The organism is Halomonas sp. MMH1-48 (genome assembly GCF_022348105.1).
Classification (GTDB): Bacteria; Pseudomonadota; Gammaproteobacteria; order Pseudomonadales; family Halomonadaceae; genus Vreelandella; species Vreelandella piezotolerans.
The window spans coordinates 1-57,464 of the sequence record NZ_JAKRFL010000003.1 but is presented as its reverse complement, the minus strand read 5'-3'; the positions used below and the strand labels follow the sequence as shown (position 1 = coordinate 57,464).

50 protein-coding genes and 2 tRNA genes are annotated in these 57,464 nt (G+C 60.0%); 24 read left to right on the top strand and 28 right to left on the bottom strand.

The features are described from left to right. Positions 1-55 precede the first annotated feature (55 nt). The gene (locus MHM37_RS03950) at positions 56-736 is read left to right on the top strand and encodes a YecA family protein (RefSeq protein ID WP_239296027.1); all 681 of its coding nucleotides are present in this window, start codon (positions 56-58) and stop codon (positions 734-736) included. A gap of 5 nt (positions 737-741) precedes the next feature. Here MHM37_RS03950 and MHM37_RS03945 read toward each other — a convergent pair whose 3' ends face one another. From MHM37_RS03945 to ampD, 7 genes are all read right to left on the bottom strand, one after another. Beyond that, complete coding sequence (locus MHM37_RS03945) at positions 742-1,863, bottom strand: phospholipase D-like domain-containing protein (RefSeq protein WP_239296028.1); 1,122 nt, start codon at positions 1,861-1,863, stop codon at positions 742-744. A gap of 37 nt (positions 1,864-1,900) precedes the next feature. Beyond that, a complete protein-coding gene (locus MHM37_RS03940) occupies positions 1,901-2,611 on the bottom strand; it encodes a class I SAM-dependent methyltransferase (RefSeq protein WP_139526371.1) in 711 nt (236 codons plus the stop codon). Further along, the gene (gene tsaB / locus MHM37_RS03935; protein WP_239296030.1) at positions 2,608-3,309 is read right to left on the bottom strand and encodes a tRNA (adenosine(37)-N6)-threonylcarbamoyltransferase complex dimerization subunit type 1 TsaB; all 702 of its coding nucleotides are present in this window, start codon (positions 3,307-3,309) and stop codon (positions 2,608-2,610) included. Before tsaB ends, MHM37_RS03940 begins: the two co-directional genes overlap by 4 nt. Before the next feature lie 112 nt (positions 3,310-3,421). Then, entirely contained in the window at positions 3,422-4,075 is a 654-nt protein-coding gene (gene adk / locus MHM37_RS03930) for an adenylate kinase (protein ID WP_219861735.1), read from the bottom strand. A gap of 262 nt (positions 4,076-4,337) precedes the next feature. Further along, on the bottom strand, positions 4,338-6,353 hold the full coding sequence (gene aceF, locus MHM37_RS03925; RefSeq protein ID WP_239296032.1) for a pyruvate dehydrogenase complex dihydrolipoyllysine-residue acetyltransferase: 2,016 nt from the start codon (positions 6,351-6,353) through the stop codon (positions 4,338-4,340). Positions 6,354-6,411: 58 nt separating this feature from the next. Continuing rightward, positions 6,412-9,084, bottom strand: a complete 2,673-nt coding sequence (aceE, locus tag MHM37_RS03920) for a pyruvate dehydrogenase (acetyl-transferring), homodimeric type (protein ID WP_153842506.1) — start codon at positions 9,082-9,084, stop codon at positions 6,412-6,414. A 410-nt stretch (positions 9,085-9,494) separates the two neighbouring features. Further along, on the bottom strand, positions 9,495-10,070 hold the full coding sequence (gene ampD / locus MHM37_RS03915) for a 1,6-anhydro-N-acetylmuramyl-L-alanine amidase AmpD (protein WP_239296034.1): 576 nt from the start codon (positions 10,068-10,070) through the stop codon (positions 9,495-9,497). Positions 10,071-10,152: 82 nt separating this feature from the next. Between ampD and nadC the strand changes: the two genes are divergently transcribed. Beyond that, positions 10,153-11,007 (top strand): carboxylating nicotinate-nucleotide diphosphorylase, encoded by an 855-nt coding sequence (nadC, locus tag MHM37_RS03910; protein ID WP_139526365.1) that lies wholly within the window; start codon positions 10,153-10,155, stop codon positions 11,005-11,007. 4 nt (positions 11,008-11,011) lie between these two features. Here nadC and MHM37_RS03905 read toward each other — a convergent pair whose 3' ends face one another. After that, the gene (locus MHM37_RS03905; RefSeq protein ID WP_239296036.1) at positions 11,012-11,542 is read right to left on the bottom strand and encodes a GNAT family N-acetyltransferase; all 531 of its coding nucleotides are present in this window, start codon (positions 11,540-11,542) and stop codon (positions 11,012-11,014) included. A gap of 139 nt (positions 11,543-11,681) precedes the next feature. Between MHM37_RS03905 and tsaA the strand changes: the two genes are divergently transcribed. Continuing rightward, a complete protein-coding gene (tsaA, locus tag MHM37_RS03900) occupies positions 11,682-12,452 on the top strand; it encodes a tRNA (N6-threonylcarbamoyladenosine(37)-N6)-methyltransferase TrmO (RefSeq protein WP_139526363.1) in 771 nt (256 codons plus the stop codon). Here the strand turns inward: tsaA and purC are convergent. The 3 genes from purC to dapA all read right to left on the bottom strand — a co-directional run bounded on the left by purC (position 12,429) and on the right by dapA (position 15,124). Then, on the bottom strand, positions 12,429-13,145 hold the full coding sequence (gene purC / locus MHM37_RS03895) for a phosphoribosylaminoimidazolesuccinocarboxamide synthase (RefSeq protein WP_139526362.1): 717 nt from the start codon (positions 13,143-13,145) through the stop codon (positions 12,429-12,431). The genes tsaA and purC overlap by 24 nt on opposite strands. A 32-nt stretch (positions 13,146-13,177) precedes the next feature. Beyond that, positions 13,178-14,158, bottom strand: coding sequence for an outer membrane protein assembly factor BamC (gene bamC, locus MHM37_RS03890; protein ID WP_139526361.1), 981 nt, complete (start codon positions 14,156-14,158; stop codon positions 13,178-13,180). 81 nt (positions 14,159-14,239) lie between these two features. Then, the gene (gene dapA / locus MHM37_RS03885; protein ID WP_139526360.1) at positions 14,240-15,124 is read right to left on the bottom strand and encodes a 4-hydroxy-tetrahydrodipicolinate synthase; all 885 of its coding nucleotides are present in this window, start codon (positions 15,122-15,124) and stop codon (positions 14,240-14,242) included. A 247-nt stretch (positions 15,125-15,371) separates the two neighbouring features. Here dapA and MHM37_RS03880 point away from each other — a divergent pair, with 247 nt between their 5' ends. Further along, on the top strand, positions 15,372-15,845 hold the full coding sequence (locus tag MHM37_RS03880) for a peroxiredoxin (RefSeq protein ID WP_239296038.1): 474 nt from the start codon (positions 15,372-15,374) through the stop codon (positions 15,843-15,845). A 40-nt stretch (positions 15,846-15,885) separates the two neighbouring features. Here MHM37_RS03880 and MHM37_RS03875 read toward each other — a convergent pair whose 3' ends face one another. Next, positions 15,886-16,989 (bottom strand): AI-2E family transporter, encoded by a 1,104-nt coding sequence (locus MHM37_RS03875; protein ID WP_139526358.1) that lies wholly within the window; start codon positions 16,987-16,989, stop codon positions 15,886-15,888. After that, the gene (locus tag MHM37_RS03870) at positions 16,986-17,264 is read right to left on the bottom strand and encodes a sulfurtransferase TusA family protein (protein ID WP_139526357.1); all 279 of its coding nucleotides are present in this window, start codon (positions 17,262-17,264) and stop codon (positions 16,986-16,988) included. Before MHM37_RS03870 ends, MHM37_RS03875 begins: the two co-directional genes overlap by 4 nt. A gap of 182 nt (positions 17,265-17,446) precedes the next feature. On the opposite strand from MHM37_RS03870, the gene MHM37_RS03865 reads away from it, so the two are divergent. Further along, the gene (locus MHM37_RS03865; protein WP_239296040.1) at positions 17,447-18,907 is read left to right on the top strand and encodes a M48 family metalloprotease; all 1,461 of its coding nucleotides are present in this window, start codon (positions 17,447-17,449) and stop codon (positions 18,905-18,907) included. A 76-nt stretch (positions 18,908-18,983) separates the two neighbouring features. Here MHM37_RS03865 and nadA read toward each other — a convergent pair whose 3' ends face one another. The 8 genes from nadA to purL all read right to left on the bottom strand — a co-directional run bounded on the left by nadA (position 18,984) and on the right by purL (position 29,134). Then, the gene (nadA, locus tag MHM37_RS03860) at positions 18,984-20,012 is read right to left on the bottom strand and encodes a quinolinate synthase NadA (protein WP_239296042.1); all 1,029 of its coding nucleotides are present in this window, start codon (positions 20,010-20,012) and stop codon (positions 18,984-18,986) included. A 288-nt stretch (positions 20,013-20,300) separates the two neighbouring features. Continuing rightward, positions 20,301-20,376 (bottom strand) — tRNA-Lys (locus MHM37_RS03855). A gap of 108 nt (positions 20,377-20,484) precedes the next feature. Continuing rightward, positions 20,485-20,560 (bottom strand) — tRNA-Lys (locus MHM37_RS03850). A 118-nt stretch (positions 20,561-20,678) separates the two neighbouring features. Beyond that, entirely contained in the window at positions 20,679-21,554 is an 876-nt protein-coding gene (gene rluB, locus MHM37_RS03845) for a 23S rRNA pseudouridine(2605) synthase RluB (RefSeq protein WP_139526354.1), read from the bottom strand. Next, complete coding sequence (gene scpB, locus MHM37_RS03840) at positions 21,541-22,341, bottom strand: SMC-Scp complex subunit ScpB (RefSeq protein WP_153842502.1); 801 nt, start codon at positions 22,339-22,341, stop codon at positions 21,541-21,543. Before scpB ends, rluB begins: the two co-directional genes overlap by 14 nt. Then, the gene (locus tag MHM37_RS03835) at positions 22,338-23,303 is read right to left on the bottom strand and encodes a ScpA family protein (RefSeq protein ID WP_239296044.1); all 966 of its coding nucleotides are present in this window, start codon (positions 23,301-23,303) and stop codon (positions 22,338-22,340) included. Before MHM37_RS03835 ends, scpB begins: the two co-directional genes overlap by 4 nt. A 66-nt stretch (positions 23,304-23,369) precedes the next feature. After that, complete coding sequence (locus tag MHM37_RS03830) at positions 23,370-25,178, bottom strand: DEAD/DEAH box helicase (RefSeq protein ID WP_239296046.1); 1,809 nt, start codon at positions 25,176-25,178, stop codon at positions 23,370-23,372. Positions 25,179-25,207: 29 nt separating this feature from the next. Beyond that, positions 25,208-29,134, bottom strand: a complete 3,927-nt coding sequence (purL, locus tag MHM37_RS03825; RefSeq protein ID WP_239296048.1) for a phosphoribosylformylglycinamidine synthase — start codon at positions 29,132-29,134, stop codon at positions 25,208-25,210. 165 nt (positions 29,135-29,299) lie between these two features. Between purL and mltF the strand changes: the two genes are divergently transcribed. Then, a complete protein-coding gene (mltF, locus tag MHM37_RS03820; protein WP_239296049.1) occupies positions 29,300-30,766 on the top strand; it encodes a membrane-bound lytic murein transglycosylase MltF in 1,467 nt (488 codons plus the stop codon). Positions 30,767-30,771: 5 nt separating this feature from the next. On the opposite strand, the gene tadA is transcribed toward mltF, so the two are convergent. Beyond that, on the bottom strand, positions 30,772-31,224 hold the full coding sequence (tadA, locus tag MHM37_RS03815) for a tRNA adenosine(34) deaminase TadA (protein ID WP_269202165.1): 453 nt from the start codon (positions 31,222-31,224) through the stop codon (positions 30,772-30,774). Positions 31,225-31,334: 110 nt separating this feature from the next. Here tadA and MHM37_RS03810 point away from each other — a divergent pair, with 110 nt between their 5' ends. Continuing rightward, entirely contained in the window at positions 31,335-32,156 is an 822-nt protein-coding gene (locus tag MHM37_RS03810; RefSeq protein ID WP_139526347.1) for an acyl-CoA thioesterase II, read from the top strand. A 217-nt stretch (positions 32,157-32,373) separates the two neighbouring features. On the opposite strand, the gene MHM37_RS03805 is transcribed toward MHM37_RS03810, so the two are convergent. After that, positions 32,374-33,645 (bottom strand): malic enzyme-like NAD(P)-binding protein, encoded by a 1,272-nt coding sequence (locus MHM37_RS03805; RefSeq protein WP_139526346.1) that lies wholly within the window; start codon positions 33,643-33,645, stop codon positions 32,374-32,376. A gap of 486 nt (positions 33,646-34,131) precedes the next feature. Beyond that, positions 34,132-34,347 carry a 50S ribosomal protein L31 gene (rpmE, locus tag MHM37_RS03800; RefSeq protein ID WP_139526345.1) on the bottom strand — a complete coding sequence of 72 codons (216 nt, stop codon included), beginning with the start codon at positions 34,345-34,347 and terminating at the stop codon, positions 34,132-34,134. A gap of 19 nt (positions 34,348-34,366) precedes the next feature. Between rpmE and MHM37_RS03795 the strand changes: the two genes are divergently transcribed. The 13 genes from MHM37_RS03795 to tatC all read left to right on the top strand — a co-directional run bounded on the left by MHM37_RS03795 (position 34,367) and on the right by tatC (position 46,903). Beyond that, entirely contained in the window at positions 34,367-36,748 is a 2,382-nt protein-coding gene (locus MHM37_RS03795; RefSeq protein WP_239296050.1) for a primosomal protein N', read from the top strand. Between the two features lie 107 nt (positions 36,749-36,855). Next, complete coding sequence (gene argS / locus MHM37_RS03790; protein ID WP_239296051.1) at positions 36,856-38,541, top strand: arginine--tRNA ligase; 1,686 nt, start codon at positions 36,856-36,858, stop codon at positions 38,539-38,541. 3 nt (positions 38,542-38,544) lie between these two features. Further along, positions 38,545-39,309 carry an SPOR domain-containing protein gene (locus MHM37_RS03785; RefSeq protein WP_139526342.1) on the top strand — a complete coding sequence of 255 codons (765 nt, stop codon included), beginning with the start codon at positions 38,545-38,547 and terminating at the stop codon, positions 39,307-39,309. Positions 39,310-39,476: 167 nt separating this feature from the next. Next, positions 39,477-40,010, top strand: a complete 534-nt coding sequence (gene hslV / locus MHM37_RS03780) for an ATP-dependent protease subunit HslV (protein WP_139526341.1) — start codon at positions 39,477-39,479, stop codon at positions 40,008-40,010. Between the two features lie 9 nt (positions 40,011-40,019). Next, positions 40,020-41,342 (top strand): ATP-dependent protease ATPase subunit HslU, encoded by a 1,323-nt coding sequence (gene hslU / locus MHM37_RS03775; RefSeq protein ID WP_139526340.1) that lies wholly within the window; start codon positions 40,020-40,022, stop codon positions 41,340-41,342. 85 nt (positions 41,343-41,427) lie between these two features. Next, on the top strand, positions 41,428-41,811 hold the full coding sequence (locus tag MHM37_RS03770; protein ID WP_153842493.1) for a DUF971 domain-containing protein: 384 nt from the start codon (positions 41,428-41,430) through the stop codon (positions 41,809-41,811). A 121-nt stretch (positions 41,812-41,932) separates the two neighbouring features. Then, on the top strand, positions 41,933-42,688 hold the full coding sequence (ubiE, locus tag MHM37_RS03765; RefSeq protein ID WP_139526338.1) for a bifunctional demethylmenaquinone methyltransferase/2-methoxy-6-polyprenyl-1,4-benzoquinol methylase UbiE: 756 nt from the start codon (positions 41,933-41,935) through the stop codon (positions 42,686-42,688). Between the two features lie 22 nt (positions 42,689-42,710). Beyond that, positions 42,711-43,388: an SCP2 sterol-binding domain-containing protein gene (locus MHM37_RS03760; protein WP_239296052.1), complete on the top strand. Its 678-nt coding sequence runs from the start codon at positions 42,711-42,713 to the stop codon at positions 43,386-43,388. Further along, positions 43,385-45,007: a ubiquinone biosynthesis regulatory protein kinase UbiB gene (gene ubiB / locus MHM37_RS03755; protein ID WP_153842492.1), complete on the top strand. Its 1,623-nt coding sequence runs from the start codon at positions 43,385-43,387 to the stop codon at positions 45,005-45,007. The genes MHM37_RS03760 and ubiB overlap by 4 nt, the downstream gene beginning before the upstream one ends. A 52-nt stretch (positions 45,008-45,059) precedes the next feature. After that, positions 45,060-45,413, top strand: coding sequence for a phosphoribosyl-ATP diphosphatase (locus tag MHM37_RS03750; protein WP_139526335.1), 354 nt, complete (start codon positions 45,060-45,062; stop codon positions 45,411-45,413). 24 nt (positions 45,414-45,437) lie between these two features. Then, positions 45,438-45,710, top strand: coding sequence for a Sec-independent protein translocase subunit TatA (tatA, locus tag MHM37_RS03745; protein ID WP_139526334.1), 273 nt, complete (start codon positions 45,438-45,440; stop codon positions 45,708-45,710). 3 nt (positions 45,711-45,713) lie between these two features. After that, positions 45,714-46,133, top strand: coding sequence for a Sec-independent protein translocase protein TatB (gene tatB / locus MHM37_RS03740; RefSeq protein WP_153842491.1), 420 nt, complete (start codon positions 45,714-45,716; stop codon positions 46,131-46,133). Continuing rightward, the gene (gene tatC / locus MHM37_RS03735) at positions 46,130-46,903 is read left to right on the top strand and encodes a twin-arginine translocase subunit TatC (RefSeq protein WP_139526332.1); all 774 of its coding nucleotides are present in this window, start codon (positions 46,130-46,132) and stop codon (positions 46,901-46,903) included. Before tatB ends, tatC begins: the two co-directional genes overlap by 4 nt. Before the next feature lie 102 nt (positions 46,904-47,005). On the opposite strand, the gene elbB is transcribed toward tatC, so the two are convergent. Beyond that, positions 47,006-47,665 (bottom strand): isoprenoid biosynthesis glyoxalase ElbB, encoded by a 660-nt coding sequence (gene elbB / locus MHM37_RS03730; protein WP_153842490.1) that lies wholly within the window; start codon positions 47,663-47,665, stop codon positions 47,006-47,008. 157 nt (positions 47,666-47,822) lie between these two features. On the opposite strand from elbB, the gene hemB reads away from it, so the two are divergent. Continuing rightward, positions 47,823-48,830, top strand: a complete 1,008-nt coding sequence (hemB, locus tag MHM37_RS03725; RefSeq protein WP_153842489.1) for a porphobilinogen synthase — start codon at positions 47,823-47,825, stop codon at positions 48,828-48,830. Positions 48,831-48,952: 122 nt separating this feature from the next. Then, on the top strand, positions 48,953-51,160 hold the full coding sequence (gene ppk1, locus MHM37_RS03720) for a polyphosphate kinase 1 (protein WP_139526329.1): 2,208 nt from the start codon (positions 48,953-48,955) through the stop codon (positions 51,158-51,160). A gap of 52 nt (positions 51,161-51,212) precedes the next feature. On the opposite strand, the gene metE is transcribed toward ppk1, so the two are convergent. Beyond that, positions 51,213-53,510 (bottom strand): 5-methyltetrahydropteroyltriglutamate--homocysteine S-methyltransferase, encoded by a 2,298-nt coding sequence (gene metE, locus MHM37_RS03715; RefSeq protein WP_239296053.1) that lies wholly within the window; start codon positions 53,508-53,510, stop codon positions 51,213-51,215. Between the two features lie 99 nt (positions 53,511-53,609). Here metE and MHM37_RS03710 point away from each other — a divergent pair, with 99 nt between their 5' ends. Beyond that, entirely contained in the window at positions 53,610-54,548 is a 939-nt protein-coding gene (locus MHM37_RS03710; RefSeq protein ID WP_139526327.1) for a LysR family transcriptional regulator, read from the top strand. Here MHM37_RS03710 and MHM37_RS03705 read toward each other — a convergent pair. Together MHM37_RS03705 and MHM37_RS03700 are read right to left on the bottom strand one after the other, a co-directional pair. Then, a complete protein-coding gene (locus MHM37_RS03705) occupies positions 54,511-56,130 on the bottom strand; it encodes an ATP-binding protein (RefSeq protein WP_139526326.1) in 1,620 nt (539 codons plus the stop codon). The two genes, MHM37_RS03710 and MHM37_RS03705, sit on opposite strands and share 38 nt — an antisense overlap. 13 nt (positions 56,131-56,143) lie before the next feature. Further along, positions 56,144-56,902, bottom strand: a complete 759-nt coding sequence (locus MHM37_RS03700; protein WP_139526325.1) for a winged helix-turn-helix domain-containing protein — start codon at positions 56,900-56,902, stop codon at positions 56,144-56,146. A gap of 225 nt (positions 56,903-57,127) precedes the next feature. Between MHM37_RS03700 and MHM37_RS03695 the strand changes: the two genes are divergently transcribed. Continuing rightward, entirely contained in the window at positions 57,128-57,271 is a 144-nt protein-coding gene (locus MHM37_RS03695) for a hypothetical protein (protein ID WP_168444470.1), read from the top strand. The last annotated feature ends 193 nt before the right edge of the window (positions 57,272-57,464 follow it).

The following is a 57,464-nucleotide window of genomic DNA, read 5'->3' as shown; positions in this document are numbered from 1 at the left end:
GATTGTGATGGATCGACAGCGGTTTTCAAACATGACGTTGATAACGAGGCTCCCCATGGCAGAGCGCCATACCATGACCGACGCTAACTCGCCCGACAGTGCCCCGCCTCAGCCGCTGCTTGACGACGAACAGCTCGACAGGCTGGACGATTTTCTCGACTCTGAACAAGTGGGCGAAGATGCCCTCGACCTGATTTCGGCCCATGGCTTTCTGGTCGCTCTGGCGGTCGCGCCTAGCGAGCAGCCCACCGAGCAGTGGCTGGAGGAGCTTTTTCAAGGCGAACCCAACTACCGCGATGCCACCGAGCGCGATGAGATCGTCCGACTGCTGACACTGCTGCGCGACAACGCCATGGCGGTCCTGGAGCAAGGGGGCCTACCGGAACTGCCCTTCGAACTAACGCTGGATGGTCTGCCCGCAGAAGAGACGCCGATTGGCGACTGGTGTGCAGGCTTCATGGAAGGCGTGTTCAGCGACGAGAGCGCTTGGTTCCAGGAGGATGAAGAGGCTGCCGCCACGCTGCTGCTGCCGTTCATGTCGCTATCGGGGCTCTTCGACGACGAACCCGACATGGCCGAGATGGCCAAAGATCAGGCCAGCCAAGAATCCTTCGTCGCCCAGCTGCCCGAGCTCGTCCTTGACCTCTACCTGCACTACCGGGTACCACCAGAAACGCCCAAACCCAAACCGCGCAAAAAGACGCCCGCCAAAGCGAAGGGCAAAAAGCGCCAGTAGCCGCGTTATTTCAGGCGCATCACCAAACCGTCCACGACACCATACACCCACTCCTTGGCCCGCTGCCCCCAGGGGCGCGCGGCCCAGGCGGCAGCATCCACCTCTTGGCTGGCAGCAAAATTACGTTCGAAAAGCGCCTGCACGTCGCTGGCGAATCCTGGATCGTCTATCTCCTGGTTGGCCTCTAGGTTCCAGTGCAGGTTCCAGTGATCGAAATTACAAGAGCCTAGGCTAACCCACTCGTCGGCCAGGACGAACTTGGCATGTATGAAGGTCGGCTGGAACTCGAAAATGCGCACGCCCGCTTTCAGCAGTGCCTGATAAAAACGCTGGCCCGCATAGCGCACGCCGGGGTGGTCGTGCTTGGCGCCGGGCAGCAGCAAACGTACATCCACGCCTTGTCGAGCGGCGCGGATCAAGCGGCGGCGCAGCGCAAACGTAGGCACGAAGTAGGGCGTGCATAGCCACAGCCGCTGACGCGCACGACTGACCCGGGCATACAGCGAGTGGCGAATTGCTTGGTAGCGATAGCCTCTGGCCGACATTACTCGCCCACGCACGCCATCGGCATGGGACGTCGCGCTGCGCTGAGGCGGGAGCGGAAGGGGCGCTGGGTCCCCCGACGCCTGGCGGGTCAGCCGGGAACGCCACAAACGGCGAAACAGTGCCTCCCAGTCTGCAACGGTCGGTCCGTCGATGCGTAGCGCGATTTCGTACCACGCCTGCAAAAACTCATCCACCGCGCCAAAACCGCCGGTAAAGGCAAGCTCACCGTCCACCACCACTATCTTACGGTGATCACGGCTCAGATTGCGGGCCAACGAGTGAAAGCCAATCGGGTTGAACAGCTGCAAGGCTACGCCAGCGCTCTGCAAGCGTTCACGGTCGCGTCGCTCCAGCCCCATCGCACCGTAGCCGTCCAGGAGTAGAAACACCTGCACGCCGCGCCTAGCGGCGGACGCCAGCGCGTCGATGACTTGGGTGGCAAGCTCCCCCGACTCCATCAAGTAGAGTTCCACCAGCACGTAGTGCTGCGCTTGGCTCACCGCGTCGAACATCGCCGGTAAAAAGCGCGACGCTTCCGGCAGCAACACCACCCGGTTCCCTTCTCGCCACTCGTGCTGCATAGAGACTCCTTCTCTGGCTCCGCTGTGTCATCAACGCTCAGCGACTTAGGGAGCGATGGACATATAGATCGTAGCGGCTCGTTTTGCCTTCCAACGTGTGCTGCGGCGCGGGCCCTGCAATAGGCGGCGCTTTACGGGGGCGTTTCACTACCACCCGGTGGGTCGCCACGTCGAGCGCGGCTTCCAACAAGCGAGGAGCATCGTCGTCGTCTCCGGCCAGCTCGCGAAACACGCGCATCTCTTTTTTCACCAGCGCGGACTTGTCGCGATGGGGGAACATGGGATCCAGGTGGACGACTTGGGGCGTAAACTCGGCGTCCGCCACCAGCCTCGCCAACCGCTCGGCGGCATCGCCATGACGCAAGTACATGCGCGCGGCAATCGCGGCGGTGTCCTCTGCGGCCGCCGCACGCGCTAGGCCGTCGCTGAGCAAGGCGGCGATGGCCGCGACCCGCTCGATCATCAGTACCGGCGCCCCGAGGCTGGCCAGTACGAAGGCGTCGCGACCCAGGCCCGCCGTGGCATCGACCACGCTCGGCGTCACGCCTTTGGCTAGCCCGCAGGCCTTTGCCACCAGCTGTCCACGGCCGCCACCGAACTGACGACGGTGCGCGGCCTTGCCCGAGACGAAGTCGACGCTGAGCGGTTTGCCGTACTCGCGCTCGTCTCCCGCCAGGGCAAGCCGACCCTCCATGTAACCCAGCGTCAGCCCAGGTGGTAGCAAAACCTCCGGTACTGCCTGGCTCATGCCGGTTTCTTCCAAGCCACGTCATTTCGCAGATACACCGGCTGTACCTCATGGGCCGCCTGGCCCAGACCTGCGTCCAAGTCGCGCGCGGCCAGCCACGCCATCTCCTCCGCGCGTGGCTCCATATCGGTGAGATGTTGCGACATACTGGCCTGCACACCGACGGCAAATTCGTCCCATAGGCCAAAGCCGGAGCCCACGCCCACCCAATCGGTTTCACCGGCCGGCAAGCGAAACGCACCGGGCGGGATGACGACCTCGTCACTCTGTAAGCTTAGGGTATCGTTCAGGCAGTGCCAGGTAGCGGCATACACTTCGCCCATGCGCGCATCCAGCGCGGTGACCACATGGCGAAAGTGATAACGCCGATGCGCCTGAAGCGCGAGCGCTTCCAGGGTCGACACGCCGAGCAATGGGCAGTCCAAGCCAAACGCCAATCCTTGCGCGGCACCGGCCGCAATGCGCAGGCCGGTGAACGAGCCGGGGCCGCGCCCAAAGGCGACGGCATTCAACGCTTGTGGGGCAATGCCCGCATCGGCAAGCAGCTCATCCACCATTGGCATCAAGCGCTTGGTGTGCGCGCGTGGCGTCATCTCGAAGCGTGCAAGGCAGTCACGTTGGCCGCCTGTATGGCGGAGTAGTGCCGCAGAGCAGGCGCTGGAGGAGGCATCCAGTGCCAGAAGGTATAACGACGACATAGCGGTATTGCACTCCGTAAAAATAGGCCTCTAGTATACCGCCGCACGCCTGAAACGACGATGGCCCGCAGGAAACCTGCGGGCCATCGAGGCACGTAACGCTGAGGCGCGCTTAGCTGAGCGCTTCTTTCACCTGACGAGTGATGTCTGCCACACTGCCTACGCCTTCGACGCGGTGATACTGCGGTGCAGTCGCCGGATCCTCTTTCGCCCACTGCTGGTAGTAGTCCACCAGCGGAGCGGTTTGGTCGTGGTAGACCGACAGGCGATTACGCACCGTGGACTCCTGATCGTCTTCACGCTGGATCAGCGTTTCGCCGGTTACGTCGTCTTTACCCGCTTCTTTGGGCGGATTGTGCTCGATGTGATACACACGACCAGAGGCCGGATGCACGCGGCGACCCGCCAAGCGACTGACGATCTCTTCGTCCGGCACGGCGATTTCCAGCACGTGGTCCAGTTTGACGCCGCCCTCTTTCATGGCGTCTGCTTGGGGGATGGTCCGCGGGAAGCCGTCGAACAAGAACCCATTCTCACAGTCCGGCTGGCTGATGCGCTCCTTGACCAGGTCGATGATGATGTCGTCCGACACCAGTCCCCCGCTGTTCATAATCTCTTTGACCTTCAGGCCCAGCTCGGTGCCGTCTTTGATGGCGGTGCGCAGCATATCCCCGGTGGAAATTTGGGGAATCTTGAACTGCTCACAGATGAATTGAGCTTGAGTCCCCTTCCCCGCGCCGGGGGCACCCAACAGGATTAAACGCATGGCACTGCTCCTTGAATGATCGTCTTGAATGATAGTGATCGTTGAAATCAATGAATCGACAATAACCGTGCCGTTCAGGCGACACAACTCCCCAAAAGCCTGAGAGCACGATTATTTTGTGTTTTTTTGAGTAAAAACAGCAAAGTGGCCAGCGTTAGTACTTTGGTCACCCTGTTTTAATCAAACTATCGTTTAAGTGGCCTAGCTATAAACACAAGCGGCGCCCCTCAGGGCGCCGCTTGTGGCTTGCTCGGTCGACCGCTTACAGCAGTAAGCGACGGATATCGGTGAGCACGTCCGCCAGGAAGGCGGTGAAGCGCGCTGCATCTGCCCCGTTGATCGCGCGGTGATCGTAGGAGAGCGATAGCGGCATCATCAAGCGCGGTTGGAAGGCGTTGCCATCCCAAACCGGCTTCATCTGCGCTTTCGACACACCCAAGATCGCGACCTCGGGGGCGTTGACGATCGGTGTGAAGGCCGTGCCGCCAATCGAGCCCAGGCTCGAAATGGTGAAGCAGCCACCGGTCATCTCTTCCCGCTTGAGCTTCTTGCTCTGCGCTTTCTTGCCTAGCTCCGCCATCTCCTTGGCAATCTCGATCAAGGATTTCTTATCGGCGTCTCGCAGCACGGGCACCATCAGGCCGTCCGGAGTATCCACCGCGATGCCGATATGGACGTACTTCTTCCACACCAGCGTATCGCCGTCGCCTTTCAAGCTGACGTTGAACTGCGGGAACTTGCGCAGTGCAAAGGCACACGCCTTGACCAGGAAGGGCAGCGGCGTGAGCTTGGCCCCCTGGGCTTCGGCCTCGGCCTTCATGGCCTTGCGGAAGTCCTCGAGCTCGGTGATGTCGGCTTCGTCGAATTGGGTCACGTGGGGCACGTTGAGCCAGCTACGATGCAGGTTCGTCGCGCCCATCTTGAGCAGGCGACCCATCGGCTTCTCTTCCACTTCACCAAACTGGCTGAAGTCGACGTCCGGCATGGCGGGAATGCCTGCTCCACCGCTGGCCGCAGGAGCGGCGGCCTGGGCTTTACCCTGATTGGCCATCGCCTGTTTGACGTAGGCCTGCACGTCCTCTTTCAGCACGCGGTCTTTCGGGCCGCTGGGCTTCACGAGGCCCAGATCGACGCCTAGCTCACGGGCCAGCATACGCACGGCGGGGCCTGCATGCACCAGTTTGCCGTCGCGAGGCTTGTGAGACGCCATTTGCGCTTCGGGACTGGGGGAGCCCGCCGGAGAGGCCTGTTTGGCGCTGGGCGCGCTCTGCGGCTTGCTATCCGCCTTTTCAGGAGCCGCTTTCTTCGGTGCCGCTTTCTTGGCACCCGCGACTTCCATATAGCCGATCACGTCGCCTTCAGAAACGGTGTCACCCTCTTTGACGGTGAGTTCCAGAATTTTGCCTTTGAAGGGGCTCGGCACGTCCATGGAGGCTTTATCGGACTCCAGGGTGATCAGCGGAGCTTCGACGTCGACCTCGTCACCGGCGGCAACACCAATTTCGATGATCGGCACGTCGGAAGAGCCCGACAGATCCGGCACGCGAATCTCTTTGCGTTCGGGCTCGCCGCAGCCGCTATCGTCGTCAGCCGCATCGTCTTCGGCGTCGGCAGATTGGTTAGCGGAGGCAGACTCGTCAGCCTGCTCAGGCGCGTCCGCGTCGTCGGTATCGTCATCTTCGCCCGCGATCTCCATCTGGCCGATCACGTCACCTTCAGAAACGGTATCGCCCTCTTTCACCGTCAGCGACACGATCTTACCGCTGTGCGGGCTAGGTACGTCCATGGAGGCCTTGTCAGACTCCAGGGTGATCAGCGGGTCTTCGGCGTTGACGTCATCGCCTTCGCTCACGGCGACTTCGATGATTTCGACGTTATCGGAGCCGCCAAGGTCAGGCACCTTGATGTCGACGGTCTGCTTGCCACCGCCGGCCTTTTTCGGCGCCGGAGCGGCGTCTTCTTGCTGTTTGGCGGGCGCTTCGTCTGACGTCGACGCTTCGTCGGCTTCCGCTTCTGGCTCGGCATCGCTCTCACCGCCACCTTCCACTTCCAGCTCGACGATATCGTCGCCTTCCGAGACTTTATCGCCCTCTTTGACCAACACTTTGATCACCTTGCCGCCTTTCGGGGCCGGTACGTCCATGCTGGCTTTGTCGGATTCCAGAGTGATCAGGGTGTCTTCCGCTTCGATGACGTCGCCTTCTGACACCGCAATCTCGATGATTTCGACATCGGTATCCCCACCGATGTCGGGAACTTTGATGATTTCGCTACTCAAGGTCGCGCTCCTTCCAAATCGGATCGAGCCGGCGGACATCTGTCCGCCGGGCAGCGGTTTAGCTGGTCAGCGGGTTTGGCTTGTTGGCATCGATGCCATACTTCTTCAGCGCTTCGCCAACCTGCTTGCGATCAAGCTCACCACGGTCGGCCAGCGCACGCAGCGCAGCAACGGTGACGAAGTAGCGGTCTACTTCGAAGAAGTAGCGCAGCTTCTCGCGGGTATCGGAACGACCAAAGCCGTCGGTACCCAACACGGTGTAATCACTGGGCACCCAAGCACGTACTTGATCCGCGTAGAGCTTCATGTAGTCGGTAGACGCAATCACCGGACCATCACGACCTTCCAGGCACTTGGTAACGTGGGGCTTGTTGGCCTCGGCATCCGGGTTGAGGAACGCTTCACGCTCCAGCAGCAGCGCTTCACGACGCAATTCGTTGAAGCTGGTCACGCTCCAGATGTCGGCACCGATGCCCCAGTCGTTGGCCAGCAGTTCGGCGGCGGCTTCCACTTCGCGCAGAATGGTGCCCGAGCCCATCAGCTGAACGCGACCTTTGTCACCCTTCGTCTCTTTGAGCAGGTACATGCCCTTGACGATATCGTCGGCCGGTACGTCCTCGAGTTCGGGGTGCTCGTAGTTCTCGTTCATCACGGTCAGGTAGTAGAAGCAGTTCTCCTGATCGGTGAACATGCGCTTCAAACCATCCTGAACGATGACCGCCACCTCATGACCGTAGGTCGGGTCGTAGCTGCGGCAGTTAGGGATGGTGGACGCCTGAATCAGGCTGTGGCCATCCTGGTGCTGCAGGCCTTCACCGTTGAGCGTGGTACGCCCAGCGGTACCGCCGACCATGAAGCCACGCGCCTGCAAGTCGCCTGCGGCCCAGGCCAAGTCGCCAATACGCTGGAAGCCGAACATCGAGTAGTAGATGTAGAACGGCAGCAGCGTGACGTTGTTGTTGCTGTAGGAGGTCGCAGCGGCAATCCACGCTGACATCGCGCCTGCTTCGGAAATCCCCTCTTCGAGAACCTGACCTTTCTGGTCCTCGCGGTAGTACATGATCTGGCCCTTATCGACCGGCTCGTACTTCTGACCTTCAGAGGTGTAGATACCGAGCTGGCGGAACATACCTTCCATACCGAAGGTACGCGCTTCGTCCGGAATGATCGGCACGACCTGTTTGCCCAGTTTCTTGTCTTTCACCAGACCGTTCAGAATACGCACGAACGCCATGGTGGTAGACACTTCGCGCCCTTTGGAGCCGCCCATTTGCGAGGCAAAGGTCTTGTCTTCCAGGGTCGGAATGTCCAGCGGCTCGAACGTGCTGCGGCGACTCGGCAGATAGCCGTTAAGACGCTCGCGCTGCAAGTGCATGTACTTGAGTTCGGGAGAGTCCTCTTCCGGCTTGTAGTACGGCACGTCCTTGAGCTGCTCGTCGGTGAGCGGAATACCGAAACGGTCGCGGAATTTCTTCAGCGCTTCGTACTCCATGCTCTTGACCTGGTGCGCTTCGTTGGCCGCTTCGCCATCGCCGCTGCCCATGCCGTACCCTTTGATGGTGTGCGCCAGGATGACGGTGGGCTTGCCATTGGAGGTATTGACCGCTTCGTGATAGGCCGCGTAGACCTTGAACGGGTCGTGACCGCCACGGTTGAGCTTCCAGATATCTTCGTCGGAGAGGTCTTTGACCATTTCTTCGGTTTCCGGGTACTTACCGAAGAAGTGCTCACGGGTATAAGCACCGCCGTTCGCCTTGTAGTTCTGGTACTCGCCGTCGACCGCCTCGTCCATGCGTTTTTGAAGGATGCCTTTCTTATCCTTCTCGAACAGCGGATCCCAGTGACGACCCCAAACGACCTTGATCACGTTCCAACCGGCACCGCGGAAGACACCTTCGAACTCGTCCATGACGCGGGAGTTACCGCGTACCGGGCCGTCCAAGCGCTGCAGGTTACAGTTGATGACGAAGATCAGATTATCGAGGTTCTCACGGCCCGCCAACGAGATCGCGCCCAGGGATTCCGGCTCGTCACACTCGCCGTCGCCCATGAAGCACCAGATCTTGCGGTCGTGCATGTCTTTTAGCTCACGGTGATGCAGATACTTCATCACGTGGGCTTGATAGATGGCCTGAATCGGGCCTAGACCCATGGACACCGTGGGGAACTGCCAGTAATCCGGCATTAGCCACGGGTGCGGGTAAGAAGAGAGGCCGTCGCCGTCGACTTCGCGACGGAACTTGTCCATTTGCTCTTCGGTCAGGCGACCTTCCAGAAACGAACGCGCGTAGATACCCGGCGCTACGTGACCCTGAATGTAAATCAGGTCGCCTTCGAAATCGCCTTTAGGGGCACGGAAGAAGTGGTTGAACCCCACATCATATAGCGTGGCAGACGACATGAAACTTGCAATGTGACCACCCAAGCCCGGGTTGGCCCGGTTGTTACGAATGACCTGTGCAATGGCGTTGTAACGGATCAAAGAGCGAATACGGCGCTCCATGAACAGATCGCCAGGCATGGGCGCTTCGCGGTGAACCGGAATCGTATTACGGTGGGGGGTTGTCACCGAGAAGGGCACCTTCATCCCGTCCCGGCGCAGGCGATCCGCCAGGCGGGTCATCAGGTAGCGGGCACGATCTTCGCCCTCACGATCCAGTACCGATTCCAGGGATTCCAGCCACTCCGTGGTTTCGACCGGATCGAGATCTTCTCTTGTCTCCAGACTCATAGAGGTCTCTCCGAATGACGATAAATGACAATGAGCCCCGCCAACCCTTCGGGCCTGGGGCGGCTGCGGTGTTGGGCCACCACAGGCCATGCAATGGCACGACGCGTTTGCATCGTACGGGGGTTTTCGTTCTACATTCAACGAGCTACGCTCGCCTTGATGTAGTAAAGCTACACGTATAGAGTGAAAGTTAGCCTTTTGTATATGCGAAGATACCGCAAAGTCGCCACGCTGCCAATTCCAGTGAAACGTAAAAGGCTATCCAAAACAAACTATTGCACTGCAACATAAGCGCTTTATAAGACCTTTGTTGCTACGACTAACACCCCCAAAATGTAGTTAAACTACCGTTTTATTACCTGCCTCAAGAATCACTTAACATGGCTTTTTAACCAACGGGCTTACTCTAATTAAAAGGTAGCAAGTGTCAGCTGTTGGCGAAAATACGCCCAGTCGAAAGCGGGCCCTGGGTCGGTCTTACGCAGCGGCGCCACCTTGGCGTGGCTGGTGATACGCTGCGGCGTCATATTGGGGTAGCGGGCCATCAGCCACCCCACCGCTTCCACCAGCGCTGCATACTGCGCCCGGGTAAACGGGGTGACGTCATCGCCTTCGAGCTCGATGCCCACCGAGAAATCATTGAGCCTGGATCGCCATTCGCTCAGCGCTGGGTCCCACCACAACGAGCGTCCTGCGTGCCAGGCGCGACGGTCGGTATCGACGAACTGGACGCACGCGCCGTCGCGGCGAATCAAAAGATGTGCCGACACCCGCAAATGGGCGATCTCGGCAAAAAAAGGGTGCTCGCCTGGATGGAGCCGATTGGTGAACAGCGCCTCGATGGCATCGCCTGAAAACTGCCCAGGCGGAAGGCTAATGGCGTGCAAAAGCAGCAGCGAGACCTCGTTTTGAGGGCGTGCGTCCTGGTTAGGCGATGGCAGCTGCCGCGCCTTGGCCCACTCCCCCGGCCGGTTTTCTTGGTTCATGCGCGCACGCACTCCTCTACGTTGGCGTTCCCTTTCACTATAATGCCCGTCATCGAAGACGACGCCCAGAGACCTCACCGCTATGGATTATCAAACTGCTCTTGCTGAAGAGATTCGCGCTTGTGCCGCCCGCCTGCTAGCAGAGGACGTAGGAGCGGGCGATATCACGGCTCAGCTGATTCCTGAGAACCAATGGGCCACCGCCAAGGTGGTGACCCGGGAGCCCGCCGTGCTCTGCGGCGTTGCCTGGGTCGACGAGATTTTTCGCCGATTGGATGCCCGCGTCACGCTGCGTTGGCAAGCCGCCGACGGTGACCGTTTGGCGGCCGACGAGTGCTTTCTCGAATTAGAAGGTCCAGCGCGTAGCTTGCTCACTGGCGAACGCGCCGCGCTCAACGTGCTGCAAACGCTGTCGGCGACCGCGAGTGCGACGCGACGCTACGTCGACTTGCTCGAAGGCACCGGCGTACGCTTGTTGGATACTCGGAAAACCCTTCCCGGCCTGCGACTGGCTCAAAAATACGCGGTCACCTGTGGAGGCGGCCACAATCACCGCATCGGCCTATGGGACGCTTTCTTGATCAAGGAGAACCACATTGCCGCCTGCGGTGGCATTCAGGCAGCCGTAGCGCAAGCCCGCAAAGTGGCCAGCGACCTGCCCGTAGAGGTAGAAGTCGAAACCTTTGAGGAGCTCGACCAAGCGCTAGCGGCCGGGGCGGATATCGTCATGCTGGACAACTTCGCCATCGAAGACCTCCACGTGGCCGTCGAAATCAACGGCGGGCGGGCCACCCTAGAGGCCTCTGGCAACGTAAAGGACGCCACGCTAAGGGCGATTGCCGACACAGGGGTCGACTGCATCTCCAGCGGCGCGCTGACGAAAGACGTCACCTCCATCGACCTGTCGATGCGGATCACCCAAACCTTCAACGTTTAGCGCGCTACGTTTCTACTGCGCTGAGCCGCTTCACTAATCGGTAACGACGCAGCATTTCACCACTGCGTTCGACCCACTGCTCGCCGAGATTGTCGAAGCCTCGGCGCAGCAGGCGCTCATAGAGGACCAGGCTCGCCTCGATCTCTATGCTAGACACGCCGTTCTCAAGCAGAATGCGCTCGGCGTGGATCAGTAGCGTGGTACCGATTCCTCGCCCCGCCAGCGATGGCCAGACGTAGAGTGTTTCGATACGACCTGCGCTAATGTTGAGTTCCAGGAAACCAACACAACGGCCATCGCAAGCCGCCACCAGCGTGGTATAGAGCGCTTGGCGCGCCGCCCAAGCGCTCGCCTCGCGAGGTAGCGCGTTGGCCCAGGCGCGGCGCTCATCCAACCCGTAGTGAGTGGTCGCCCCTTGCATGACCGCATGATAGAAGACTTCCGCCTGGTCAGCGGCATCTTTGGCTAGCGCCGCGCGGTAGGTCACACGGGCCGTCGGCGCAGCAGAGGGTGCGCGTTCGTTCGTTTTCAACATGCTTCGCCTCAATGCGATTTAGCGGCTGGTAACGATAGCGGACTGTCGGTCACCAGCGAGCTATTTTATACTCGTTGCCACGTTACGAAAGTACCACCTCGTCGACCCCGTCGGTGTCGGTCAACCACAAGGCAGTGCTATGCATGATCGCTCGGACAGCGCGTCGTTTACACTGACGCCCATTGGCCATATCGTCAGCGACTATCCGGATAAGTTCGGCGTCCCCCGCCAGCCTGGGCTCGCGCCAGCGGCCAACGCGCGTTTGCTACTGACTGCACCGTTCGATGATCCTCTCACCGTACGAGGCTTGGAAGCGTTTAGCCACCTGTGGGTGACGTTTATCTTTCATCACAGCCCGACCCGCTGGACGCCCTTGGTGCGCCCACCCAGGCTGGGCGGCAACCGCAAAGTCGGCGTCTTTGCTAGCCGCAGCACTCACCGTCCCAATCGACTTGGGCTGTCATTGATCGAGCTGTCGCACATCGACACTCGGCAAGGCGTGAGCCTGCACCTCGCCGGGTGTGACTTGATTAGCGGTACGCCCGTGGTCGATATCAAGCCCTATCTGCCGTGGGCCGAAGCCAAGCCTGAAGCACGGGGCGGGTTTGCTCCCCATGCACCGACACTGCTGCCCGTGCACTTTAGCCAGGCCGCCCAAGCAAGCCTTGCCGCTCGTGCCGATGGGGCGTCACTCCATGCGCTGATCGAGCAAGTATTGGGCCAAGACCCCCGCCCTGCCTACCAGAAAGACCTCCAGAGCGAGCGCATATACGGCGTACGGCTGCGGGATGTGGACGTCAAATTTCAGGCGACTAATGCCGCCTCTGGAAACGACGCCACCACCTTCAAGGTGGTGGCAATCGATCCGCTAACAGACGAAACGGTCCTAGGCGGGAAAGGTAATGCCTAGACGACGACCCACCTCTTCGTAGGCCTCGATCACACCACCTAAGCCCTGACGGAAGCGGTCTTTATCCAGCTTCTCGCGGGTGTTGGCATCCCACAGGCGGCAACCGTCCGGTGAGAACTCATCGCCCAGTACCACCTCGCCGTTGAATACGCCGAACTCCAATTTGTAATCCACCAGCAGCATGTCGCCTTCGGCAAATAGCTGCTTGAGAATGTGGTTCACTTTGAATGTCAATGCCTTCATTTTGGCAAGCTGCTCGGGCGTTGCCCAGCCAAACGTTTCCGCCAGCGACTCGTTGATCATCGGATCGCCCTTCTCGTCGTTCTTCAAGAACAACTCGAAAGTCGGCGGATTAAGGGCGATCCCCTCTTCCACTCCCAAACGCTTCACCAAACCGCCCGCTGCAATGTTGCGCACCACGCACTCGACCGGAATCATCTGCATTCTCTTGACCAAGCTCTCGTTATCGGAAAGCTGTTTCTCGAAATGCGTGGGGATACCCCCCTCTTCCAAGCGCTCCATGATGAAGGCGTTGAAGATGTTGTTCACCATCCCCTTGCGGGCGAGCGCCTCTTTCTTCTTACCATCGAAAGCGCTGGTGTCATCACGAAAGTGCAGTACCAGAAGGTCAGGATCGTCAGTGGTGTAGACGGATTTTGCCTTGCCGGCATAGAGTTCTTGGCGCTTTTCCATGGAGGCTCCGTGAGAAAGTGAGAATCAAAAGGTTAACGTAAGTAGCCGGAGACACGCTCAAGCAACTCGCGCTGATCATCAGCACTAAAATTACGCTCGCTGGCGTTGATGGCACGCAGTACGGTTTGGTCGCCGTTGGGCTCGAGCGCCAAACGAATCTGCTGGGACATCCGGCGTACGTCTGGGCTAAAGACGATCTGCAACGGGTTACGTCCACGCTCGGTTTCGGTCATGTACTCCACCAAGAACTCGTAGTCATCAGCGGAGGTCGCGAGCAGGTCGCGCTGACCCTCTTGGGTGAAATCGAGCGACAAATAGTGGTTCAGCTCGGCCCATACACGGTCGATGGGCTGCGGAATGACGACTTCCCACTCCTCGCCTTGCTGACGTAGCTGAAGCGTTTGCTCATTGGCCAAACGCTGGGCAGTCCACGAAGAGGAGCTGGCAGTGGCACTGCGCGCGCCCAAATACTGTTCTAGGGCAGCAAGACAGCTCTCGACGCTTTGGCCGTTCTGGTCGCAGCGTACTTCGCTGCTACCGGCACGCAGAGCGCTTTGCAGCCTTAGCGTCGCTTGTGGGGTTACGATGACGCCTTGATTGGCACTGCTGTCTTGAACGGGAAGCTGGCGGCTGCGCACGAAGGCTTCCAGCTGTGGCCACACGCTGCCAGGGTCTGCCGCCACGACCAGCCAGCTTTGATCGCCGACTTGGCGACGCTCGACGTAGTCGGGCTCCAATCCGCTGCCAATAGCCAGTGACTGCGGCGGCTGAATCTCGGCCGGCTCATCGAGCCGCGTGCCCTGCATGGCCACCTGGGGGACCGGCATTGCGTCGCGGTAACGCTGGGTGTCGCGGGTGTCAGGCAGCACGAGAGGCGGCGCAGGAGCCGCTTCGGTGTAGTCCAAGTTGCGGTCGTGGTAGTAACCATCGCGCGCGCAACCTGCCAGTGTGACAGCGGCTGCGAGTGCCAGCGGTATCCATTTAAGCGCACGTTGTTCAAGCACAGAGCTCATCAAGCCACCTTAACAGTCAACAGATCGGTTACCCGGCAGGCACTGCCTTCACCGGGTAGCAAAAGGGTTTCGAGCGCCGGACTACTCCTCTACGACGCCCGCCAGCTGTAGCGCTTCGCTGACCGTGCCGTGGTACTTCTCCGACAGCCAGGTCAGCGGCAGGCGAATACCGGCGTCCATATAGCCCATGCGGTGCAACGCCCACTTGACGGGAATGGGGTTGGATTCGATGCCCAGATTGGTATGTAGCGGCATCAGGCGCGTATTGATTTGGTGCGCCTTGTCAGCGTCACCGGCCACAGCGGCCACGCAAAGATCGTGCATCGCTTTTGGGGCCACGTTCGCGGTGACGGAGATGTCACCGTGGCCGCCCATCAGCATGAAATCACAGGCCGTGGCGTCGTCACCGGAGTAGAGCATGAAGTCGCTGCCTTTCAGGCGTGAGATTAGATCCTCAGCACGCTCAAGGTTCCCGGTCGCGTCTTTCAGGCCGATAATGTTGTTCACCTCGGCCAAGCGCACCACGGTCTCGTTATAAAGGTCGGAACAGGTGCGGCCCGGTACGTTATACAAAATCACCGGCAGCTTGCTGCCTTCTGCCACCGCCTTGAAGTGCTGATACAAGCCTTCCTGGGTAGGCTTGTTGTAGTAAGGGCAGACCGACAGGCAGTAATCCGCACCCACTTCACTGGCGTAACGCGCCAATTCGACGGCTTCCGAGGTCGCGTTCGCCCCGGTACCGGCAATCACCGGAATGCGACCGTTCACCTCTTCCACTACGCTGCGGATCACATCGAAGTGTTCGGCAAATGACATGGTGGTGGGCTCACCCGTGGTGCCCGCAGCGACGATGGCATCGGTACCATTGTCGAGGTGGAAGTTCACCAGACGACGAAGCGCCTCCCAGTCGATGTCGCCATTGACCTTCATCGGCGTCGCCAGGGCGACAATGCTGCCTGTGATCATCCGTATTTTCCTCACCTGCAAAAAGTTGAAATCAAGCTGCCACGTGGGATGCAATGACGTACATTGCGACAAGACGCAGCGTTGATGCCTTGAAGGAGCGCCGTCACCCCCGCCCACAAACAGCAAATGGTACTCAGGCGATTCGAGCCTGTACAGCGTAAAGCGCTGTGAGTTTATCGAACGCTTTGACAGTTGCGCGGCGCTTGCGTGTAATTCTCTATGAAAGTGACCCTTGAAAGGAGCCTTTATGACCATTGAACTTGGCCAGCCCGTCCCCGACTTTTCCGCCCCCGCCACCGGCGACACCACCATTACGCTATCCGAACTGCGCGGTAAGCAAGTGGTGGTGTATTTTTATCCGAAAGCCAGCACGCCAGGCTGCACCACCGAAGGCGGCGACTTTCGCGACCGCAAAGCCGCCTTCGATGCGGCCAACACCTTGATCATTGGCGTGTCACGCGACGGACTGCGTGCCCAGGAGAATTTCAAAGCCAAACAGGATTTCAATTTCGAGCTGATATCAGATAAAGACGAAACCGTTTGTCGGCTATTCGATGTCATCAAACTCAAGAAGATGTACGGCAAAGAGCACTTGGGCATCGAGCGCAGCACCTTCTTGATCGACCAGGACGGCAAACTGGCCCAGGAGTGGCGAGGCGTCAAAGTGCCCGGCCATGCAGAGGACGTGCTGAACGCAGCGCAGGCGCTTCACAACCAGTAATCACGGCGCTCAACGCGGTGCCCCTCGGGGGGCACCGCGCTTAGGGCGACTCCTGCTCCAACTGAGGTGGCTGCACTGCCTGTCGGCTTTCGAGCCCCCGTGGCCAGGCGTATACCAACGCCTTGAGCAGCGTGGCCAGCGGGATAGCGAAGAACACCCCCCAAAACCCCCAAATACCGCCAAAGAACAGTACGGCGACGATAATCGAGACCGGGTGAATGTTGTTGGTCTCCGAGAACAGTACAGGGGCCAGCACGTTACCATCCAGCGCCTGCAATATCCCATAAGCCACCAGTACGTACACGAACTGCTCGCTAATGCCAAAATGGAACCCGGCCACCGCTGCCACGGGGAGCGTGGCCACCGCCGCACCAATGTAAGGCACCAGGACGGAAAAACCGACCAGCACCGCCAGCAGCGCCGTATAGGGCAGCCCGAAAAAGGCGAAGGTGATGTACGCCACCGTACCGACGATGACGATTTCGATGGATTTTCCACGAATATAATTAGCGATCTGACGATCCATTTCGTGCCAAATGCGGGTCAACAGCGTCCGCTTTTGCGGCAGCAGCGAGAGCGTAAAACCCACCAGCGCCTCACGATCTTTCAACATGAAAAAGACCAAAATGGGGACTAACACCAAATAAATGATCAGTGACATGATGTTGCCCAGCGACGTCAATGAAAGCGTTAGGGCACGCTGGCCAAGCTGACTGATCTCCCGCCCGGCCACGCCGATCCAGCTCTGTATCTGATCGGGCGTTACGATATTGGGAAAGCGCTCCTGCAACTGATCCAGCCACCCTTGACCACTAGCAAACATCCGCGGTGTCTCTTGGACGAGTCCCACCAGCTGATTCCAAATCAGCGGCATCAAAATGAAGGCAAGCGCCAGCAGGACGCTAACGAACGCCACAAACACCAAAATGACGGCCAGCAAGTGCGGCACTCGCCGCCTCGTCAGGGCGCTGACCACGCCTTGCAGCAGAAACGCCAACACCAGAGCGGTGAAAAAAGGCGCGAGCATACGCCCGAACCAGATGATCGCGGCAAAACCGCCCACCAAAACGAGCAGCAGAATCAACGCCTCTTCGTCTGAAAAATAGCGCTCGACCCAGCTTTTCAGAATGCTGCGCATGGTCATGAGCGAGCGTTCCCTGCTTTACGAATCCAAAACACATACACATCGCCGCGCTGCGTCCGCGCTTCCATGACATGCTCGCTTAGCTCGGTAAAGGCCGCCATATCGCGCCAAGACCCGGCGTCGGTGGCACTTACTTCCAGCAGCTGACCGGGAGCCAAGCCAGCCAGTGCCTGCTTGGCTTTCAGCAGCGGTAGCGGGCAGTGCAATCCAGTGGCGTCCAATAATTGGTCAGGCTGAACCCCTTCGGCCAACCCAGACGCTATTTGCTCAGACATACTTCTCCCCAAAGGCAGCTTTTATGGTGCTCGATCGTTCGATGGCTACATAAGCGTCGCATTGTTGCATAAACTGTTTTTTTGCGATGCCCATCGTGACGATGATTTAACGGCACTTCCTGGCCCGAATCAATGTCACACCGCTGTTCGCCGCGCCCACTACCTGAACGAATGGGGACGTCATGCTGCTTTTTAGACCCACCAACGCCCGCTGGGCCTGTGCGCTAGCCCTGTCGCTTGGCACCCTGTGCGCGAGCTTGCCCAGCCACGGGTATGATGACTATCGGCTGCCCACGCTAGGGGGCGCATCGGCCTCCGCGAGCAACGAAGAGTTTCGTCTAGGTCGCGCGTGGCTACGCCAGTTTCGCGCTCAGGCACCGCAATGGCAGGATCCCATCGTCAGCGACTACCTGGATAGCCTAGTCGCACGCTTGGCCCCCTACAGTCAGTTGGGCAGCCTGCAAACCACCACGGTGATGGTCGATAACCGATCGCTCAATGCCTTTGCCGTTCCCGGCGGAGTCGTCGGCATCAACTCTGGCCTGTTTGCCTTCGCCGAGGATGAAGGGGCGTTCGTTTCGGTGATTGCCCATGAGCTTGGCCACCTTTCCCAACGACACTACGCGCGCGGTAGCGCCCGCGCGGAGCAAACCCAACTGCCCGCCATGGCGGCCATGCTCGCTGGGATGCTGATTGCCGCCAGCGGCGGCGGCGACGCGGGCATTGCCACCGCCATGGGATCTCAAGCGGCGCTGATTCAAGACCAGCTCGCCTACTCAAGGCGCTTCGAGCAGGAGGCCGACCGTATTGGCCTGCAGGCCATGGCCGACGCCGGTTATGATCCAGAGGCCATGGTGCGCATGTTCGATACCATGCAGCGGCTGTCACGCCTTCAAGGTGGTACACCGCCTGAGTTCTTGCTGACTCACCCGGTCTCGGACAGCCGCCTGAGCGACGCCCAAGCGCGGGCCTCTCAACTTAGCGTCGCCAGTCGTTACACCAGCGATACGCTGTACGACATGATGCGAGCACGAGCGCTGCTGAGCATTTATCGCAATACCCCCCAGCAGGCGGCCTCGCGGCTGGCACAAGAAGGTGCCGAGGCGCCTGCACTACGCTACATCGACGCGCTGATCGCAGCGCAAAACGGCCAAACCGACCGCGCGCTGCAAACCCTCGACCAGCTAGCCAACGAACTGCCTGATTACGGCATGCTGCCCGCCACGGCGGCGCAGGTAGCCCTGGAAGCACAGCGCTACGACGACGCCATCGAGCGCAGCCAACGGCTGCTGCGGCTGATGCCCCACTATCTGCCTGCTCAACTCACCCTGGCGGAAGCGCAGTTACAGCGTGATCCTAACGCCGCCTACGATTTGCTCCGGGAGATTACTACGCAGCACCCGGAGAATCCGCAGGGCTTCAACCTGCTTGCGGAGGCTGCTGGGCGCAGCGGCTTTAACGGTTGGGGGCACTTGGCGCGCGCCGAACACCTCCAGCTCACCGGTCGCATAGACCGCGCCATCCGCCAGCTGGGTATTGCCAAAGACGCTGCCCAGCAGGAGAACGACGCCCAAGCGCTCGCGCGCATCGAGCAGCGCCGAGAAGCGTTTCTTGAGTATCGGGAGGCGCTGGAGAAGTTTTAATACCTATCAAGACATGCCAAACGCCCGAGCATAGCGTTCGGGCGTTTGGCTGACGATAGAGAGGTCGTGCGGTGGCTTAAGCGTTGAAATTCAGCATACGCTCGAGGGGCTTTAGCGCCTGCTGACGTAGCGCGTCGTCGACGAAAATTTCGCCGCTGCCTTCACGCAGTGCGCCCGCCAAATTATCCAGCGCGTTCATCGCCATCCACGGACAGTGGGCACAGCTGCGGCAGGTTGCACCGTTTCCAGCAGTAGGCGCTTCAAAGAGCGTTTTACCAGGCACCGCCTGCTGCATTTTGAAGAAAATGCCGCGATCGGTCGCCACGATCAGTTGCTCGTTGGGCAGGGTTTTCGCCGCCTTGATCAGTTGCGAGGTGGACCCCGCCACATCGGCCAGCTTGACGACGGCCTCCGGCGATTCCGGATGCACGAGCACGGCGGCGTCAGGGTAGAGGCGCTTCAGATCCTCGATACCTTTCGCCTTGAACTCCTCGTGCACGATGCAGGCACCGCCCCACATCAGCATGTCGGCACCGGTTTTCTTCTGAATGTAGCTTCCCAGGTGCTTGTCCGGCGCCCAGAGAATCTTTTCGCCCTTTGCCTGCAAATGCTCGATGACGTCGACGGCAATCGACGAGGTCACGACCCAATCGGCACGCGCCTTCACCGCCGCCGAGGTGTTGGCATACACCACCACCGTGCGGTCAGGATGAGCATCGCAAAACGCGCTGAAATCTTCGATGGGGCAACCGACATCCAGGGAACATGTCGCTTCCAGCGTCGGCATCAGCACCCGTTTTTCGGGGGAGAGGATCTTGGCCGTTTCGCCCATGAAGCGCACCCCGGCGACCACCAGCGTGGTGGCATCGTGACGAGCGCCAAAGCGGGCCATTTCAAGGGAATCAGCTACGCAGCCACCGGTCTCTTCGGCCAACTGCTGAATGGCGTCGTCGGTATAGTAATGCGCCACGAGCACGGCGTTGTTCGCCTTGAGTAACTGCTTGATCTCAGCGACTCGCGCTTCGTCTTCCGCTGGAATTCGGGTAGGGCAGTACGGGCTTGGCAGCGGCGCGTCTAGCGCCGCTTGAGAGGTCATCATAGTCATCGTGTCTACCACTGTGACGAACAGGGAATCCCCCTGTTAAACACCAGTCACGGCGTATGCACTCCGCATGCGCCGCACTCAGGGCAGCGGCCGCTGCGTCTCTCGCGGTGGCACGCTGCCAACCTGACTGCTGAGAGTCAGGACAATAACGTCGTTGTTATGACATTCGTTGTTAAGACATTGTGGTGGACAACCCTTCGTTGCTGCAAGCACAACGTCACTTCGCCACACACCACGATGCACATAGCAAAACGCCCCTGGCAGCAAGCTACCAAGGGCGTCGGAATTTGGTGGGTCGTGTAGGATTCGAACCTACGACCAATTGATTAAAAGTCAACTGCTCTACCAACTGAGCTAACGACCCAAATTTGCTGCGTCAGGACTATCGCCAGTATCCATGAAGGACGCATCGACTGGTATTAAAAACAACGCATTAAATCGAAGACGGTTTGATGCAATTGTTTGGTTCGTATGGTGGGTCGTGTAGGATTCGAACCTACGACCAATTGATTAAAAGTCAACTGCTCTACCAACTGAGCTAACGACCCGTCCGAACGGATGCATATAGTACGGATATGGCTTTTGAATAGCAAGCCCTTTTTTATCTTTCGTCTATATTCCGCTCCCTGCGGCGTTGTCAGCGCCAACACCGCAGAGCTCACTTACTTAGCCGCGTTTGGGCTTTGGCTTACGCATCGCCTGCACCGGACGGCGCTTGTGCTTGTCGCGGCTCCAGCGATTCTTCTCATCTGGCGTCAGCTCAGGCACTTTACGGGTTTCCAGGTTGGCAAGCGTCGCCAAGTCGTCCACCTCGTCTTGAGAGAGTTCGACCCACTCACCGGCTTTCGCCCGCTTATCGAGGAAGATGTTGCCGTAGCGAACGCGCTTCAAGCGGCTAACGGTGAGCCCCTGGGACTCCCACAAACGGCGCACCTCGCGGTTACGCCCTTCCAAGATCACCACGTGGAACCAAGTATTGATGCCTTCCCCACCGAACTCCTGCACGTCGGTGAAGCGCGCCGGGCCATCTTCCAGCATGACGCCGTCGACCATGGCGACGATATGCTCACGCTTGACGTCGCCCATGACCCGCACGGCGTACTCACGCTCCACCTGAGTAGACGGGTGCATCAAGCGGTTGGCCAACTCACCGTCGGTGGTGAACAGCAACAAGCCGCTGGTGTTGATGTCCAAGCGGCCAATCGCAATCCAGCGCTCGCCTTTCAGGCGCGGTAGGCGCTCGAAGACCGTGCGGCGGCCTTCCGGGTCTTTACGAGTGCACAGCTCACCTTCCGGTTTGTTGTACATGATCACCCGGCGCGGCACGTCCTCTTCCGGGCGCAGCGTCACAGGGCGATCATCGAAACTGACCTTGTCCCGGGCCTCCACTCGGTCACCCAGTTTGGCGACCTGGCTATTCACCTTCACTCGGCCGTCGGCAATGGCGGTTTCCATTTCACGACGGGAGCCAAGGCCCGCACGGGCGAGGACTTTCTGCAGCTTTTCGCTGGTGGGGGGCGTGGTGTTGTTACTCTGACTCATGGTCGTCTGACCTCACATCGTTGGTCTGCGTGCTAGCGTCTTCGTGTTGACGCTTTGCACGTGCCGCTAGCCGTGCCTCTAAATCGGCAAAACTAAGCGGCTGGGTTAACGCCGTCTCGGCGTGGTGATCGGCACTCGCTGCCGACGTGTTCTCATCTTGCTGGGGTGGCGCATCCTGCACGCTTTCCGTCGTTTCGTCCAGTGGTGGGGGCGGGTTTTGTTCACCCGACGCCTCTTCGACGGCGCGCTCTTCGTGATCGTCGCCGTTGACCAGCGTATGCATGGGCGGTAGCGCATCCAGGGTTTTCAAACCGAAGTCATCCAGAAAACTGCGCGTGGTGGCATAGACTGCGGGGCGACCCGGCACGTCCCGGTGGCCTACCACACGTATCCAGCCGCGCTCCATCAATGTACGAATGATCGAGCTGCTGACGCTCACGCCCCGCACGTCTTCGATATCGCCCCGAGTCACCGGCTGGCGGTAAGCGATCAGCGCAAGGGTTTCCAGCAACGCTCGCGAATAGCGCTGGGGCCGCTCGTCCCACAGCCGCGAGACCCAGTGAGCCAAGCGTGGACGAATACGTAGCTGAAAGCCCGAGGCAGTCTCGACCAGTTCCAGCGCGCCATTCTCGTGGCGCAGCGCCAGCCGCGACAGCGCTTCCCTCAGCGCTTTTCGGCTGGGGCACTCCTCTTCTAAAAAGAGCGTTTCCAGGCGCTCGACCGGCAGCGGCTCCCCCGCCGCTAGCAGCGCCGCTTCAATGATGTCATCTAACGTGGTGTCTCTCACCGCGACTCCTCGTCAGGTTCAAACGCAGACTCTTCGAATGTCGAGGCGGCATCGCCCTGCTCCTCTTCCAAACGCTCGAAAGCACCCTCTTCCTCATCGGCCAGCGCCGCTTGGCGGGCGCGCACGTGAATGGGCGACAGCGGTGCGTTTTGAACGATCTCGATCATGGCCTCTTTGGCGAGCTCCAGAAGCGCCATGAAGGTGACGACCACCCCGGCCCGCCCCTCATCTAAAGTAAATAGCGCCTCGAAAGGCGTATAACGACCGCTCTCTCCATCCTGGCTGAGCTGCTCCATAATTTTCAGCATTCGCTCGCGGGTGGAGAGCACTTCCCGGCTGATCTGGTGGGCCTGAGCCAGCTCGGCGCGTTTGAGAATATCGGACAGCGCCTCTAGCAGCTCGTCCAACTCGACATCGGGATGAATCACCCGCGTTTCCAGCGGCGGCAACCCCGCCTGCACGCTGAACCAGTCTCGGCCGACGCGTGGCAGGGTATCCAGTGCTTCGGCGGCCTCTTTTAGACGCTCGTACTCCTGTAAGCGGCGAATCAATTCGGCGCGGGGGTCCTCCTCTTCCTCGCCCTCCGCTTTAGGCGGGCGCGGTAGCAGCGTCCGCGATTTGATCTCCGCCAGCATGGCTGCCATCAGCAGGTACTCTCCCGCCAGCTCGATCTCCATGGCTTTCATCAACTCCACGTACTCGATGTACTGATGGGTGATGGTCGCCACGTTGATGGTCAGAATATCCAGGTTCTGGCGCCGGATTAAATAGAGCAGCAGGTCCAGCGGCCCTTCGAAGGCTTCCAGAAAGACCCGCAGCGCCTCAGGAGGAATATAGAGATCCTCCGGCAACTGCGTAATGGGCTCATCAAACAGGCGCCCAAGCGCCTCCACCACCGGCTCGGCAGTAGATTCCGCCACGTCTTGGTCTTGCTCTGGCGCTGCGCTGGGCGTCTCGCTCACGCGGGTCGAATCCTTGATTGATGAGTTGAAAAAAGACAGTGTAACAGCGCGCTGTTAGCACGGCATCTAGCCCGCATCGGCGGCTTTACGATAGCGCCCTTGATAGTCGAACAGCTTGTCGCGGATTTGAAAGTGACGACCCACCTTTCGCCCCACCACGAAATCCGGGTGGCGCAATCGGCGCTGCTCGTTGACGACCTCATCAGGCGTCGTCGGTTGCCATTGGCCGCCCGGCGCCCGTAGGTGGGCACGTAAAAAAACGGCATAAAACGCACGGCGCTGGGCCGGGGTTTCCAAGGCAAACCATTCACTCAGGCTGTCGCCATCTTCATCGTGATAGGTGGCTTTCAGGCGCGGCAGGCCACGGCCATTGGTGGTCGCTTCCAACTGCATGCCGCTGACGCGCAGCACTTTGGCATCTTTTAACTTCAGCGCATCCTTAAGCTTGTCGTCGGCGTCCACCAGCAGCTTCTCACAGCCATGACAGCGGCGGGCGGCAATATCGTTCTCGGCGCCGCACTCATCGCATACCTTGAAGCGAAAGCGGAACGTACACTGGCAGCGCCGCCCTGCGTCATCCTCCACCAGCCCCTGACAGCGGCGACCAAAGTGCTCGATCACCAGCTCGCCGTCGCGCTTTCCCCAAAACAGGTTCGCGTGACCACACTCCGGGCAGGGCACCTGCACCGGTTCGCTATCGCTATCCGGCTTGGGTTCGCCTACTTCCGGGGCGTAGAGATCCCACGGGTTGCCCGCATAGTCGAGAATCAGGCACTCCTCTTTGCCCGGCGAGAGGCGCAACCCGCGACCCACGATCTGCTGATACAGGCTGACCGACTCGGTGGGCCGCAATATCGCAATCAGATCGACGTGGGGAGCATCGAAGCCGGTGGTCAGTACCGCCACGTTGACCAAATACTTCAATTGCCGCGCCTTGAAGGCCTCGATCAGCGCGGTGCGCTCGGTCGAGGCCGTGGCACCGGTAATCAGCGCGGTCTGATCGGCGGGCAGATAGCCCATGATCTCTTCGGCATGGGCGACCGTAGCGGCGAAAATCATCACCCCCTGACGGTCAGCGGCGTACGCCACCACCTGGGCAATGATGCCCGGCGTGGCGCGGCTGCTCGCCACCACACGGTTGAGCTCTTCTTCCCGAAACAGCCCGCTGGACGAGGGCGCAAGCGCCGAGAAGTCGTACCCCTCAATGGCCATATCCAGCCGCTTGGGCGCGGCCAAAAAGCCCTGCTTGACCATCAGGCGCAGCGGCTGCTCGAACACACAGTCGGCAAAAAAGCTCTCTTCCGAACCGCGCACCATGCCATGGTGATGTCGATGGTAGATAAATCCTTGGCCTAGGCGAAACGGCGTCGCGGTTAGCCCTAAAATCTTCAGCTGTGGGTTTTGGCTCTGAAGATGTTCAATCACCTGCCGATAGCTGGAGTCCTCCTCCAGCGACACACGGTGGCACTCGTCGATCACCAGTAGCGTGAAGCTGGCGTCGTTGAACTGCCCCAGGTTGCGCACCACCGACTGCACCGAGCCAAACACCACTTGGCGGTTTGCCTCTTTGCGCTTTAACCCGGCACTGAAGATATCCGCTTTCAGTCCGTAGGCCTGATATTTCCCGTGGTTCTGCTCCACGAGCTCGCGCACATGAGCCAACACCAGTACCCGCCCATGGGCGAGCCTTGCCAGCTCGGCGATGACCAGTGACTTGCCGCTACCCGTGGGTAGTACCACCACGGCGGGGGCGCTGGTAGCGCGAAAGTGGGCGACCACCCGCTTCACCGCCTCTTTTTGATAGGGGCGCAGCGAAGGCGCTGCCGCGTTAGCCAAGAAAGGCGGCCCGGAGGCCGCCTTTTCAGAATGTGTCATCCATCACCTGTCGGGTTGGTCACATGACGTTAGCCTAGCCATACCCGCGCGTTGCGGAACAGGCGCAGCCACGCACCATCGTCGGTCCACTCCGCCGGACGCCAGGAGTTGGTGACCGCACGAGTCACTCGCTCGGGGTGCGGCATCATGATGGTCACACGGCCATCTGGGGTGGTCAGGCCCGTGATACCCGACGGCGAGCCGTTGGGGTTGGCCGGGTAGCGCGTAGTGACTTGGCCGTAGTTATCGATATAGCGCAGGGCAATTTGGCTGCTCGACTGCATGCTGCGCAGGTGCGCCGTATCGCGGAACTCGGCGCGGCCTTCTCCGTGTGCCACGGCAATCGGCAGCTTGGAGCCTTCCATGCCCGCCAGCAAAATCGAGGGGCTCTTTTCTACCCGTACCATCGATACGCGCGCCTCGAACTGCTCAGACTCGTTACGCACGAAATCGGGCCAGCTTTCAGCCCCAGGAATCAGCGTCTTGAGCTGCGAGAGCATCTGGCAGCCGTTGCACACGCCCAGTGAGAAACTGTCGTCCCGAGTGAAGAAGGCCTCGAACTGCTCGCGGGCGCGCTCGTTGAACAGCACCGATTTCGCCCAGCCACCGCCTGCGCCGAGTACATCGCCGTAGGAGAAACCGCCACAGGCCACTAAGCCTTTAAACTCCTCCAGCGAGACACGACCTTCGAGGATGTCGCTCATGTGCACGTCCACCGCGTCGAAGCCCGCTTTGTGGAAGGCCCAGGCCATCTCGACCTGACCGTTGACGCCCTGCTCGCGAAGCACGGCCACGGCGGGCTTGGTGGTGTTGATATAGGGCGCGCTGATATCGTCGTTGATATCGAAGGTCGGTTCGACGCTAAGCCCTGGATCGCGCACGTCGAGCAGGTTATCGAACTCGTTTTTCGCGCACTCGGGGTTATCCCGCAGCGCCTGCATGCGGTAGCTGGTTTCGGCCCAGGTACGCTGGGTTAGCTGACGCGTAGTCTCCAACAGCGGCTCTTCGAACAGCGTCACACGCACTTGGTCGTCGTAGCGCGGGCGGGCAATCACCCCGCAGGTTTCGATACCCGCCATGGCGAACTGGGTCAGCACCTCTTCGGTGTGCTGGCGATTGACCTGAATCACCGCGCCCAGCTCTTCGGAGAACAGCGCGCTGAAGGCTTCCACCGGCTCATCGATCAGCCAGTCGAGCTTGATCTCGAGCCCGGCGTGCGCGGCAAAGGCCATCTCCAGCAGCGTCACCAGAAGGCCACCGTCGCTGCGGTCGTGATAAGCCAGCAGCTTGCCGTCGCGGTTCAGGCCCTGGATCACTTCGAAAAATGCTTTCAGATCTTCCGGGTCGTCCACATCGGGGCACTCGTCGCCCACCTGGCCGTAAACCTGCGCCAGCGCCGAGCCGCCCAGGCGGTTCTGGCCGTTCCCCAGGTCGATCAGAATCAGGTCGGACTCGTCCTGCTCCAGGTTGATCTGCGGCGTCAGCGTCGCTAGCGCGTCGGTCACCGGTGCAAACCCCGTGACCACCAGTGACAGCGGCGAGGTAATGCTTTTCTCTTCGGCGTCGTCGCCCTCTTGCCACGCGGTGCGCATGGACATGGAGTCCTTGCCCACCGGCACGGCGATCCCGAGCGCGGGGCACAGCTCCATGCCAACGGCATGAACCGCGTCGTACAGCGCCTGGTTTTCACCGGGGTGATCGGCGGCACTCATCCAGTTGGCGGAAAGCTTGATATCCGAGAGTTTGGCAATTGGCGCAGCGGCGAGGTTGGTTATCGCTTCGGCCACTGCCAAACGGGCACTGGCGGCAGGATTGATCAGCGCCACCGGCGGGCGCTCGCCCATGGCCATGGCTTCACCGGCGTGGGTATCGAAGCTCGCGGTGGTCACCGCCACATCGGCCACCGGCACCTGCCAGGGGCCGACCATCTGATCACGGGCGACTTGACCAGTGATGGAACGGTCGCCGATGGTGATCAGGAAGCTTTTCGAGGCCACCGTAGGCAGGCGTAGTACCCGGTCCATCGCTTCGCGCAGGTCCAGGTTATCCAGCATCACCCCCGACAGCTCCGGCGTTTGGCGCTCGAACGAACGGGTCATTTTTGGCGGCTTGCCAAACAGCACGCTCATGGGCAGATCGACGGGTTTGGTCTCGAAGTGGCCGTCACGCACTTCCAGATGGTGCTCCGCCTGGGCTTCGCCCACCACCGCGTAGGGGCAACGCTCGCGCTTGCACAGCGCGTCGAAGGTATCGAGATCCTCTGGAGCAACCGCCAGCACGTAGCGCTCCTGGGCTTCGTTGCACCAGATCTCTAGCGGGCTCATACCCGGCTCGGCGTTGGGCACCGCGCGCAGGTCGAACAGGCCGCCACGGTTACCGTCCTTGACCAGCTCCGGCAGGGCATTGGACAGCCCGCCCGCGCCCACGTCATGAATAAAGCGAATGGGGTTTTTCTCGCCCAGCGCCCAGCAGCGGTCGATGACCTCTTGGGCACGACGCTCGATTTCCGGGTTTTCCCGCTGCACAGAGGCAAAGTCCAGATCCGCGCTGGACTCACCGGACGCCATACTGGACGCCGCACCGCCGCCCAAACCGATCAACATCGCCGGGCCGCCCATCACGATCAGCTTGCCGCCCACTGGAATCTCGCCCTTCTGGACGTGCTGGGCACGAATGTTGCCGTAGCCACCGGCAATCATGATCGGCTTGTGGTAACCGCGACGCTCGATGCCTTCGGCACTGAGGGCATCCTGTTCATAGGTACGGAAGTAGCCGGTCAAATTGGGTCGGCCGAACTCGTTATTGAAGGCCGCACCGCCAATCGGGCCGTCCAGCATGATAGTGAGCGCCGACTGCATACGCTCGGGTTTGCCGTAATCGAAGGCCTCCCAGGGTTGCACGAACTCGGGGATACGCAGGTTGGAGACGGTAAAGCCCGCCAGGCCTGCTTTTGGCTTACCGCCGATACCGGTCGCGCCTTCATCACGAATCTCACCGCCAGAGCCGGTGGCCGCACCGGGGAAGGGGGCAATGGCCGTGGGGTGGTTATGGGTCTCCACCTTCATGAGAATGTGGATGGGCTCTTGGTGGGCGTCGTAGCGGGCGCGCTCTCCCTCGGCCCCAGTAAGCGGCGTGGGGAAAAAGCGCCCGCCATGGCTGCCTTTGATCACCGCCGCGTTATCGCTGTAGGCGGAAAGCACATTGTCCGGCGACGTGGCGAACGTGTTTTTGATCATCTTGAACAACGAATGGCTCTGAGCTTCTCCGTCGATGATCCAATCCGCGTTGAAGATCTTGTGACGGCAGTGCTCCGAGTTCGCCTGGGCGAACATCATCAGTTCTACGTCGCTGGGGTTGCGGCCAAGCTCGATGAAGGCGGCTACCAGATAATCGACCTCATCGTCTGCCAACGCCAGTCCCAGCTCACGGTTGGCGACCACCAGTGCCTCGCGGCCACCTTCCAAAATGTCGACGCTGCCCAGCGGCGCTGGCGCGTGATGAGCGAACAGCTTGCTGGCATCGGCCGCGTCGGCCAGCACGTTTTCGGTCATCCGATCATGCAGCAGTGCGCTGATCGTTTCGAGCTGTTCGGCACTGGGGGTGCCGCGCAGGCCTACGCGGTAATCGATGCCGCGCTCGATGCGGCTGATCTGGTTGAGCCCGCAGTTATGGGCGATGTCGGTTGCTTTAGAGGACCACGGTGACTGGGTACCCAGACGCGGCACGACCAAAAAACGCTGTGCGTCATCGGGGGTTGCTTGGCGCTCGCGACTGCCGTACGCCAGCAGTTCCGCCAACCGCTCCTGAGCAGCCTGATCGAGCTCGTCGTGGTGGTCGATGAAGTGGACGTAGTGGGCAGACAGTGCCTCCACCTCTGGAACACGGTCACGCAACACCGTTAACAGCCGTTCATGGCGGAAGGCGGAAAGGGCGGGTGCGCCTCGCAGTTCGAGCATATCTGGGAGCCTCTAAAGCAGGAAGAGTTCGAGCAGGAAATCACCGGGCCGCTGTGCGGCAATCCCGCTATGATACTGGAAAGCGGCGTTCACACGAAATCAACAAGGTGACAGCGTCTAACAGGCTGGGTATCGTGGCAGACTGTTCCATGTTGACAAGCCCTCATGCCGACATCGATTACCCAACACTTTCTTGCCTATTACCGGGCGTATTTCGCGATGATCGCGACATTTTTACTCTTTTTGATGCCGCGCAGTGCGTACCTGACGAGCGGTGAACATCTCGCGCAGATCCAAGCCAAAGAGTTCATCACGATCCACACTCGCAACACCCCCACCACCTATTATGAAGGCCGACAGGGCCCTACCGGTTTCGAGTACGAGCTGATGCACCGCTTTGCGGACTACCTGGGGGTCAGTCTCAACCTGAACGCGAGCCACCATCCGGAGAGCGTGCTACCCGCCGTGCGCGAACAGGGCGACCTGGGCGCCGCCGCCCTGCCCTTGCTGGCGGACTCCCCAGGCATCCACTACACCCGCTCGATCATTCACATGCAGCCCTTGGTGGTGTACCGACGCGGGCTCAACGGTATCGACGAACCCGCCGACCTCGTTGGCTTGGAGCTGGGCACGCTGAGTGAAGCGGGCACCAGCCAAGCGCTACGCTCGCTGCAGCGCGACTACCCCAACCTGAGCTGGAAGGAGTCCCACGAGCTCGAAGTGGCCGAACTACTGGCCCGCGTCGAGCGCGGCACCCTGGATGCCGCGATCATTTTCGATCACCAGTTTCGTTTGAACCGATTGTTTTTCCCTAACGTCGAGCGTGGTTTCTTTTTAGGCGAGCCGCTCTCGTTGGCGTGGGCCGTACCCAGCGGCCGGGGGCTAGGGCTGCTCGACGCCGCCAACCAGTTCCTGCAAGAGCTGCAGGAAAACGGCACGCTCGACGGGCTCGTGAGCCGCTATTTTGGTCACGATGACTACCTCGAATACGTCGGCACACGGACGTTTCTTGCCCATCTCGATGAACGCTTACCGAGCTACACCGAGCTCTTCAAACAGGCTGCCCGGGACACGGGGTTCGATTGGAAACTGCTGGCTGCCGTGGGTTACCAAGAGTCTCACTGGGACCCAACCGCCGTCTCCCCCACCGGAGTGCGTGGCCTCATGATGCTGACCAATCCCACCGCCAGCGAGATGGGCGTGGCCGACCGTACCGATGCTGCACAAAGCATCGACGGCGGCGCGCGCTACCTGCGCAGCATCAAAGATCGTCTGCCCGACAGCATTACGGGAGACGATCGACTCTATATGGCCATGGCGGCGTATAACGTGGGGCTTGGCCACCTTTACGATGCCCGTAAGATTGCCGAGATGCGTGGCGGCGATCCCGATCGCTGGCAGGACGTTCGCGCAGCGCTGCCGCTGCTGCAAGAGCGAGAGTGGCATAGCCAAACCCGCCACGGCTATGCGCGGGGCGGCGAGCCGGTGATCTACGTGCGCAACATCCGTCGCTACTACGAGATGATCGAGTACGTGGAGCGCAGCCGACAGCAATTCTTTCAGCTAGAGCAGGCCCCTGCTAGCGAAGAGCCGCTGCTGCTGTTCGATATCGTGCCACCCATCGAGCCGTAGCCCGGCTAGCGCTTCTCGGTGAAGAACTGCTTGAGCAGCCGCTTGGCGGGCGCGGCCAACACGCCGCCCGTCACCGCGATACGATGATTGAACCAGGGCTGCGCCAGCAGGTTGGCCTTCGACTCCACCATGCCGGTGCGCGGCTCAGGCGCGCCGTATACCAGCCGGGCGATACGCGCATGCACCATGGCGCCTGCACACATCATGCAGGGTTCTAGGGTCACGAACAGCATGCAGCCCTCCAGGCGGTAGTTGCCCAACCGCTGGCCCGCCTCACGCAGCGCGCGCACCTCAGCGTGGCCGCTAGGGTCGCAGCTCGCCAGCGGTGCATTATGGCCAGCGCCAATGATCTCCCCATGGGCATCCACCACCACCGCGCCCACCGGTACTTCCCCGGCGGCAAATGCCAGGTGCGCTTGGTCCATGGCGCGGTGCATGTAAAATTCATCGCTGCGTATCAAGGCAAACTCCGCTAAGGTAGCAAAACGATCGTTTTAATAGCGTGATGGCCGCACTGGGTGCGCTTCAATCATCGGTGGGATCACAGACAGCAGCAAGGATACAGAGAATGAACGATGCGCTGAAGTCACTGGTTGACTTGTTAGAGCTTGAAACCCTAGAGGAGACGCTATTTCGCGGCCAGAGCCAGGATCTGGGCTTTCCTCAACTGTATGGGGGCCAAGTATTGGGCCAAGCGCTCGCCGCAGCGGCGCGCACGGTGCCGGACGAGCGCCGCCCACACTCCCAGCATGGCTATTTTTTGCGGCCCGGCGACCCCCACCGCCCGGTGGTGTATCAGGTCGATACCATCCGCGACGGCGGCAGCTTTACCACCCGTCGTGTGACGGCCATTCAAAAAGGTCGACCGATCTTCTTCTGCAGCGCTTCTTTCCAGAGTGCTGAAGAGAGCCTCCACCATCAGCGAGCCATGCCCCAGGTGCCTACACCGGAAGCACTCATCGAGAGTGGCGATGCCAAGCACGCGCGCTTCCCCGGCCACCCGATCGAATTTTTACACTTGAAGGACAATCCGGATAGCGCTTCACCGGCGGGCCAATGTCTGTGGTTCCGTTTTGCTGGCGGGCCGCTGCCGGACGACCCGGCGCTGCATCGTCACCTGCTCTCGTATGCCTCGGATTTCAATCTGCTCACCACCGGCCTGATTCCTCACGGCATCAAGTACACCGATCCGAAACTGCGCATCGCCAGTCTGGATCATGCCCTGTGGCTGCATGAAGATACGCGGCTGGATGAGTGGCTGCTCTACGCCATCGACTCCCCCTGGACAGGCGGCGCGCGGGGCTTGGCCCGCGGTCATATCTATCGCCGCGATGGGCGTTTGGTGGCATCGACGGCGCAAGAGGGGCTGGTACGCTATCCAACTTCGTGAACCACTGTCCCAAAAACGGCAACGCCCGCGATGAGCGGGCGTTGTAAAATACCGGTCAGCACAACCCTAGACGGGGGCGCTGTAAACCCATCCTTGGGCGCTACTTTCGCCATCTGACCGCCATGGATGGTCGAAATGCCGAAATGGCAGGGAGCATTTTTCGGCCATGGCGAAAGCCCCCCGTTACGGTCTGTCCTTACCTAAGTGGCGTTGTTGATTATCCACCATACACATCATTAATAGTTTTCAGCGGGTAGTGAGCCGGATACGGCTTGCGGGCCACGCCGGAGTCGACCGCTGCTTGGGCCACTGCTGATGACACACGGGCCAGCAGGCGGATATCCACCGGCGTGGGGATGATGTAATCGCGGCCAAAGCTCATCTCGGTACGCTCGTAGGCATTGAGCACTTCCTGGGGAACAGGCTCGCGCGCCAAATCTTTCAGCGCATGAACGGCGGCCAGTTTCATGGCTTCGTTGATACGCGTGGCGCGAACATCCAGCGCACCGCGGAAGATGAACGGGAAGCCCAGCACGTTGTTCACCTGATTCGGGAAGTCCGAGCGGCCGGTGGCCATGATTACGTCCGGGCGCGCTTCGCGGGCTACGTCCGGGTGAATTTCCGGGTCCGGGTTCGTACAAGCGAAGATCACCGGGTCAGCGGCCATCTTTTTCACCTGCTCCGCCGAGAGCAGGCCCGGGCCAGAGAGGCCGATGAACACGTCCGCACCGTCGATGGCATCGTCCAGCGTACGCATGTCGGTATCGCGGGCAAACTCGGCTTTGTACTCGTTGATCCCATCGCGATCAGTGTGAATCACACCGCGACGGTCCAGCATGACCAGATTCTCTTTCTTGGCGCCGCAAGAGACTAGCAGGCGCATACAGGCAATCGCCGCCGCTCCCGCCCCCATGCAGACGATCTTCACGTCTTCGATGCGCTTGCCCGCGATATCCAGCGCGTTGAGCATACCTGCAGCGGTGACAATGGCCGTGCCGTGCTGGTCATCGTGAAAGACAGGAATGTTGCAACGCTCGATCAGGGCTTTTTCGATCTCGAAGCACTCGGGCGCTTTGATGTCTTCCAGGTTGATGCCACCCCAGGTATCGGCAATGCGCGCCACGGTGTCGATGAACGCCTGCGGGCTTTCAGCATCCACTTCGACATCCACCGAGTTGATGCCCGCAAAGCACTTGAACAGGACGCCTTTGCCCTCCATGACCGGCTTGCTGGCCAGCGGCCCCAGGTTGCCCAAGCCAAGAATCGCGCTACCGTCAGAAATGACCGCAACCAAGTTGCCCTTGCCGGTATAGCGGTACGCATTTTCCGCTTCGCGGGCGATTTCGCGAACCGGCTCGGCAACGCCTGGGCTATACGCCAGGGCCAAGTCCCGCGCTGTCGCAGTGGGCTTGGTCAGCTCCACGGAGAGCTTACCGGGAATCGGTTTAGCGTGATAATCCAAAGCTGCCTGTTTGTTTGCATCCGTCATGGTCAAGGTCTCATCAGCCTAAAGTAGAAAAGTCGTATCAGAATATAGAAAAAACCTAGGCGTCTCAAGCACGTAGTAAACTTACCTACGAAACGATCGTTTTAGCTACATTCCCAACAACTTCGGAACTTTTAAGCGATATTTGCTGCAACTTATGCTTCTCACTATTAGCCATAAAGGTTTCCTTATTGATGCATCGCAGTAATTTTGGAAATTAATTCCAGCAAACAGCGCAAACCAGTTATCCACATCCGGGCAGCAAGAGCACCCTGTGGAAAAGAGAGACAGAGGGAAGAGCGTGAAAAGGGGCAGACAGCGCGGGGGAGAAGAAGATCAATCGTTTTGAAGGTTTGGCGACGGGGGGGTAAACGAAGAACTCGCCGTTGCCATGAAAGCCTAGTTCTCTAGGGGCAAAAAGCCCACGTCATAGCGTGGGCTTTTGCACAGGGCACGCGAAGTGCCTGCGATAGACTGAATCCGTTAGGATTAGCCGCGCTTGATAGCAGCGCCAAAACGCTTGTTGAAGCGCTCTACACGGCCACCGGTGGTCGCTTGCTTCTGCTTGCCGGTGTAGAACGGGTGGCAGTTAGAGCACACGTCCAGTGCGAAGTCCTGACCAGAGGTAGAACCGACCTGGAAGCTTGCACCGCAAGAACAGTTGGCGGTGACCGTGTTGTAATTCGGGTGGATACCTTGTTTCATCTTGAGCCTCATGAGCTATATGCCGCCACCTGATCCGTTGCCAGGCACCGCATACGGGTTTGAAAAAACTGCTAACCGGTTAACCGCTCCATCCGATAGATTCAGAGCGGCCGCGCATTCTAGCAAACTAATCGCCGGAGGCCAATTGTCCGACTCTGTTTCTTCAAAGCCCTCTACATGGGGGCAGCCTCAAGGCGCTTTTCAGGTCTTAAAAGTGGCGCTACCCTCGCCGCTGCGCCGCCTGTTCGATTATCTTCCCGCACCGCGTGCGCCCGCCTGCGGCTGGCAGCCAGGGCTACGAGTGCGAGTGCCGTTTGGCCGCCGAGAGGTGGTGGGCGTGGTGGTGTCGCTTGCTACCGGCAGCGAACTTCCCCGCGCGCAGCTACGGGCCATCAGCGAAGCGTTGGATGACGCCCCCCTGCCCAGCGACTGGCAGTGGCTCTGCCACTTCGCGGCGCGTTACTACCAGCACAGCCTCGGCGATACCCTGCAGCACGCCATGCCCGCTAGGCTGCGCCAGGGTCACCCTATGGCGGGTCGCACCCAAACCCTGTGGCTTCCGCTTCCCAACGATGACACGGCCCTGGGACGCGCGCCTAAACAGGCAGCGCTTTATGCGCTTCTTCGCCAGCACCCCCACGGCCTTCCAGGCCGCGCCGTGAGCGCCCACGGTTTCACTCGGGACCAGCTATTAGCGCTGCAAAAGAAGGGCTTTACCGAGCCTCAAGAGATCACTCTGACTGCCGCGCAACCCACCGGCGGAAGCTTGCTCGCCTCCCCGTCGCTGCCGCTCAACCGTGAACAGGCCGCTGCGCTTGCCGTACTGCATGAAAAACTCGACGGCTACCACCCCTGTTTATTGGAAGGCGTGACCGGTAGTGGCAAAACCGAGATTTACCTACAGCTCATCGAAGCGCTCGCCGCCAAAGGCAAACAGTCGCTAGTGCTCGTGCCCGAAATTGGCCTCACGCCGCAAACGCTTGCACGTTTCAAAAACCGCTTTCGCGTGCCGGTGGTGGCACTTCACTCCGGCCTTACCGACCCCGAGCGTCTGGATGTCTGGGAGGCCGCTGCCAACGGCCGCGCACTGGTGATCATCGGCACCCGCTCGGCCATTTTCACCCCGCTGGCGAACCCTGGGGCAATCATCGTCGACGAAGAGCATGATGGCTCGTATAAACAGCATGACGGGCTGCGCTATCACGCACGGGATCTTGCCGTTGCTAGAGCGCACTACCACGGCATTCCGCTGCTGCTGGGCAGCGCGACGCCCTCGTTTGAAAGCCTCCAGCAGGCGCTTACGGGCGCTTACCGCCACCTGCGGCTGACCCAGCGGCCCAGCCGTCACCCGCCCGCTAAGTTAGAGCTGATCGACCTGCGTCATCAGCGCCGTCAGGGCGGGCTGCTGCCCAGCGCCATCAAAGCGATCAAAAGCACGCTTGCGGCGGGCAAACAGGCGCTGGTGTTCATCAACCGGCGTGGCTTCGCGCCGAGCCTGGCTTGTCATAGCTGCGGCTGGATGGCCGAATGCGGCCAGTGCGATGCGCGTATGACACTGCACCGCCAGCCGCCGCTACTGGCCTGCCACCACTGCGACAGCCGCCGAGCGCTGCCCGATGCCTGCCCGGAGTGCGGCAGTGGCGACTTACGCGCCTTGGGTAGCGGTACAGAGCGCACCGAAGAGACCCTTCAAGGGCTATTCCCTGACACGCCCGTCCATCGCATCGACCGCGACAGCACGCGTAAAAAAGAGAGCTTCGAGCAGGTGCTCAAAGAGATTCAGCGCGGCGAGCCCTGCCTGCTGGTGGGCACCCAAATGCTCGCAAAAGGCCATCATCTGCCCCACGTCACGCTAGTGGTCGTCGTCAACGCCGATGGAGGCCTCTATGCGGCTGACTTCCGCGCCCTGGAGCACAGTGCCCAGCTACTGGAGCAAGTGGCGGGTCGTGCTGGCCGCGCGGCCCACCCTGGACGAGTGCTGGTGCAAACCCTACATCCCGACGATCCGTACTTGGGCCAGTTAGCCGAGCACGGCTATGGCGCGCTGGCACGCAACCTGCTGGAGGAGCGACGTATCGCCAAACTGCCGCCGTTTAGCTTCATGGCGCTTCTACGCATCGAGAGTCCCCAAGAGCAGGCAGCACTTGCGCTGGCTCAGCAAGCGGCACAAGCGCTGCGCCAGTGGCTAAACGACGCCAGAGTACCGGTCCGCTGCCTGGGCCCGGTACCCGCCCCCATGGAGCGCCGCCAAAACCGCTATCACCTGCATGTCATGCTGGTAGCAGACAAACGCAGCCACCGTCATGCCGCTGCCAACTGGCTGGTACAGTGGCTCGACGCCCACCGCGAGGCGCGCAAAGTGCGCTGGTCGATCGACATCGACCCACAAACCCTGGCCTAAGGGAATACGGCTTTGAAACTGCGCGCCAATTGCCGATAATGACCGCTTTATCGCTGCATTCTCTTAGCGACTGCACACGCCGCCACCGACGACATCCGGATGTTTACATGAAAGATACGATTATTTCTCTGCTCGAAGGCGCGGTCGACGCGCTCAAGCACCAAGGCGTGCTGCCCAACGATTTAACGCCCACCATCAAAGTGGACCCGACCAAAGACAAGGCCCATGGCGACTACGCCACCAACCTCGCACTGATGCTGGCCAAGCCCTCCGGCATGAAGCCCCGCGACCTGGCGGACACCCTCGTCGCCGCCCTACCCGCCAGCGACGCCATTCAAAAAACCGAGATTGCCGGCCCCGGGTTCATCAACTTCTTTGCCGCCGCCGACGCCGCTGCACAGATCGTTGCGCAGGTGCTGGACAGCGGCGACGCCTTCGGCCGCAGCCTGATCGGCAAGGGCGAAAAAGTGCAGGTGGAGTTCGTTTCCGCCAACCCCACCGGCCCGCTCCACGTGGGCCATGGACGTGGCGCAGCGATTGGCGACTGTCTCTGCCGCCTGCTGGAAGCCACCGGCTATGACGTCACCCGCGAGTTTTACTACAACGACGCGGGCGCGCAGATCAAAAACCTGGCGCTCTCCGTTCAGGCCCGCGCCAAACAGCTTGGCCCCGACGATGCCAGCTGGCCAGGAGATGGCTATCGCGGCGAATACATCATCGACGTCGCCAACGACTACATGGCCGGCAAGACCGTCACCGCCGACGACCGGGAAGTGACCGCCAAAGCCGACGCCGACGATCTGGAGGCCATCCAGGCCTTCGCCGTAGCGTGGCTGCGTCGCGAGCAGGATCTCGACCTCAAAGCCTTTGGCGTCGAATTCGACGTCTACTTCCTGGAGTCCTCGCTGTACGACGACGGCAAGGTCGAGGCCACCGTCGAGAAGCTGGTTGCCAATGGCCACACCTACGAAGAAGACGGCGCCATGTGGCTGCGCACCACCGACTTCGGTGACGACAAAGACCGCGTGATGCGCAAGCGCGAAGGGGGCTACACCTACTTCCTTCCCGACGTGGCGTACCATCTCGACAAGTGGCAGCGCGGCTTCACTACCGTCATCAACGAGCAGGGTGCCGATCACCACTCCACCGTGACGCGGGTGCGGGCGGGCCTACAGGCACTCGAAGTCGGCATCCCCAAGGGTTGGCCCGACTACGTGCTGCATCAAATGGTGATGGTCACCCGCTCAGGGGTCGAGGTGAAGCTCTCGAAGCGGGCGGGCAGCTACGTCACCGTGCGCGACCTGATCGACGAAGTCGGCCGCGATGCCACGCGCTTCTTCCTGGCGGCGCGCCGCGCCGATTCTCAGCTGACCTTTGACATCGACCTCGCCCGCTCGCAGTCGAACGACAACCCGGTTTACTACATTCAGTACGCCCACGCGCGGGTGTGCAGCATGCTGCGCAAAGCCGAAGAGGCTGGCCACCCCTTCGATCACGGTATCGCCACGGCCCATTTGGCACTGCTCGACAGCGATCAAGAAAAGGCGGTGCTAAACCGCTTGGCCCGCTATCCCGAGGTGGTAGAGCACGCCGCCAAAAACCGCGAGCCCCAGCAAGTCGCCCAGTACCTTTTGGATTTGGCCGGTGACTTCCACACCTGCTACAACGCGGTCAAAGTGATGGTCGACGACGACACCCTGCGCAACACCCGCTTGGCGCTGGGCTTGGCAGTGCGCCAGGTGCTGCGCAACGGTCTCGATCTGATGGGCGTCAGCGCCCCAGAGGAGATGTAAGTCATGGCCAGCCCGCGTAACAAACCCGCTCGCCGCGGAGCCACTACGCAGCGCAAGTCGGCCCGCCGCTCCGGCGGCGGGCTACGACTACCCGGCTGGCTATGGGGGATTGCCGGGGTGGCCGCTGGTTTCTTCCTGGCGCAGCATCAGCACGGCACGGCCCCTTGGCAAGAGCAGCGCGAAGCCCCTCAAGCCACGGTACTGCCTAAACCGGCAGGAAGCGATGAGCGCAGCGCCGCGCGGCAAACGGAAACGCCCGCCGAGCAGGCAATGCCCACCTTCGAATTCTACACGCTGCTGCCCGAGACCGAAGTCATCGCGCCGGGCGGGGCCATTCCCTCCAACGTCACACCGCCCACCGTGGCAGCCAGTGACGAGGACACCGGGAGCGATACGGCCACTACTGACCCATCAGAAAGTACCGCAAGCACCCCAGGAAGCGCGGCGGACGACCCCATTGCCCAGGTCATTGCAGCCAACACGCGTCCAAGTGACCAGGCCTCAGCCGTCCAACAATCACCGGCCAGCGCAACGAACCGCTACATGCTGCAGGCGGCCTCGTTTCGAGAGCTCAGTGATGCCGAACAATTGCGCAGCCGCCTACGCAACCTGAGCTTGCTGGCGCAAATCAGCGAGGTGCAAGCCAACGGCGATACCTGGCACCGGGTTCAGGTCGGCCCTTACGACGACACTCGCGAGCTCAACCGCGCCCAAGACCTGATGAGCACCCAAGGCATCGAGCCGCTGCTGATTCAGCTACAGAACTAATTCCCAAGGCGCTATTCGCCTCTCTCCACGCTTTATTGGGTGGCTTTCGCCTGCGGGCGGTTGATTTTTTATCGGCCGCCCGCATTTTGTTGGGAATCGCTTTTTATGCGGCCGCCAGTGCGGCCGATCAGTCATCGGGAGCGCGCCTCCCCCAAGGAGTTATCTCCATGACCACGATTGTTTCCGTTCGCCGCGGTAATCAAGTTGCCCTGGCAGGCGACGGTCAAGTTTCCCTCGGCAACACCGTCATGAAGGGCAATGCCAGCAAAGTACGCCGCCTATATCGCGGCAAGGTGCTGGCCGGTTTCGCCGGCGGTACCGCCGATGCGTTTACCCTGTTCGAGCGTTTCGAAGCGCAGCTCGAGAAGTACCAGGGCCACTTGACCAAAGCCGCCGTCGAGCTCGCCAAAGATTGGCGCACCGACCGCGCCCTGCGACGTTTGGAAGCGCTGCTGGCGGTCGCCGACCACAGCGCTTCGCTGATCATTACTGGGAACGGGGACGTGGTCGAGCCCGAGCGTGGCATCATCGCCATTGGCTCCGGCGGCAACTACGCCCAGGCCAGCGCCCGTGCGCTGCTCGAAAACACCGAGCTTTCGGCACGTGAGATTACCGAAAAATCCCTCGCCATCGCGGGTGACATCTGCGTATTCACCAATCACCACGTGACGCTCGAAGAGCTGAATATCAACGACCGTTGAGGCCCCTTTATGACTCAGATGACACCCCGCGAAATCGTTCATGCGCTCGACCAGTACATCATCGGCCAGCAGGATGCCAAGCGCGCCGTGGCCATAGCCTTACGTAATCGCTGGCGTCGCATGCAGCTCGATGACGAGTTGCGCCCGGAAGTCACGCCGAAAAACATTTTGATGATTGGTCCCACCGGCGTCGGCAAGACCGAAATCGCTCGCCGTCTGGCGAAGCTGGCCCGTGCGCCGTTCATCAAAGTAGAAGCCACCAAGTTCACCGAAGTGGGCTACGTAGGCCGCGACGTCGAGTCGATCATCCGCGACCTGATGGAAGCCGCCATCAAAATGGTTCGTGAGCACGCCAAAGAGGAAGTGGGCCATCGCGCTGAAGACGCCGCCGAAGACCGTGTGCTCGACGCGCTGCTACCGCCGCCCCGTGGCCAGGAAGACAAGTCGCGCGAAGAGAGCAGTACGCGCCAGAGTTTCCGCAAAAAGCTGCGTGAAGGCCAATTGGATGATAAAGAGATCGATATCGAAATCTCGTCGCAAGGCCAGGGTATCGACATCATGACCCCACCGGGCATGGAAGAGATGACCAGCCAGCTGCAGAGCCTGTTCTCCAACATGGGGCAGCAGAAGCGCGAGCAGCGCCGCGTGACCGTCAAAGAGGCGCTGGTGCTGCTACGTGATGAAGAGGCCGGCAAACTGGTCAACGAAGAAGAGATCAAAGCCCGCGCGGTGGAAGCCGTCGAACAGCACGGCATCGTCTTCCTGGACGAGATCGACAAGGTCGCCAAGGGCAGCGGTCAATCCAGCGGTGGCGAAGTATCTCGTGAAGGCGTGCAGCGCGACCTGCTGCCACTGATCGAAGGCTCGACGGTATCGACCAAGTACGGCATGGTCAAAACCGACCACATCCTGTTCATCGCTTCTGGGGCTTTCCACCTGTCGCGCCCGTCGGACCTGATTCCGGAACTGCAGGGTCGCCTACCCATCCGCGTCGAGCTGGATGCGCTCACACCGGGCGACTTCAAGCGAATTCTCACCGAGCCTTCCGCCTCGCTGACCAAACAGTATCAAGCGCTGCTGGCCACCGAAGGGCTCGACGTCGAATTCACGCCCGACGGCATCGAGCGTATTGCCGAGATCTCCTGGCAAGTGAACGAAGGTACCGAAAACATCGGCGCTCGCCGTTTGCACACGGTGATGGAGCGGCTGCTCGAAGAGGCATCGTTCAAGGGAGGCGACATGGATAGCCCGCTGGTGATCGATAGCGATTACGTCAACGCTCAGCTCGGCGAACTGGCGGTCGATGAGGATCTGTCGCGCTACATTCTCTAAGCGCCACTATCGGTAGAACCCCGGTCGCCTTCCCGCTTGACGGGTAGGCGACCTTTGCGATTGATCGTTACGAGGTGCTGCATCCATGAACGCCCCCACACCCACTCGGGTTCACTATCATAAGCAGGCACGTGAGCTGGAGCTTGGCTACGCCAGTGGCGAGACGTACCGGCTCCCCGTCGAACTGTTACGGGTCTACTCTCCTTCTGCCGAAGTGCGGGGTCACGGCGGCGACACGGCCGTTCTGCAGGTAGGTAAAAAAGACGTTGGCTTACAAAATATCACCCAAGCCGGTAATTACGCCCTCAAGCTGCACTTCGACGACGGCCACGATAGCGGCTTGTATAGCTGGAACTACCTCTTCGACCTGGCCACCCACCAAGACGCTTATTGGCAAAATTATCTCGAACGCTTGGAAGCGGCAGGCGCTTCCCGTGAGCCTGCAGGCATTCAATTCAAACAGCTGTGACGCGGTGCCCCAGGTGCAGCGCAGACAAATCGGGGTCGAGAAGGCTACAATGTTGCCAACCATGACTTGCGATGACCTAACGGTCGACAACTAACGCCTCGAACTCGGGAGCCAGAGCCCCATGAGCCCCACGGAAAAGCGCACTACCCATTTTGGCTACCAAGAGGTGCCGGTCGACGAAAAAGCCTCCCGCGTGGCTGACGTCTTTCACTCGGTGGCCGCTCGTTACGACGTGATGAACGACCTGATGTCCATGGGCATCCACCGCGTGTGGAAGCGGCTGACCATCGAGCGTGCAGGCGTCCGCCCAGGGCATCAGGTGCTCGACATTGCGGGCGGCACCGGCGATCTTACCCTCAAGTTTTCCCGTCTCGTCGGCCCACGTGGCAAAGTGGTGCTGGCCGACATCAACGCCTCCATGCTCAACGTCGGTCGCGATAAACTGATGGATAACGGTGTGGGGGGTAACGTCGAGTACGTGCAGGCCAATGCCGAGTGCCTGCCCTTCCCCGACAACACGTTCGACTGCATCACCATCGCCTTTGGCCTGCGTAACGTCACCGATAAAGATGCGGCGCTGCGCTCCATGGCGCGGGTACTCAAGCCAGGCGGGCGCTTGCTAGTGCTGGAATTCTCCAAACCCAATAACCCGCTGCTCTCCAAAGCCTACGACGAATACTCCTTCCGCTTGCTCCCCAAAATGGGCGAACTGGTCGCGGGAGATGGCGAGAGCTACCGCTATTTGGCCGAGTCGATTCGCATGCACCCGGATCAAGAGACGCTCAAGGGCATGATGGAGAGCGCTGGCCTGGAGCGGGTGGAGTACACCAACCTGACCGGTGGTATCGTTGCCCTCCACCGTGGCATCAAACTATGACCCCTTGGAACATGAGGTCAGTATGCTAGTCACCCCGACCCTGCTGTTGGCCGGATGTGAACGCACGATCAATGCTCTGCTCTCCCGAGACCCTGCGGCGCCTAACCGTTTGGCGACGCTAGCGGGCAGCCGCTTGCTGATTCGACTGGAGAAGCCCCACCTCGCGCTATTGATCTGCTATCACGTGTCAGGCATCGACCTACAGCACGGCGATGAGGTGGAGGAAACCGATGTCGATGCCGTAGTGGAACTGACCCCCGAAACGCTCTCCGAATGGCTGAGCGGCGCGTCCATCGAACGGCTGATGTTCGATGGCAAGCTCGCCGTGCGCGGCCGTCTCCATCTGCTGGAGGCAACCCGCGATCTGCTGTTCGATCTGGATATCGACTGGGAGGGCGAGCTGGCCCACTGGCTGGGCGATATGCCCGCCCACTCGCTGGCAGAAGGGATTCGCCGCGCCGCACGCTGGGGACTGCGTGCCAAAGACGAGCTGCTGCAGGATGTCTCGGAGTATGTCTTTGAGGAGGCTCGCCTACTGCCCGGCCGCCAACAGCGCGACGTGCTGCGCGACCATCTGACCGAACTAGAGATCGCCACCGACCGACTGGAAGCACGGTTGGCACGCTTGCATAAGCGGCTGACCCAACCAGCAGCGCCCTCAACGCCTAAGCCTTCAACGCCTAAGGAGCAGCGCGGATGAGCCTGCGGCTGTTTAAAATCGTCTGGGTCGTCACGCGGCACCGATTGGATACCTTGATTCCCGCCGAGCGCTTGCCGCTATGGATACGCCTACTGCTCAAACTGTCCCCGCTGCAGTTGGTACCCGTTGGGCAGCGCAGCCGTGGCGAGCGTTTGCGTTTGGCACTGGAGGCGCTGGGACCGATTTTCATCAAGTTCGGTCAGATGCTCTCTACCCGCCGGGACTTGCTGCCGGAAGACATCGCCGACGAGCTAAAGCGTTTGCAGGACCAAGTGCCGCCCTTCCCTGGCGAGCTGGCCGCTGCAAGGGTGGAGAAAGAGCTCGACATGACGCTTCCGGAGGCCTTTGCCGCCTTCGAACGCGTTCCACTGGCCTCGGCCTCGATTGCCCAAGTCCACGCCGCCACGTTGCACAGTGGCGAGGATGTGGTGGTCAAAATCATTCGCCCTGGCATCGACCGCATCATGCGCCAAGACATGGGCTTGATGTACCAAGTGGCCAAGCTGCTGGCCAAAGTGCCCGACGCCCGACGCTTACGGCCGGTCGAAGTGATCCGCGATTACGAGGCCACGCTGTTCGACGAGCTGGATCTCTATAAAGAAGCTGCCAACACCTCCCAGCTCAAGCGTAATTTCAAAGACTCACCGCTGCTATTCGTACCGACGATCTATTGGCCCTACACCCGTCGCCACGTCATGGTGCAGGAGCGTATTCGCGGCGTCCCGGTCGCCGATCTGGAGACGCTCATCGCACGGGGTACGAACCTGAAAAAGCTCGCCGAGCGCGGGGTGGAAATCTTCTTCACCCAGGTATTTCGCGATAACTTTTTCCATGCCGACATGCACCCCGGCAACATCTTCGTGAACTGCGACGACCCAGAGGATCCGCAATATATCGCCATCGACTGCGGTATCGTCGGCAGCCTCACTCGGGAAGATCAGGACTACTTGGCGCGTAACCTGCTCGCATTTTTTCATCAGGATTACTACGAAGTCGCCGCGCTGCACATCGAGTCGGGGTGGGTCGGTGAAAACACCCGCGCCAACGAGTTTGCCGCCGCCATTCGTACGGTATGCGAGCCCATTTTGGAAAAGCCGCTCAAGGACATCTCGTTTGGACAGGTGCTGCTCGGACTGTTCCAGACCGCCCGACGCTTCAATATGGAAGTGCAGCCGCAGCTGGTGCTGCTACAAAAAACGTTGCTCAATATCGAAGGTCTGGGCCGCCAGCTCTACCCGGAGCTGGATCTCTGGAGCACCGCCAAGCCCTATCTAGAAAAGTGGATGAAAGAGCGGGCAGGCATTGGTGGCCTGTGGCAATCGCTCAAGCGCCAAGCGCCAGAGCTGTCGCATCAACTGCCCGAGCTGCCGGTGCTGGCCCATCAAGCGCTGAGCCGTATGGAGCACGAACACCGCCAGCGCCATCAGCAGGTCACGGCGATTAGTCAGATGCGCCGCCAAATGAGCCAGCAAAGCAAACGTCAGCACCGTTTACGCATTGGATTGGCCTTGGTCGCCATTGCCCTGGCCTGGCAGCCGCTCAGCAGTTGGGCCGCTACCCAGGACTGGCCGATCCTAGCCGCCGCCGGAGCGGGCTTACTCCTTCTGTTATGGCATTGATACGCTGACATCACTTGACGAAACGACGCCGCCGATCGATAAAGAGAACACCATGACCGACGCTAACCACGCTCCCGTACTCGACGCCCTTGCTGAGGTTTTAAAGCAGCGTCGCCACGCCAATCCAGAAGATTCTTATGTTGCCTCCTTGCATCATAAGGGTTTGAACAAGATACTCGAAAAAGTCGGTGAAGAAGCGACCGAAACGCTGCTGGCCGCCAAGGACGCCGAGCACGGCAGCGACGAGGCCCGTGAAGCGTTGATCGCCGAAACGGCCGACCTGTGGTTTCATAGCCTTGTCATGCTGTCGCATCTGGATCTCGACCACCAGCGAGTACTCGATGAGCTCGCTCGACGGTTCGGGGTCTCAGGTCACGACGAGAAAGCATCCCGATCACAACGTTAACCCTGCTCCCATGAGGAAATGCATATGTTAGGTGGTATCAGTATTTGGCAGTTGCTGATTGTTCTGGGCATCATCATCCTGATTTTCGGCACCAAAAAACTACGTAACGTGGGCACCGACCTAGGCGGTGCCGTCAAAGGCTTCAAGAAAGCCATGCACGAAGAGGAGAAAGAGGGCGACAAGAAGGATGCCGATCAGCCTCAAGCCAAGGTGAGCCACGAAGACACCGGCAACACCTACGACGTGCAGGCCGAAGAGAAACGCGCCGCTGCCGACCGCGACGAAGAGCGCAAATAAGCCATGCTGGATATCGGTTTCCTTGAACTCATGCTCATTGGCATCGTGGCGCTGCTGGTGCTCGGCCCTGAGCGGCTGCCCAAAGCAGCACGCACGACGGGGCTATGGATCGGCAAGATCAAGCGTACGGTATCCGGCATGCAGCGTGAGATCAGCGCCCAGTTGGAGGCAGAAGAGCTGCGCCAAAAGCTGAACGAGCAGCAGAAAAAGCTCGATGATAGCTTGAAGAAAGCCAAGCAGGACGTGGAGAGCATTGCCGAGTCTCCCGAGCCTAGCGGTCAAACGACCAAGCGCCAACAGGCAACCGAGCAGCGCGTGGCTAACGCTAGCGCCCGGCTGGACGACGCGCTCAAAACGGTGCGCGAAGAAGATACCCCTACCACTAAAACAGCCGATCATCATAAGGATAGCAACCCCCAATGAGCATGTCTGGCGATTCTCAGGAGCCGCACAACGACCAAAGCCAAGCGCCTCTCATTGAGCATCTGATCGAGCTGCGTTCGCGTTTGATGAAAGCCGTCGTGGTAATCCTGGTGGTGTTTCTCGGGCTGTACGCGTTTGCCAATGACATCTACAGCTTCGTGGCGGATCCGTTGATGTCGCTGCTGCCGGAAGGCTCGCAGATGATCGCCACCGAGGTGGCGTCGCCGTTCTTGGCGCCGTTCAAGCTGACCCTGGTGGTGGCCGTCTTCATCGCCATTCCGTTCGTCTTGCATCAAGCCTGGGCGTTCGTGGCGCCGGGGCTGTACGACAACGAGAAAATGCTGGCCATTCCCATTTTGGTCTCCAGCGTGGCGCTGTTTTATGCCGGTGCAGCCTTTGCCTACTACGTGGTGTTTCCGCTGCTGTTCGAGTTCTTCACGCAAACCGGCCCGGAAAACGTCGCGGTGATGACCGACATCAACCAGTATCTCAATTTCGTCTTGAAACTGTTCTTTGCCTTTGGGGTCGCCTTCGAAATTCCCATTGCCACGTTTCTACTGATTTTGTCCGGCGCTACCACCGTCGAGAGCCTCTCCAAAAAGCGCCCCTATATCGTGCTGGGTTGCTTCGTGATCGGCATGCTGCTGACGCCGCCGGATGTCATCTCACAAAGCCTGCTGGCCATTCCCATGTATCTGCTTTACGAAGTCGGCCTGCTGTTTGGCCGCTTGGTACGCAAACGACGCGCAGAGGCCGACACCGACGAGTAGGCGTCATCGCCCTTGCGACGTTCCACTAAAAAGCCTCTGCCATCCCACGATGACAGAGGCTTTTTCCCTACGAGTGGCCCCGCGCATGCGCTAGTGTGCCCCTCACCCCATCATTTCATCGATACGATCCACCAGCTTGAAAATCCCCGTCGCGGCTTCGCTAATACGCGTGGCGAGCATGTAGGCCGGGGTCGTGACCACCCGGTGCTCGTGATCCACGACGATATCTTCCACGCCGCAGCTACGGTGCAGACCACCCATAGCGCTGATCGCCCCTGACACGCCCGGATCATGGCCAACGGTCACGGCAATCCCATCGCCCAACAGGCGCGGCACCATTACCGGAGCAATACACATCAAGCCGATGGGCTTGGCGTCTTCTTTGAAGCCGGCAAGCGCTTCTTTCACGCTCTCCAAGACCTGCATGCTGTCGCCCTGCGTGGCAAAGTCAGAGAGATTTTTGGCGACCCCAAAACCACCCGGCACGATGACCGCATCGAAATCGTCGGCCTCCAGCTCGTTAATCGGGCTGATATCACCACGCGCCAAACGGGCCGATTCCTGCAGCACGTTGCGGCTCTCCCCCTCCACTGGCGACTGGTCCAAATGGTTGATCACATGATGTTGCGCTACGTCCGGGGCAAAACAGCGATAGCCGATACCCAATTGATCCAAACGCAACAGCGTCAGCGTCGTCTCATAGATTTCCGAGCCATCGAAGACGCCACACCCCGCCAATACGACCGCTACCTGCTTTGTCATGTTTATCTCCTTGCGTGAGCCATTCGTGCGGCTGAAGGGCTCACTTTAGACAGTCTCCATCGCCGCCACAAGGCGGCTTTCGCTGCATAGCATGGCTGATATACTCACAGCAAGCCTTAGACAAGGCACCCACATAGCTACTGCTTGGAGAGAGCCGTTGACTACCTCAACCCCACGCCACTTCCCCGCCACCCGGATGCGCCGCATGCGCCGGGACGATTTTTCGCGCCGCTTGATGCAAGAGTCGACGCTGACGCCCAATGACTTGATCCTACCGGTCTTCGTTCTGGAAGGCGAAAATCAGCGTGAAGCGGTGGCTTCCATGCCTGGCGTCGAGCGGCTCTCGATCGATCTACTCATCGAGCAGGCCCGAGAGGCGTATGCGCTGGGTATTCCCGCGCTGGCGCTATTCCCCGTCATTGGCGCCGAGCAAAAAAGCGAACTGGCCGAAGAAGCCTACAACGCCAACGGGCTAGTTCAGCGCAGCGTGCGCGCACTCAAGCAGGCGCTACCGAAGCTGGGCATCATTACCGATGTAGCCCTGGACCCCTACACCAGCCACGGTCAGGATGGCATTCTCGATGAGCACGGCTACGTTCAAAACGACCGCACCGTCGATACGCTGCTCAAACAAGCGCTCTCCCATGCCGAAGCAGGCGCTGACGTAGTCGCACCCTCCGATATGATGGATGGTCGCATTGGTGCCATTCGCCAAGTGCTAGAGCAAGAACACCTGCACAACGTGCGCATTATGGCCTACAGCGCCAAGTACGCCTCAAACTACTACGGCCCCTTCCGCGATGCGGTCGGCTCGGCAACCAACCTTGGCAAGGCGGACAAACGCACCTACCAGATGGATCCCGCCAACGGTGACGAAGCGTTGCACGAAGTGGCCATGGACATCGCCGAAGGTGCCGATATGGTGATGGTCAAGCCGGGTATGCCCTACCTAGACGTGGTGCGTCGGGTCAAAAGCGAGCTGCAGGTGCCCACCTTTGCTTACCAAGTGAGTGGCGAATACGCCATGCACCGAGCCGCCTTCGACAACGGCTGGCTGGAGGCCGAGCCGGTGATTCTGGAGTCGCTGATGTGCTTCAAGCGGGCGGGGGCCGACGGTATTTTGACCTACTTTGCATTGGAGGCCGCACGTCTACTGCAGCGCTGAGCGACGTTTATGCCCTTTAGATGACAACCGAGTGACACTCGTTTGTCATCTTTCCCCCGCATACTGCTTTAATGAACGTTATAACGCTATGATGGGCCAGTACCACGACTGCGGGGGCAACCATGGACGACAACGCAACAGATTCCACGTCGACACTATCGTCGACGTTACCGCCCAGTGAGACATCGAGCAGCGACGTCGATATCGTGCCGCTGCGCATCAACCGCACCCCCACGGGTGTACAGGCCAAAGAGTCGCATGTCGAAGCCGATTTGGACGACCCGCAGCTCTACTTCAATCGCGAGCTGTCACACCTACAGTTCAATATCCGTGTCTTGGAGCAGGCGTTGGACGACGCCCACCCGCTACTCAACCGGCTGATGTTCCTGCTCATCTTCTCCTCCAACATGGATGAGTTCTTCGAAATTCGCGTCGCCGGGCTCAAGCACCAGATGGCCCTGGGCGACGACACCACCGCCGCCGATGGCCGCTTACCAAAAGCCGTATTGGCCGAGATCTCCGAGGTCGCTCACCAGCAGATTGCCCGTCAGTACGAGATTCTCAACGACACGCTGCTGCCCGCGCTGGAGGCTCAGGGGCTGCGTTTTCGCCGTCGCGATCAGTGGAATGACAAACAAAAGGCCTGGGTACGTGACTTTTTCGATAACGAAATCATGCCGGTCATCAGCCCCATTGGCCTCGACCCCTCCCACCCCTTTCCGAGGCTGGTCAACAAGAGCCTCAATTTCATCGTCGAACTGGAAGGCAAAGATGCCTTTGGCCGCTCAGGGGGCATGGCGATTCTACCCGCCCCACGCTCATTACCGCGACTGATGGCACTGCCCAAAGAGCTGTGCGCCGAAGGATTCTCCGAGTACGTCTTCTTGTCATCGATGATTCATGCACACGCCGAGGAGCTCTTTCCCGGTATGCGCGTGCGGGGCTGCTATCAGTTCCGCCTGACCCGTAACGCGGACATGACGGTCGACCCCGAAGAAGTGTCCGATCTAGCCTCAGCCCTGCGCGGTGAGCTGTTGGCCAGGCGCTACGGCAGCGGTGTGCGTTTGGAAGTCGCCGACAACTGCCCTGACGATTTGATCGACTTCCTCCTGCGCCAATTCGACCTAGAAAGCGGCGATCTTTATCGCGTCCAGGGACCCGTAAACTTGACCCGAATGATGGCCGTGCTGGGCGATGTCGACCGTCCCGAACTGCTCTACCGCCCGTTCACCCCCAGCGTACCCAAGGTGCTGAAAGGCGGCAGCTTGTTCAGCGCCATCGCTAAAAACGATATCTTGCTGCACCATCCCTTCCAATCCTTCTCGCCTATCGAAGACCTGCTGCGTGAAGCAGCCCGTGACCCCGACGTATTGGCCATCAAACAAACGCTTTACCGCACCGGCTCCGAATCGCCCATCGTCAGTGCCCTGGTGGATGCCGCCAGCCAGGGCAAAGAAGTCACTGTGGTGATCGAGCTGCGGGCGCGCTTCGACGAGGCGGATAACCTGCAGCTAGCGTCACGCCTGCAGGAAGCGGGTGCGATCGTGATTTACGGCATCATGGCGTACAAAACCCACGCCAAGATGCTGCATATCGTGCGCCGCGAAAAAGGCGAGCTGCGCCACTACGCGCACCTGGGCACCGGCAATTACCACTCCAAGACGGCCAAGCTCTACACCGATTACAGCCTGCTGACCGCCAACCAGACACTGTGTGCCGACGTGCATAAAGTCTTTCAGCAGCTTTCCGGTATGGGCCGGGCGCGTAAGATCGATACGCTGTTACACGCACCCTTTACGCTACACGAACGCCTCGTCGAGATGATCGACCGCGAGGCTCAGGTGGCGCGTAAGGGTAAACGTGGCCATATCATCATCAAATGCAACTCGTTGACTGAGCCCAAGTTGATCAAGGCGCTGTACCGCGCATCGCAAGCGGGCGTGGAGTGCGATTTGATCATTCGTGGCATGTGCTGCTTGAAACCGGGTATTCCGGGCGTGTCGGACAACATACGCGTCCGCTCAATCATTGGTCGTTTTCTCGAACATACCCGAGTATTTCACTTCCACAACGACGGCAAACCGGAAATCTGGTGCTCCAGCGCGGATTTCATGTCGCGCAACATGTTCCACCGGGTCGAAACCTGCTTTCCGCTGCTGGATAAGAAACTGGCCACCCGGGTACGCAAAGACCTGGAAACGTACCTCGTGGATAACTGCCAGAGCTGGCTGTTACAGAGTGACGGCAGCTACCAGCTACAGGACCCTGGTAGCGGCGACGCGATTAGCGCTCAGGAAACGTTGCTATACGCCTACGCGTCGAAGAGCTGACGACAACGCCCCGCTGTGGTACGCAGCGGGGCGAAGGTGAGAGGTGTTGGATCTAGGCGTAGCGCTGGCGTAGCTGCAAGGCAGCCTCGACCATATTGGCCAATGCAGGCTCGACTTCGGCCCAGCGGCGGGTTTTCAATCCGCAGTCCGGGTTGATCCATAGCCGTTCGGCTGGGATTTTCTTCAACGCTCTCTCCATGAGTGACACCATCCACGCTATATCGGGAATATTCGGCGAGTGTATATCGTAGACACCTGGCCCGATTTCATTGGGATAGGCAAAGTCCTGAAACGCATCCAGCAGTTGCATGTCCGAACGCGATGTCTCGATGGTGATTACGTCGGCATCCAGCGCGGCAATGGCGCCGATGATATCGTTGAATTCCGAGTAGCACATGTGAGTATGGATCTGGGTACTGTCGGCTACCCCGGCAGCACTCAGTTGAAAGCTCTCGACGGCCCAATTCAGATACGTTTGCCACTCGCTCTGGCGAAGCGGCAGCCCCTCGCGCAGCGCCGGTTCGTCGATTTGAATAATAGAGATGCCCGCTGCTTCCAGATCGCAAACTTCATCCCGCAGGGCCAGAGCAATTTGGCGGCAGGTGGTCGCACGGGGCTGATCGTCGCGCACGAACGACCATTGCAAGATCGTCACCGGCCCAGTCAACATGCCCTTCATCGGCGTTTGGGTCAGCGACTGGGCATACTCGCTCCAGCGCACGGTCATCGGCGTAGGCCGCGATACGTCGCCCACGATGATCGGCGGCTTCACACAACGGGTGCCGTAGCTTTGCACCCAGCCAAAGCGGGTAAACGCAAAACCGTCGAGCTGCTCGCCAAAGTACTCCACCATGTCGTTACGCTCGGCTTCACCGTGCACCAACACGTCCAAGCCGAGCGCTTCCTGGCGCGCTACCGCATGGGCGATCTCTTCGCGCATCTTCGCTTCATAGTCCGTCTGACTGAGCTCACCCGCTTTGAACGCCCGACGTGCAGCACGGATGGCATCCGTCTGCGGGAAGGAGCCAATCGTGGTGGTGGGAAACAGAGGCAGTGCCAGCAGCCGTCGCTGGGCCTGTGTGCGCTCGACGTAGGGTGACTGACGCTGGCTATCTGCGGACGTCACGGCGGCCAAACGCTCGCCCACGGCGGGCTGGCGGGTACGCGGCGACTCGCGCCGTGCATCCAGCGCACGGGTGGCATCGCTCAACCGCTGCTCATCCTCCGGCGTGGCGCGGTTATCGATCAGCCGCGCTAGCGTCACCACCTCATCCAGCTTTTGGCGGGCAAACGCCAGCCAGTTCAAAAGCTCGGCGTCCAGCTCGGTCTCTTGACGCAGGTCGACCGGCACGTGAAGCAGCGAGCAGCTAGGCGCGAGCCACAACCGCTTACCTAGCCGCACTTTCAGTGGTAGCAACCGCTCGCGCAGCGTGGCCAAGTCAGCGCGCCAGATGTTCCGTCCATCGACCAACCCCACCGACAGTACCTGCTGGGGGCTCAACCGATCGATCACATCCGCCACCTGCTCAGGAGCTCGCACGGCATCGATGTGTAGCCCCTCCACCGGCAACCGCGTCGCGAGCGGAAGGTTATCGCCCAGCGAACCGAAGTACGTGGCGACCAACAGCTTCAGCGGTGTCGACTGTAAGCGAAAGTAGGCACGCTCGTAAGCCTGCTGCCAGGAGAGCGGCAAATCCTGTACCAGCGCAGGCTCATCGAGTTGCACCCACTCGACGCCTTGCGTCGCTAGGCGGGACAGTGCCTCGCTGTAAACGTCCAAAACGCTATCGAGCAGGTCGAGGCGGTCGAACTCGCTCCCCTTGGCTTTACCCAACCATAGCCAAGTCAGTGGGCCGATTAGCGTCACTTTGGGCGTAAAGCCCGCTTTCAACGCTTCATCCACCTCGTCAAACAGCCGCGAGGAGGCTAAGGTAAACGTCTGGTCACGATGCAGTTCCGGCACTAGGTAGTGGTAGTTGGTATCGAAATATTTGGTCATTTCACAAGCGGCCGCTGGCGTACCGCTCGGTGCGCGGCCACGGGCCATACGAAAGGCGGTATCCAGGTCGATACAGCCTGCGTTCACTTCATCCTCAGCCTGAAAGCGGCCAGGCACCGCCCCTAGCAACACGGAGACGTTTAGCACTTGATCGTAAAAGGCGAAGTCACCCACGCTGACCATGTCCAAGCCGGCCGCCTGCTGGGTTTGCCAGTGGGCAAGACGCAGTGCTTGACCTGCGGCTTCCAGCTCATCGCGACGGACCTCGCCCTTCCAGTAGGCTTCAGTGACTTTTTTCAGCTCGCGCTGTGCTCCGATACGGGGATAGCCGAGAATATGCGACACTGTCATGATGAATCCTTCCAACGTGAATGATTTCACACAGTTTGAGCACCGCACAAACATGAATCAAACTAAAGATTCTAATACCAACCATGAAAATTAGTCACAATGATTGAACTACGCCACCTGCGCACACTACTGGCCCTACGCGAGACCGGCTCGCTCGTCGAAGCTGCTGAGCGGGTGCACTTGACGCAGTCGGCCCTATCACATCAATTAAAAGATTTGGAAAGCCGCGTGGACGGACCGCTGTTCGTCCGCAAAACCCGGCCGGTGGAGTTCACTCGCGCCGGGCTACGGCTGCTAGCGCTGGCCGATGAGATTTTGCCCGAAGTGCGTAAAGCCGAACGGGATTTGGCCCGTCTAGCTGGCACCGAACAGGGGCGTTTACACATGGCCATCGAGTGCCATAGCTGTTTTCAGTGGTTAATGCCGACGGTGGATTACTTTCGTGATCACTGGCCGGAAGTAGAGATCGACATTCCCAGCGGGCACCATTTCGACCCCCTACCAGCGCTGGCGCGTGAACAGCTCGACCTGGTGATTACCGCCGATCCGCAGCCGTTGGAAGGTGTGCGTTATGTACCACTGTTTCGCTATGAGGGCCTGCTTGCCGTTGCCCGTCAGCACCGCTTCGCGGGACAAGCCTATATCGAGCCTGAGGCACTGGCCGATGAAACGCTCATTACCTACCCGGTGGAACAGTCGCGTCTAGATGTCTTCACGCAGTTTCTGGCGCCAGCCAACGTGCGCCCCAAAGAGATCCGCACGGCGGAGCTGACGATCATGATGATGCAGCTTGTGGCCAGCGGACGCGGCGTGTGTGCACTGCCCAACTGGGCGCTCACCGAGTATTTGGAGCGCGACTATGTCAGCGCCGTAAAGCTCGGCGATCAAGGCATTTGGAGCACACTTCATGCGGCCATTCGGGAAGAGAGCGCCGAGGCGCCGTGGATGCAGGACTTTTTACGCACCGCCAAGGAGACGTCCTTTGCGGTACTCTCTGGCATTAAACCGGCGATTCGCGACGAGGAATCAGCAGCGTAAAGCGCGCGCCGCCCAGCGTGGGACTGCTGTCCACGGTAACGCTGCCACCGTGACCCGCCATGATTTTTTGTACGATCGACAGACCAAGGCCGTAACCACCGGAGCTACGAGCGCGGCTATCGTCCAGCCGCGCAAAGGGCTTGAAGACATCGGCCCGCGCCTCGAAAGGAATCCCCGGCCCGTCATCCTCGACATCGATACGCACCAAGTGCGGCTCATCCCACAGGCGAATCACCACTTGGGATTTGCCGTAGCGACAGGCGTTACCCACCAGATTCTGCAGCGCCCGCTGAAGGTAGCGGGGCTCTGCCAGCAGCTCGATATCCGGCCCTGGCACCAGGGTCAGTTGCTGACGAGCATGCAGCGGGGCCAGCGTGTCGATCACCCTTTCGGCCATGGCTCGGCACTCGACCAGCGCCATTTCGAGTTCGGCGCCGTTAACCGTTTCACCGCCCAAGCGGGCGTACGTTAGAATTTCGTCCACCAGTTCATCGAGCTCGGCGATATCTGCATCGATACCCTGTAGCTGACGCTGAATAGCGGGTTGGTCGGTCATGTCTTCGACCATCTGCACCGCAAAGCGGATACGCGCTACCGGCGTGCGCAGCTCGTGAGATACCGCGCGAATCATCTCCTGCTGACCGCGCAGCAGGCTCTGCACCTGGTTCGCCATACCATTGAAGGCCATCCCCAAGCGTCCCAGAAAGTCGCCGCTCTCCACTTTGACCCGCGTCTCCAAACGACCGCTGGCGATCCGCGTTGCGGCCAATTCCAAACGTGCCATCCGCGACTCGATACTGCGCATGATCAGATAAATGATCAGGCTGAGGACCACCATCAGTGCGACAAGCAGCGGCAGATGCAGGTTCAGCGGCAGGGTGTCCCCCCGGGAAATGGGGCCTGCCTGCAACCACTGCTCCGCGCCACCTGTCTCATTCGGCAGTTGATAAAGCAGCGTAATGGAGAGTTTGTCCGAGACGAGCCGGGTGATGACCCCGCCCAGGGTGAGCTGAAACTGCTGTTCGGTGGTTAGATCGTCGGGAAGCGCATTGAGCAGGCTCAGCGGCCAGTTGCCCGGCCGCAAACGCGTGAGCGCCGTCAGCCGCTCCTCGGCAGGCATACCGGCTAGCCAATCACCTAACAGCACCATACTGCCCTGCCATTGGCGCTCGCTCCAGGCACCAAAGGTGGCTTCCAGCAGCCACTGCTCTCCACTGCCAGTCGTCGGTAGGCGCTGACGTAGCTGCCACGGCGGCTCTGACACCAGCACCGTGCCACGCTCGATGCGCGCCCGCTCAAAATAGCCAAGGGACGCGTCGCTGAGGCTACGCAGCGCGAGCTGCATTCCCAACTGTTCCGAAAACTCCCCCAGCAGCGCTTCCCGCCTCTCCATGGGCACGTCCGCTAACCGCTGAGTCATCAGCGACATGGGCAGCGCAGCGAGCTGCTCACGGTAATCCTCACGGCGCACCTGCTCGATAAAAGAGCGCCCGCCCAGCGCGATGAAAAACACCACGCAAAGCGCTAACCCCAGCAGCAGGTAGAAACGCAAAAACGTGCCGTGACTCAGCACTCGCCGCATGCCACAACCTCTCTTAACTGTCCTTTACGAACAGGTAGCCTTTGCTGCGCACGGTTTTGATGCGGTGCGGCTGATTGGGATCGTCGCCAATTTTGGGACGAATCCGCGACACCCGCACGTCGATGGAGCGGTCCTGACCGTCGTACTTGATACCGCGAAGATCGCTGAAGATCTCTTCACGGGTCAGCACACGACCCGCATTCCGCGCCAACAGCCATAGCAAATCGAATTCGGCGCTGGTCAAGTCGATGCGATCACCAGAGAGCCAAGCTTCACGGGTGGCGTTGTCGATCTCCAAATTTTCGAACTTAAGACGCATTTCGCCATCTGGAGCAGGACCATCGGCACGCCGCAGCAACGCGCGCATGCGTGCTAGCAGCACGCGCGGCTGCACCGGTTTAGGCACGTAGTCGTCCGCGCCCATTTCGAGTCCTAATACCTGATCGAGATCGTCCGTTCGGGCGGTTAGCATCATGATGGGGCCGACAAAATTGGGCCGAACACGGCGACAAATCGCTAAACCATCTTCCCCCGGCAACATTAGATCCAAAATGACGAGATCAGGCTGCAGCGTCAAAATACGGTCGACTCCTTTGGCGCCATCCGCTTCTAACGTGACTTGAAAGCCGTTTGCCTCCAGGTAGTCGCGGGTGAGCTCCGCCAAGCGCTGATCGTCTTCGATGATAAGCACGTGATCCTGGTCGGGGTAGTCGGGGGTGACCGCATCCTGTTCCCCAAGTGCTTGAAATTGCTGTTCCAAGTGATCTACCATCCTTTTTCTTCACTCCGCTTAGGCAGTTTGTATTATCACCCGCTCACCCGATGCAAAAGCAGGTCGTGATAGCTCCCAGGATACCTCAAAACCTCGCCAGCGCCTGCCCTTTGATCAATGTTCCCTGGCTTTCGTTACTGGGCAGCTTGGGTCGGCTTGATTCTTCTAACATCAAGCGCTAATGTGAGGTGGCAGACTGTCGACAATCTGACAGGAGGAGATCCCATGGGAGATGGCAAAGCCAAAAGTGTCATTAAACGTGTTTATGTGCCGACACAGGTGCGTGACCTGCCCAACGGTGAGAAGCTGAAGATCCCCGGGCACTACAAGGCACCGCCTACCGATGCCAATAGCGCAATGGATGAATAGCCGCTATTCATGATGCTCAATACAGAAAAGGCAGGCCCTCACGGCCTGCCTTTTTATATCTCTACTTGTAATGTTCCGGATGATCAAATCGCCTATAGGAGTTATCCTTTGCTAGCCGCCAGGGAGCTTCTTCAGCAATTCATCCGGGAACAGGTTCATGGACATCAAGCTGCATAAACAAGCAACGACAACG

Excerpts from the sequence above, each read along its gene's own strand:
- purC (WP_139526362.1), bottom strand. The coding sequence starts at position 13,145 with ATGGAAAAGCGCCAAGAACTCTATGCCGGCAAGGCAAAATCCGTCTAC.
- tatA (WP_139526334.1), top strand. The coding sequence starts at position 45,438 with ATGTTAGGTGGTATCAGTATTTGGCAGTTGCTGATTGTTCTGGGCATC.
- mltF (WP_239296049.1), top strand. The coding sequence starts at position 29,300 with ATGCCGACATCGATTACCCAACACTTTCTTGCCTATTACCGGGCGTAT.
- MHM37_RS03870 (WP_139526357.1), bottom strand. The coding sequence starts at position 17,264 with ATGTCTGAGCAAATAGCGTCTGGGTTGGCCGAAGGGGTTCAGCCTGAC.
- dapA (WP_139526360.1), bottom strand. The coding sequence starts at position 15,124 with ATGATCACAGGCAGCATTGTCGCCCTGGCGACGCCGATGAAGGTCAAT.
- MHM37_RS03785 (WP_139526342.1), top strand. The coding sequence starts at position 38,545 with ATGGCCAGCCCGCGTAACAAACCCGCTCGCCGCGGAGCCACTACGCAG.
- aceE (WP_153842506.1), bottom strand. The coding sequence starts at position 9,084 with ATGAGTCTGGAGACAAGAGAAGATCTCGATCCGGTCGAAACCACGGAG.
- hslV (WP_139526341.1), top strand. The coding sequence starts at position 39,477 with ATGACCACGATTGTTTCCGTTCGCCGCGGTAATCAAGTTGCCCTGGCA.
- tatC (WP_139526332.1), top strand. The coding sequence starts at position 46,130 with ATGAGCATGTCTGGCGATTCTCAGGAGCCGCACAACGACCAAAGCCAA.
- MHM37_RS03795 (WP_239296050.1), top strand. The coding sequence starts at position 34,367 with ATGCCGCCACCTGATCCGTTGCCAGGCACCGCATACGGGTTTGAAAAA.
- rluB (WP_139526354.1), bottom strand. The coding sequence starts at position 21,554 with ATGAGTCAGAGTAACAACACCACGCCCCCCACCAGCGAAAAGCTGCAG.
- hslU (WP_139526340.1), top strand. The coding sequence starts at position 40,020 with ATGACTCAGATGACACCCCGCGAAATCGTTCATGCGCTCGACCAGTAC.
- MHM37_RS03710 (WP_139526327.1), top strand. The coding sequence starts at position 53,610 with ATGATTGAACTACGCCACCTGCGCACACTACTGGCCCTACGCGAGACC.
- adk (WP_219861735.1), bottom strand. The coding sequence starts at position 4,075 with ATGCGTTTAATCCTGTTGGGTGCCCCCGGCGCGGGGAAGGGGACTCAA.
- MHM37_RS03810 (WP_139526347.1), top strand. The coding sequence starts at position 31,335 with ATGAACGATGCGCTGAAGTCACTGGTTGACTTGTTAGAGCTTGAAACC.
- tatB (WP_153842491.1), top strand. The coding sequence starts at position 45,714 with ATGCTGGATATCGGTTTCCTTGAACTCATGCTCATTGGCATCGTGGCG.
- MHM37_RS03750 (WP_139526335.1), top strand. The coding sequence starts at position 45,060 with ATGACCGACGCTAACCACGCTCCCGTACTCGACGCCCTTGCTGAGGTT.
- ampD (WP_239296034.1), bottom strand. The coding sequence starts at position 10,070 with ATGAACCAAGAAAACCGGCCGGGGGAGTGGGCCAAGGCGCGGCAGCTG.
- bamC (WP_139526361.1), bottom strand. The coding sequence starts at position 14,158 with ATGAGCTCTGTGCTTGAACAACGTGCGCTTAAATGGATACCGCTGGCA.
- rpmE (WP_139526345.1), bottom strand. The coding sequence starts at position 34,347 with ATGAAACAAGGTATCCACCCGAATTACAACACGGTCACCGCCAACTGT.
- MHM37_RS03770 (WP_153842493.1), top strand. The coding sequence starts at position 41,428 with ATGAACGCCCCCACACCCACTCGGGTTCACTATCATAAGCAGGCACGT.
- MHM37_RS03705 (WP_139526326.1), bottom strand. The coding sequence starts at position 56,130 with ATGCGGCGAGTGCTGAGTCACGGCACGTTTTTGCGTTTCTACCTGCTG.
- tsaA (WP_139526363.1), top strand. The coding sequence starts at position 11,682 with ATGCATGATCGCTCGGACAGCGCGTCGTTTACACTGACGCCCATTGGC.
- argS (WP_239296051.1), top strand. The coding sequence starts at position 36,856 with ATGAAAGATACGATTATTTCTCTGCTCGAAGGCGCGGTCGACGCGCTC.
- MHM37_RS03805 (WP_139526346.1), bottom strand. The coding sequence starts at position 33,645 with ATGACGGATGCAAACAAACAGGCAGCTTTGGATTATCACGCTAAACCG.
- MHM37_RS03830 (WP_239296046.1), bottom strand. The coding sequence starts at position 25,178 with ATGACACATTCTGAAAAGGCGGCCTCCGGGCCGCCTTTCTTGGCTAAC.
- MHM37_RS03880 (WP_239296038.1), top strand. The coding sequence starts at position 15,372 with ATGACCATTGAACTTGGCCAGCCCGTCCCCGACTTTTCCGCCCCCGCC.
- metE (WP_239296053.1), bottom strand. The coding sequence starts at position 53,510 with ATGACAGTGTCGCATATTCTCGGCTATCCCCGTATCGGAGCACAGCGC.
- MHM37_RS03945 (WP_239296028.1), bottom strand. The coding sequence starts at position 1,863 with ATGCAGCACGAGTGGCGAGAAGGGAACCGGGTGGTGTTGCTGCCGGAA.
- MHM37_RS03760 (WP_239296052.1), top strand. The coding sequence starts at position 42,711 with ATGCTAGTCACCCCGACCCTGCTGTTGGCCGGATGTGAACGCACGATC.
- MHM37_RS03695 (WP_168444470.1), top strand. The coding sequence starts at position 57,128 with ATGGGAGATGGCAAAGCCAAAAGTGTCATTAAACGTGTTTATGTGCCG.
- purL (WP_239296048.1), bottom strand. The coding sequence starts at position 29,134 with ATGCTCGAACTGCGAGGCGCACCCGCCCTTTCCGCCTTCCGCCATGAA.
- nadA (WP_239296042.1), bottom strand. The coding sequence starts at position 20,012 with ATGACTATGATGACCTCTCAAGCGGCGCTAGACGCGCCGCTGCCAAGC.
- MHM37_RS03865 (WP_239296040.1), top strand. The coding sequence starts at position 17,447 with ATGCTGCTTTTTAGACCCACCAACGCCCGCTGGGCCTGTGCGCTAGCC.
- ppk1 (WP_139526329.1), top strand. The coding sequence starts at position 48,953 with ATGGACGACAACGCAACAGATTCCACGTCGACACTATCGTCGACGTTA.
- nadC (WP_139526365.1), top strand. The coding sequence starts at position 10,153 with ATGGATTATCAAACTGCTCTTGCTGAAGAGATTCGCGCTTGTGCCGCC.
- ubiE (WP_139526338.1), top strand. The coding sequence starts at position 41,933 with ATGAGCCCCACGGAAAAGCGCACTACCCATTTTGGCTACCAAGAGGTG.
- MHM37_RS03940 (WP_139526371.1), bottom strand. The coding sequence starts at position 2,611 with ATGAGCCAGGCAGTACCGGAGGTTTTGCTACCACCTGGGCTGACGCTG.
- MHM37_RS03700 (WP_139526325.1), bottom strand. The coding sequence starts at position 56,902 with ATGGTAGATCACTTGGAACAGCAATTTCAAGCACTTGGGGAACAGGAT.
- elbB (WP_153842490.1), bottom strand. The coding sequence starts at position 47,665 with ATGACAAAGCAGGTAGCGGTCGTATTGGCGGGGTGTGGCGTCTTCGAT.
- MHM37_RS03875 (WP_139526358.1), bottom strand. The coding sequence starts at position 16,989 with ATGACCATGCGCAGCATTCTGAAAAGCTGGGTCGAGCGCTATTTTTCA.
- tsaB (WP_239296030.1), bottom strand. The coding sequence starts at position 3,309 with ATGTCGTCGTTATACCTTCTGGCACTGGATGCCTCCTCCAGCGCCTGC.
- ubiB (WP_153842492.1), top strand. The coding sequence starts at position 43,385 with ATGAGCCTGCGGCTGTTTAAAATCGTCTGGGTCGTCACGCGGCACCGA.
- MHM37_RS03950 (WP_239296027.1), top strand. The coding sequence starts at position 56 with ATGGCAGAGCGCCATACCATGACCGACGCTAACTCGCCCGACAGTGCC.
- MHM37_RS03905 (WP_239296036.1), bottom strand. The coding sequence starts at position 11,542 with ATGTTGAAAACGAACGAACGCGCACCCTCTGCTGCGCCGACGGCCCGT.